A 53,973-nucleotide genomic window follows, 5' to 3' on the forward strand; every position below is an offset into this window, starting at 1 on the left:
TTCCGCCACGACCGCAGCAATTTTTCTCTACTAAGAAGACTTAGTTAAGAGTATATAGTTATATCGATATTGGTATTTCAATATAACGTTGTAATAGTGGCTGGGCTACCTGGATTCGAACCAGGGAATGCTGGCATCAAAAGCCAGTGCCTTACCGCTTGGCGATAGCCCAACAAGGATTCTTACGAATCAATTCCATAAAGGAATGATGGTGCGGTCGGAGAGACTTGAACTCTCACACCTCTCGGCGCCAGAACCTAAATCTGGTGCGTCTACCAATTCCGCCACGACCGCAGCAATTTTTCTCTACTAAGAAGACTTAGATAAGAGTATATAGTTATATCGATATTGGTATTTCAATATAACGTTGTAATAGTGGCTGGGCTACCTGGATTCGAACCAGGGAATGCTGGCATCAAAAGCCAGTGCCTTACCGCTTGGCGATAGCCCAACAGGGATTCTTACGAATCGATTCCATAAAGGAATGATGGTGCGGTCGGAGAGACTTGAACTCTCACACCTCTCGGCGCCAGAACCTAAATCTGGTGCGTCTACCAATTCCGCCACGACCGCAGCAAAGCTTTTACTCTAGCGAAGAGTATAGTTATAGCGATATTGGATAGTCGGTATAACGTTGTGTTTCTTCGGAAAAGAAGAATGGTGGCTACTGCGGGATTTGAACCTGCGACCCCATCATTATGAGTGATGTGCTCTAACCAACTGAGCTAAGTAGCCAATAAATACTGTTAAGAATAACAATGCTTATTTTTAATAAGTATGGTGCGGTCGGAGAGACTTGAACTCTCACACCTCTCGGCGCCAGAACCTAAATCTGGTGCGTCTACCAATTCCGCCACGACCGCAGCAATAGCTTTTACTCTAGCGAAGAGTGTAGTTATATCGATATTGGTATTTCAATATAACGTTGTTATTCTTCAAAAAAGAAGAATGGTGGCTACTGCGGGATTTGAACCTGCGACCCCATCATTATGAGTGATGTGCTCTAACCAACTGAGCTAAGTAGCCATATTTGTAAGCGAGACAATATAATACAAAGTTGCCTCTAGTTCTACCCAAATTCAAAAGAATTTCAATAAAACGAAAATGTTGGCTGGGCTACCTGGATTCGAACCAGGGAATGCTGGCATCAAAAGCCAGTGCCTTACCGCTTGGCGATAGCCCAACAAGGATTCTTACGAATCAATTCCATAAAGGAATAATGGTGCGGTCGGAGAGACTTGAACTCTCACACCTCTCGGCGCCAGAACCTAAATCTGGTGCGTCTACCAATTCCGCCACGACCGCAGCAAAGCTTTTACTCTAGCGAAGAGTGTAGTTATATCGACATTGGTATTTCAATATAACGTTGTAATCTTTACAAAGTAGAAATGGTGGCTACTGCGGGATTTGAACCTGCGACCCCATCATTATGAGTGATGTGCTCTAACCAACTGAGCTAAGTAGCCATTTCTAAATTGTTGCTCACTTCAGTAAGTTGCCTTATCGCTGTGAACGGGGCGCATTATGCGTAGTTGAGCCAAAACCGTCAATACTTTTTTTGAATAAATTTAAGAAAAAATGCTGTTCGCCTTTTTTTTAAGCAAAGAGGTGTGTTTGTGATCTAAAACTGGTAGTTATTTACCACCCCTGCTAGGGTTTAATATCTTGCTTTTGTTCGTTTAGAATCGCAGGCATAAAAAAAGCCAGCGTAAATGCTGGCTTTTTTGGTTCGATATGCAAATAAAAATCACATTCGATAGTATTTTCGAGTACTAACTCTTATACATTGAAGCGGAAGTGGACAACATCACCATCTTTAACAATGTAATCTTTACCTTCTAGACGCCATTTACCTGCATCTTTAGCACCACTCTCACCATTAAATTCGATGAAGTTATCGTAACCAACAACTTCTGCACGAATAAAGCCTTTCTCAAAGTCAGTGTGGATCTTACCTGCAGCTTGTGGTGCTGTTGCGCCAATTGGAATTGTCCATGCGCGAACTTCTTTAACACCAGCTGTAAAGTAAGTTTGTAGAGTTAGTAGTTCGTAGCCTGAACGAATTACGCGGTTTAGTCCTGGCTCTTCAATACCCATATCCGCTAGGAACTCTTCACGATCTTCATCATCAAGCTCTGATAGCTCAGATTCAATAGCAGCACAAACAGGAACAACCACGTTGTTTTCTTTTGCAGCGTACTCACGAACAAGCTCAAGGTACGGGTTATTATCAAAACCATCTTCATTAACGTTAGCGATGTACATCGTTGGCTTTAACGTTAGGAAGTTTAGGTAACCGATAGCAGCGAGTTCTTCTTTTGATAGCTCAAGGCTACGAGCCATGCCACCTTCAGTAAGGATAGGTAGTAGCTTCTGTAGCACTGCAATTTCAAATTTAGCGTCTTGATCACCGCCTTTCGCTTTCTTCGTTTGACGGAAGATAGCACGCTCACAAGAGTCTAAATCGGCAAGAGCAAGCTCTAGGTTAATGATCTCAATATCTTCGATAGGTGAGATACGGCCTGCAACGTGAATGATGTTTTCATTTTCAAAACAACGCACAACATGACCAATTGCATCTGTTTCACGGATGTTAGCTAGGAATTTGTTACCTAGACCTTCACCACGAGAAGCACCAGCAACAAGACCTGCAATATCTACAAATTCCATTGTTGTTGGTAAAACACGCTCTGGAACAACAATTTTAGCCAGTGCATCTAGACGAAGATCCGGAACTGGAACCACACCAGTGTTTGGCTCGATAGTACAGAACGGGAAGTTCGCTGCTTCGATACCAGCTTTAGTAAGTGCATTAAACAGAGTTGATTTACCGACGTTTGGTAGACCAACGATGCCACATTTAAAACCCATGATATAAACCTTATTCTGCTTTGAACGTATGTAAGCGATTTTGTGCTTTAGGTAGACCATCTTTTAGTAAGATGTCTAGGCTGCGTACTGACTCGTCAACGACGGCATCAATACACTCTTGCTCTTTTGTTGGAGCTTTACCTAATACATAACCTGCGACTTTATCTTTATGCCCTGGGTGGCCGATACCGAGCCTAAGGCGATAGAATTCTTTATTGTTTCCTTGCTTGCTGATGATGTCTTTTAGTCCGTTATGACCGCCATGACCACCACCTTTCTTAAATTTACCAACACCTGGAGGTAAGTCTAGCTCATCATGAGCAACCATGATTTCTTCTGGTTTTATTTGATAAAATTTAGCAAGTGCTGCAACCGCTTTACCCGATAAGTTCATAAAAGTAGTTGGGATCAGCAAGCGAAGATCTTCGCCATGCACCATAATACGTCCCGTTAATCCAAAGAACTTTGCTTCATTCTTTAGAGTGACATTGTGGACTCGTGCTAACTCTTCAACGACCCAGGCACCCGCATTATGGCGAGTTCTGGCATATTCTGGACCTGGATTAGCCAGTCCAACGAGTAGTTTTATTTGTTGGCTCAAGGTTTCGATCTCTCTGGAATGACAAAAAGCGCGGTATGATAGCATACTTTTTTCATCAGATGCGAAGAACGCGAATTCGCGAATGAAGAAAGTGACTGCCATAAAAAAACCACCTTATCAAAAGGTGGTTTTTTTCATACTCAACATTAAATTAAATAGTAGAACAACACTAATGGCGTTGTTCTGACATTAAATTAGTGGCTGAACATTGCTGAAATTGACTCTTCATTGCTGATACGACGAATCGCTTCAGCTAGCATGCTTGATAAAGTCAGTTGTGATACTTTACCCGTTGCTGCCATTTCAGGAGACAAAGTGATTGAGTCAGTTACGATAACTTGATCCAATACTGATTCTTTGATGTTCTTTGCAGCAGTACCTGAGAATACCGCGTGAGTTGCGTAAGCAAATACACGTTTAGCGCCACGTTCTTTTAGCGCTTCAGCTGCTTTACATAGTGTGCCACCAGTATCGATCATGTCATCAACGATTACACAGTCACGACCTTCAACATCACCAATTAGGTTCATTACTTCAGAAACGTTTGCACGTGGACGACGCTTATCAACGATAGCAATGTCGATATCGCCTAGTGCTTTAGCCGTTGCACGAGCGCGAACAACGCCACCTAGATCCGGAGATACAACAACAGGATCTTCAAGACCACGGTTTGCCATGTCTTCTAGTAGAACAGGTGTGCCGAAAATGTTATCAACAGGTACATCGAAGAAGCCTTGGATTTGCTCTGCGTGTAGGTCGATAGTTAAAACGCGGTCAACACCAACGTTTGATAGGAAATCAGCAACAACTTTTGCAGTAATTGGCACACGAGCAGAACGTACACGACGATCTTGACGAGCGTAACCAAAGTATGGGATTACAGCTGTAATACGGCCCGCTGAAGCACGGCGCATTGCATCAATCATTACTACCAGTTCCATCAAGTTGTCATTGGTTGGCGCACAAGTTGATTGAATGATAAATACATCACTACCACGAACGTTTTCGTTGATTTGAACAGCGACTTCGCCATCAGAAAAACGGTCAACAGTAGCATCTCCAAGAGAGATGTAAAGACGGTCAGCAATACGTTGGGCTAGTTCAGGTGTTGCGTTACCAGCAAATAGCTTCATATCAGGCACGGTGGAAACCTCGGGTTGCGTCTAATTTAAATAGAGTAGGTGTGGGCTGATTGGTAGTCAGCCAATGTCTCTTTCAAAGGTGAAATATTTCGACCTTTAGCGATAAACGCAGAGACGGTGTCAGGTAATTTATTCAGTATAGTATCAGCATCTTGCTTCGTGTTAAATTCGGCAAAAACACATGATCCTGTACCGGTTAATCTTGACGGCGCATATTGTAACAGCCAAGAAAGTTGCTTATCAACCTCTGGATACAGTAAACGGACTATTTTTTCGCAATCGTTTCCGTAATCTTGCTCCAAAAGTGCTTCAAGTGTGCGTTTTGGTGTATTTCTCGTCAGTTTAGGATGGGTGAATATGTCCACAGTTGCAATGTTACTTGATGGTTTTATCACCAAGTACCATTTTTCTTGTGGGTGAGCTCTAACTAATAGTTCACCAACACCCTCTGCAAAGGCCGAAAAACCACGGACAAAGACAGGAACATCAGCACCAAGTTTTAGTCCAATTGCAGCGAGTTCATCATCACTAAAATTCAGTTGCCATAGATAATTTAAAGCAACTAATACCGTTGCCGCATTCGATGAACCACCTCCGAGTCCACCCCCCATAGGTAGAATCTTGTCTAATTCAATCTTAGCCCCATAGTGGATGTTGATACTCTTCTGTTGAGCATACTCGCGCAAAGCAATCGCAGCTCGCCAAATTAGATTGTCTTGAGTCGCAACCCCATCAATTTCAGGTTCAATCGTAACAGCGCTATCGGGTGTGGCAGTGATAGTGAGTGTGTCGCCGTAATCAATGAACTGAAATAAGGTCTGTAGTTCATGATATCCATTGTCTCTTTGCCCCGTAATATAGAGGAATAAGTTCAACTTTGCCGGAGAAGGCCAATGGGTGGTATGCGTGATCATTGTGGCAATGTCCATTTTGAAATAACAATATTTAATGTGGTATCAGGTTGAGTTAACTGGAGCTTACGAGGCAAAGGCAACATGCCTTGAGAAAAAGATTCAAGTCGATAGTTAGAGTAAGTGAGAAGCCATAGCTGGTTATTGAGTTGCTCAGTCAGTGAAGCCAGTGTATTACTCTCATTCAATTGGTAAGTACTTGCATTAGCCGGTAAGCCTAATAGCCATTGCGGTAAATTATCAATCGGTATGACAAGGCCCGTTAAGTTTTTAATTAATACAGCCGCATTGGTGTCAGTAAACGTTTGATCATCATAAGTCACCACTTTTGCGCCATTGGGGGTGACCGTTAAATTGAGAACGGTTTGACCTAAGAAGGTTGTGAGACGCAGTTGACTCAATTGCTCTGAGTGCTGCCATTGAAAATTAAAGCTTTGGCGTTGGTCTTTGCCTATATAGCCTAGTTTGCCATTCGCTTTATAATGGGTAATTTTCGATAGTTCAGCTTGGTGCGCTTGCCATTCAACACTGGTTGGTTGAGTAGGAATTGAAGAACAACCGATAAGATAAAGTGCCGATAAGGCAATCAAAAAAATTTGGTAAGCTTGTTTCATTTTATTTGCTCACAACTTGCTCAATTATAGGGGGGAAGCGTCTTGACTATACCATTGAACTCACGAAGTCAGGAAAACAAATTGTTCAGACCCTTTAAATACATCCATGCATCAAGTAAAATTCTCCCTCATTTTGTATCTTGAACAGAGTACCCTCAATACATGTCTTTGCTTGCTATTGGAATTAACCATAACACTGCACCCGTTAGGCTGCGTGAAAAAGTGGCCTTTTCGCCAGATAAGTTATCTGCTGCGCTAGGTCAACTTAACGCCAGTACTAATGTTAATGGTAGCGTTATACTCTCGACTTGCAATCGCACCGAGATATATTGTGACGTTAATTCGATTGAACAAGATGGCATTATTAAATGGCTATCGGATTTTCACCAAGTTGATCCAAGTGAATTAAAGCCAAGTTTATATGTTTATAAGCAAGAGGCAGCTGTAAAGCATCTTATGCGTGTCGCTTGTGGGTTAGATTCCTTGGTGCTTGGCGAACCTCAAATCTTAGGGCAAGTAAAGCAAGCTTACCTCGAGTCAAGAGAGTGTGGGTCTGTGGATGCAACGATGGAAAAGCTGTTTCAAAAAACCTTTTCAGTGGCTAAGCGAGTACGGACTGAAACCGAAATTGGTAGCAGTGCGGTATCGGTCGCCTACGCCGCTTGTACATTAGCAAAACAAATTTTTGAATCATTAACACAATCGACGGTTTTATTGGTTGGTGCCGGTGAGACAATCGAGTTGGTCGCTAAGCACTTAAGCAGTAACGGTTGCACAAAGATGATAGTTGCCAACCGAACGCGCGAGCGAGCCTTGGGGTTAGCGCAAGAGTTTGGTGCAGAGGTTATTAGCCTATCAGAGATCCCTCAGCACTTACAGCGAGCTGACATTGTGATTAGCTCAACTGCCAGTCCATTGCCAATTATAGGTAAAGGGATGGTCGAGAGTGCGCTGAAAATTCGCAAGCACCAACCGATCTTATTTGTTGATATTGCCGTGCCGCGAGATATTGAATCTCAGGTGGGCGATCTAAATGATGCGTACCTTTATAGTGTGGATGACCTACAATCTATAGTTAATGGTAATATAGAGCAAAGAAAGGTCGAAGCTATCCAAGCTGAAACGATTGTCAGTGACGAAACACATACTTTTATGTCATGGATTCGCTCACTACAAGCGGTGGACAGTATTCGTCAATATCGTCATGAATCTAATCAAGTCCGCGAAGACTTATTAGCCAAAAGTTTACAAGCATTAGTATCAGGTGTTGATCCTGAGCGAGTGCTAGTAGAGTTGAGTAATAAACTCACCAATAAATTGATCCATGCTCCGACACGTGCATTGCAAACTGCCGCGGAACAAGGAGAACCTGCAAAATTACTGGTCATTAGACAGAGTTTGGGTCTTGATGACCCTCAATGATTTTAAGACCTTAAATAAAGATAAGTAACTATGAAAGCCTCGATTCGAATTAAGCTTGAAACACTTGTTGAACGTTATGAAGAAGTTCAACACCTCCTTGGTGATCCAGATGTTCTCGGTGACCAAAATAAATTCCGTGCTTTATCTAAAGAGTACTCTCAATTAGAAGAAGTAACGAAGTGCTTCCAAGATTACCAACAAGCTCAAGAAGATCTTGTTGCGGCTGAAGAAATGGCCAATGAAGATGACGCAGAAATGCGTGAAATGGCACAAGAAGAGATTAAAGAAGCAAAAGAAGCAATCGAGAAATTGAATGCCGATTTACAGATCCTTCTGCTACCAAAAGATCCGAACGACGAGCGTAACTGTTTCCTAGAGATCCGTGCGGGCGCGGGTGGTGATGAAGCGGGTATCTTCGCTGGTAACCTTTTCCGTATGTATTCTCGTTTTGCAGAGAAGAAAGGCTGGCGCGTTGAAGTGATGAGTTGTAATGACTCAGAGCAAGGCGGCTACAAAGAAATGATCGCGAAAGTAAGCGGTGATAGCGTTTACGGCACAATGAAGTTTGAATCAGGTGGTCACCGTGTTCAACGCGTTCCTGAGACAGAGTCACAAGGTCGTGTTCATACCTCAGCATGTACCGTTGCTATTATGCCTGAGATCCCAGAAGCCGATATGCCTGAGATTAAATCTGGCGATCTAAAAATTGATACCTTCCGTGCATCGGGTGCTGGTGGTCAGCACGTTAACACGACGGATTCTGCTATCCGTATTACTCACTTACCAACTGGTACCGTTGTTGAGTGTCAGGACGAACGTTCACAGCATAAAAACAAAGCAAAAGCGATGTCAGTGCTAGCGGCTCGTATTATCCAAGCTGAAGTAGAAAAGCGTGCAGCAGAAGTTTCTGATACTCGTCGTAACCTACTAGGTTCTGGTGACCGTAGTGACCGTATTCGTACTTATAACTACCCACAAGGTCGTGTATCCGATCACCGCATCAACTTAACGCTATACCGTCTATCTGAAGTATTAGAAGGCGATCTACAAAGCTTAGTTGATCCAGTGATTCAAGAATACCAAGCCGATCAATTAGCAGCACTAGCGGACAATAACTAATTTATGAGTCCTTTGCCTACGATTGAACATGCATTAAAAGCCGCAATCGTTGAGTTGCAAGAGGCGGAGAGTGATTCTCCGTCCCTTGATGCTGCGGTACTACTATGTCATGCCTTAAATAAGCCTCGTTCTTACCTACTAACTTGGCCTGAAAAAACACTTGAACCCTCTATCTATTCACACTTCTTATCGCTATTACAACGACGCATAACTGGTGAGCCCGTGGCTTACATTGTTGGTGAACGAGAGTTTTGGTCTTTACCTCTAAAAGTTTCCCCGTCTACCTTGATCCCTCGTCCAGATACTGAGCGATTGGTCGAAGTGGCTTTAGATAAGACCTTTGAGCAACAAGGCGACATATTAGATTTAGGGACGGGTACTGGTGCAATTGCGTTGGCGTTAGCTTCAGAAATGCGATCGCGCCAAGTCGTTGGTATTGATCTACGCACTGAAGCGCAACAACTGGCGACAGAAAATGCGCAAAATCTCAATATTGATAATGCTCAATTTTTACAAGGAAGCTGGTTTGAGCCATTAAGTAAGGGGCAAAAGTTCAGTTTAATTGTTTCTAATCCTCCTTATATTGAGAAAAATGATCCTCACTTATTGCAAGGTGATGTTCGCTTTGAGCCCATGTCTGCCTTGGTTGCAGAGGATAATGGGTTAGCTGATATTCAGCATATATCTTCGCATGCCGTTGACTATTTAGACGACAAAGCCTGGTTGGTTTTTGAGCATGGTTACGATCAAGGGCAAGCAGTAAGAAATATCTTAAAATCGCTTGGCTATCACAATATTGCAACAGAGAAAGATTACGCAGGTAACGATAGAGTAACATTAGGTCAACACTTGGCAAGATAGTGTTAATTTATTTCAACGACAATTGAGTTAAACAGAGAGTAGATATGTACGAAGGATTAAAGCATTTTCATTTATTAACGATCGTGATTAGTGTTCTGTTACTAGCCGTTCGTTATGGCTTGATGATGATGGATTCCCCAAAATTGCAGCATCCATTTTTAGTTCGTTTCCCACACATAAATGATTCAGTGTTACTGCTATCAGGTTTTGGTTTGATTTACCTAACGGGATTTATTCCTTTTACTCCTTCAGCGCCATGGTTAACAGAGAAGTTAACTTGTGTGATGGCCTATATCGTACTTGGTTTTTTCTCTTTACGTCTTGGGCGTACAAAATTGCTAAGAACATTAGCTTTTTTCGGAGCATTAGGCTGGTTAGGTATGGCAGCAGGAATTGCTGTAACAAAAACTGCAACTTTTTTTGGGTGATAGGCAATGCGTAAATTATTTGATGAAGATTTTGAAAGTATTGAACTGATTGAAGGTGGGGTGATCTTAAATAAAACGATCGATCCCAACTTTCCAGATGTAAAAGTAAAAGCGCAAATTGAAGCGTTAAGGGAAGAGCTAGCAACGATCATGAGTGATCCTGCTCAACTTAGCCCTGAAGCGACAGGGAAGGAAAAATTAGCACTGATTATTGAGGTGTTTTATCAACGTTGGGGGTTTGTTGGTGACGATGAAACCTTCTTCCACTCAAATAATAGCCTGTTAGATAAGGTACTAGAAAAGCGTAAAGGCTTGCCAGTCACCTTAGGTGCTTTACTATTATTCTTTTGTCGTCAGCATAATTTACCGGTCGAAGGGGTGAATTTCCCGACTCAGTTTTTATTGCGCTTCAATTGGTCAGATAATGATATTGTCTACTTAAACCCTTTCATCGGCGAGTATACGGATGAACATACGCTACAAGCTTGGATAATTGGTTATGAAGGGCCACTAGCGAAACTTGAAAGAAGACATTTAGAAACAGCTGATAACCCAATGGTGATCGGTCGCTGGTTAGGCATAATCAAGCAGGCCCTGATTAGTGAAGATCGTTTTGAATTGGCGCTTAGCTGCTCAAAACTCGTCTTTACATTTAATGATGATGATCCAAATGAATTTCGTGATCGTGGTCTGATTTATCATAAGTTAGGTTGTGATGCTGCGGCTATCGCTGATCTTGAGTATTTTCTTTCTAAAGCCCCACCAGGGGTAGAAGCGACCTTGGTTGGTCATGAGTTGGAAAAAATTAAACTCAACAGACCAACGGTAGTTCATTGATTTAAATTGCTCTGGTTTTAGCGAACGCCATTACTGCTTTATAAAAGAATGATTAATAATTTAGAGAGAATAAAATGGAACAAAAAATAGTTCATGTTGGTGATATTCCTGTAGCTAATGATAAGCCGTTTACCCTTTTCGCTGGTATGAATGTTCTTGAATCTCGCGATCTTGCTATGCAGATTTGTGAGCATTACGTTAAGGTGACTGAAAAGCTAGGTATCCCATACGTATTTAAAGCATCATTTGATAAAGCAAACCGTAGCTCTGTACACTCTTACCGTGGTCCAGGTATGGAAGAAGGTTTAAAAATCTTCCAAGAGCTAAAAGAGACGTTTGGTGTGAAAATCATTACGGATATTCATACAGAAGCACAAGCTCAGCCAGTTGCAGATGTGGTTGATGTGATTCAGTTGCCAGCATTCCTAGCTCGCCAAACTGACTTAGTTGAAGCAATGGCAAAGACGGGTGCGGTTATTAATGTTAAGAAACCACAATTTATGAGCCCAAACCAAGTTGGCAATATTGTCGATAAGTTTGCAGAATGTGGTAACGAAAACATCATCTTATGTGAGCGCGGCTCTTGCATGGGTTATGATAACTTAGTGGTTGATATGCTTGGTTTTGGTGTAATGAAGAAATCATCAAACGGCAGCCCAATTATTTTTGATGTGACGCACTCTCTACAGATGCGTGATCCATCAGGTGCTGCTTCAGGTGGTCGTCGTGAGCAAACGGTTGAACTTGCTAAAGCGGGTCTAGCGACGGGTATTGCGGGCTTATTTATTGAAGCTCACCCAACGCCGGATCAAGCAAAGTGTGACGGTCCTTCAGCGTTACCATTAGATAAGCTAGAACCTTTCCTTGCTCAGATGAAATCACTGGATGATTTGATCAAAGGTTTTGCACATATCGATATTCGCTAATTCTATCAATCTAGTTTGACTAGGGTTGTTACCAGCGACATAAGGTTAATAGTAAACGCCGATTTATTCTTAGAGTAAGTCGGCTTTTTTGATCTGGAAGGTCAAAGACAACAAATATCACCTCCATATTCTGCATCAATATAGAGCTCATCACCTCCTACCTCTCAATTAAAGAGGTTAAAGAAACCATCACAGAAAGTATCAAAAATAAGACATTAAAAATAACAACGGCATTAGTTAAATAAATGTTGGCTTTTGTTGCATCTTTACTACCACCGTTTGTCATCATTCATTTACAATAAGCGTTAGAGAAGGATCACTATTGTAAGGTATTACCATGAAAGCTTGTCTTATTTTAAAGTCTACCCTGAGCATTGCTATACTCTCAACGTTGGCAGCTTGTTCATCTCAATCACAACAAGTTGTCGCTTGGAATGCAGATACCACTTATAAATTAACGGTATTGCACACCAATGATCACCATGGTCGTTTTTGGCAAAATAAATATGGTGAATATGGCATGGCAGCACGTAAAACCTTAATTGATGAACTACGTGCAGAAGTTGCCGCTGAAGGAGGGAGCTTACTGCTGCTTTCTGGTGGTGATATTAATACCGGCGTTCCAGAGTCAGATCTGCAAGATGCCGAGCCTGACTTCAAAGGGATGTCGAAAATTGGTTATGATGCGATGGCACTCGGTAACCATGAATTTGATAACTCATTAGATGTATTATTTAAGCAGCAATCTTGGGCTAATTTCCCAATGCTGTCTGCAAATATATACAGTAAGGAAACAGGCAAACGCTTATTTCAACCTTACCAAATGTTTGATAAACAAGGTGTCAAAATTGCCGTTATTGGCTTAACTACTGAAGATACGGCCAAAATAGGTAACCCAGAATTTATCAATAGCATTGATTTTCGGGACCCAAAAGTAGAAGCCAAAGCACTCATCGCTGAACTTAACGCATCAGAACAACCGGATTTAATCTTTGCGGTTACTCATATGGGTCACTATGAAAATGGTAAAAATGGCGTCAACGCACCAGGAGATGTCGCGTTAGCTCGTTACCTTGATGAAGGTGATCTGGATATGATCGTTGGCGGGCACTCACAAGAGCCAGTGTGTATGGAAGCGCCTAATGTCATCATGAAAAACTTTAAGCCAAGTGATGAATGTAAGCCAGATAAACAAAATGGGACTTACATCGTTCAGGCGCATGAGTGGGGTAAATATGTTGGACGTGCTGATTATGAATTCCGTAATGGTGAACTAAGCATGGTTAGCTACGATCTTATCCCGGTCAACTTAAAGAAAAAAATTAAAGTTGATGGCAAAAGTGAGCGAGTTTTCATTGAGTCTGAAATAAAGCCAGATGCTGAGATGTTAAGTTTTTTACGTCCTTACCAAGAAGAAGGGCAGTCAAAGCTTAATATTAAAATTGCAGAAACCAATAATAAACTGGAAGGTGATCGCAATGTGGTTCGTTTCCAGCAGACTAACCTTGGACGCTTAATTGCTACCGCCCATATGCAGCGTGCTAAAGCCGATTTCGGTGTGATGAATTCAGGTGGTGTTCGTGACTCAATTGAAGGGGGCGATGTAACGTATAAGGATGTATTGAAAGTTCAGCCATTTGGCAATATCGTCACTTATGTTGATATGAGTGGTGCTGAAGTTTTAGATTACCTTAATATTGTAGCAACGAAGCCGGTTGACTCTGGTGCGTATGCGCAATTTGCTGGAATATCGATGCGTATTGTCGAAGGGAAAGTATCCAATGTCTTTATTGGTGATAGGCAGCTACGTTTAGATCAATCTTATCGTTTTAGTATTCCAAGCTTTAACGCGGCTGGTGGTGATGGCTACCCAGTTATTAACACACACCCAGGTTATGTTAATACCGGCTTTACCGATGCAGAAGTATTGAAAGATTTCTTACAAGCTAGCAGCCCGTTGGATGTAAACCTTTTTGCACCTTCTGGTGAGATCGTTTATAAATAACAGTGAATGCCAGTTTTGAAAAAGCGACCCAATTGGTGTCGCTTTTTTTATTGAATCCATAACGATAAACAATAGAGTTAACCATGACCCCTGCGATTAATTTAGCCAAAAAAAAGAAAATAGAGCATAAGATCCACCAATATCAGCATGATTCTAATTGTAAAAGCTATGGTCTCGAGGCTGCAGAGGTATTAGGGCAAGATCCTGCGAGTGTATTTAAAACACTACTATTTTGTATTAATGGAGAAGCGAAAAATCTAGCCGTAGCCATTATTCCCGTTGATAAAAAACTGAATTTAAAGCTCGCAGCTAAGTCAGCAAAAGCGAAAAAAGCAGAGATGGCTGACCCCGACATCGCGCAAAAAACGACAGGTTATGTCGTCGGCGGGATTAGTCCATTGGGGCAGAAAAAAGCTTTACCAACTTTTATTGATGATAGTGCTCAAGTGCAAGGAACAATTTGTGTGAGTGCTGGTAAACGAGGGTTAGAAATAGAATTAGCGCCAAGTGATTTAGCCAATTTGACTCGTGGGCAGTTTGTTTCGTTGACAGAGTAGGAGACTCACTCTTATCAATATGCGAGTTGAATCTATATTGCAGCGTAGGTTATAGCAATTGTAGCCAATCATGATGAGGCGGGCTAAAAAGCAAACCTCATCAATGATTAAGCGCGGTTACTTTTTCAAGCTTAATGTGCCAGGTACACGCTTTGGTGCTGGCTTATTAGCAGGGCGCTGTCTTGAACCTTCATTATTGCGACGGTCATCATAACGCGACTGACCATTGCGTGAAGAGGTTGGTCTTTCACTGTTGTTACGGCGCTCGCCTTGGCGTCCATCGTTTTGACGACCTTCACCTTGACGTCCGTGACCACGCTTACCATTAGGCGCATGACGGAACTCATCACCACCACGACCACTGTACGTTTTATGGCGAATCGCGGCATTTTCTTCTTGTTTACGAGCATCATACAGTTTTGCATCTGTCGCTTTACGGATGCGTTGACCACTGCCATCCACCTTCGATGCTTCTTCAGTGCTGCTTGAGGTTTCACTCATACGTAAGATTTCAGAAACTTCATCTTCCGTTAGGTAACGCCATTTTCCATTAGGAATGCCATCTAAAGAGATGTTCATGATGCGTACGCGACGTAGTTTAAATACTTCAAAGCCTAATGCTTCACACATGCGACGAATTTGGCGGTTGAGGCCTTGAGTTAAGGTAATGCGGAAAGAGTATTGTGTCTCTTTCGTCACTTTACATGGCAAGGTCACGGTATCTAAAATCTCAACACCTGATGCCATTTTATCTAGGAAGTGCTGGGTAATGGGTTTATCAACACGTACCACATACTCTTTTTCGTGGTTGTTTCCCGCACGTAGGATCTTATTAACAATATCACCATCATTGGTTAAGAAGATAAGACCATCGGAAGGTTTATCTAAGCGACCAATTGGGAAAATACGCTTACGGTGACCGATGAAGTCTACGATGTTGCCAGGTACGTCACGTTCCGTCGTACAAGTAATACCCGTTGGTTTATTTAGCGCAATATAGATAGGCAGTTCTTTCGATTTAACGGGCTTACCATCAATACAAACATTATCGCCAGGGAGAACTTTTGTCCCCATTTCTGGGATATTGCCATTGATAGTGACACGACCAGCGTCAATCAGGCGATCGGCTTCACGGCGAGAACAGAAACCTGTCTCACTGATGTATTTATTTAGGCGTTTTTGTTGGGATTCTTGTGACATGAGGCTCTCTTTAGCGTTTCACAACGATTGTGTAATAGGAAATAAAAAAGCAGCGGATGATGGCTGCTTTGGTTATGAGGTTTATTTTAGCACTAAATGATCGCTAACTCCCACGTTTTTGATGGCGCTCACGGTTTTCTAATTTTTGCGCACTACTTTTCTTTAGCAGGACATAAACTGCGCCGCTGCCTCCGTGCAACTGTTGGGCGCTATGAACGCATTGCACATCTTTGATTTGTGTTAGCCAACTTGCCACATAGCTTTTCATTAATGCCGGTGGATTTGAACGTTCCCCTTTGCCGTGGACAATAATCACAGTGCGGATATCCATGCGAATACATTGACGCAGGAAGGCGATAATTTCATCCCTAGCTTGTTCTAGTGTACGACGATGTAAATCGAGTTTGCCTTGAATTGGGTATTTACCAAGGCGTAGTTTGCGATAAACGCCTTCTTGAACACCATCGCGTTTAAACTCGATAAAGGTCTCAGGTTTGAGCATAGGTGCGTTATCAAGGGAGAGGTACTCAGGATCGCCTTCTGTTAGGCAGATCGCCGCTTCTCGCTTAGCAAGGTGAGACTCGGTCACTTGGTGCGATTTTTTGAGTTCTGCGGTGTCATGGGAGAGAGGCTTAACCCCTTCCATCATTTGTTGAAAAAATTCAGAATCATTGTCATGAGACATAATGGCATCTCAATAAAGTTAGGGTAGGGAAAGTATATCAATAGAAGTAAGACAAGTTCTATATCAGGATAGCATTGACATAAATATTTATTATATGCTCCTTGATGAGTATCGATTTAATAATCGATGTACTTATTAAGCTCTTACTATTGCTAGCTTTGCGATGAAATAGCGGTTTGGCTGGTGGATATAACAGCATATGGTTGCTTTAATGAACAAACGGTCTTTAATTTACGATTTTTTGTTATAAATGACTTGCGCCTTGGCTCAGAATCCGTAATATACCCATCCGTTGACAGGGCAAAGCTCAGTTAACAACTCGGTGAATAGCGCAGCTTGGTAGCGCATCTGGTTTGGGACCAGAGGGTCGGGGGTTCGAATCCCTCTTCACCGACCACATTTAAAAAAGCCTCGTCTTCGGACGAGGCTTTTTGCGTTTCAGGCTTATCGCTTTATTTGGCAGTTTGCTTTGCCAGGACTTGATAAGGCGAAAATTTCAAATCCTTCATTCGCTAATAACTGTAAAAGGTTATGCTCACCAACTAAATGCAGCGCACCAACCACCACCAGGTAGTGACCATCACTGGTCAGCATGGTATTTGAGTTTAATTTCTTAGCCCAATTACGGTTTCGTTGATAAAGAAAGTGCTCACTGGCCCATTCGCTCACTTGAGTTTCAGTCGCGAGTGTCGCTAGATGGTGAATATCCCCAGCTTTCCAGCTATCCATCAAACACTCAACATCTGATAGATTACTTTGCCACTGTTCAATCGCATCAGTCAGCAACTCACGCCCTTCATCAGGAAAGTCAGCAAACAGGTTAATTTGGTACTGAAGCGTTTCAAGGCTCAACAGTGGGATATCACTCTTCAGAGCTTGTTTTACCAAGTAGTTATCAATGCCATAGCGTGGACGATAGCCTAAGTCTTCATAAGCTTTCATTTGAATAGATAGAGCTGTTGTCCAAGGTGCTGCACTTAATAATGATGAATAATTAATGCCCAAATCATCAGCAATCTTGTTCAACGCCTTTAATTGCGTCGTAGTGAGATAAGCTTGGGTAGTTTTTGTTGTTTCTGGATATTTAAGATTATGGGTATCACGTACATCTGCCTCAATAATAAGCCCATCACTTTGCTGTAGGTATTGGGTCACAATACTCGGCAAAGGATACATTGAAGGGTGGCCAACATGTACAGAGCCAAATAGCATCAGTTCTTTATCACCTTTCACCGCCTTCCATACCATGGGAGAGCTATCGCTATAGGCAAAAGAAGTAAAAATAATGCTGATAAATACTAATGAGTTAGTAACTATGCGTTTAAACACGTTGTTCTTTCCTTGTGTAGTCATACTTCCCTATAGCATAGCAAAGTCACTTTAGATAAACGCACTTATCTCGATCTCATTTCTAATACAGTTTGCCAATTAAGACGTCATTTTCTTTTTTTACGTAAGATTTTAAGTGCATAAGTAATGTGATTTATCTCATGATTTATCGTTTGAAGAAATAAACGGCCGTCAATAGATATAAATCCCAGGAGAGAGCGGTCACATAACTACCACTTTATAGGGTGTTTAAACTGATGATATTGCGAATAATTTGAGATTTGACGTTTTTTAATTTTGATAATATTGATTTAAGCTTTTGTTTTTTAGGTATTTATGTTTTTTTTGGTATTTGTGATTTTGAACTGGATCAGAGTCTCAATGGTAATGTTTTTCGGTGCGAAAAAAAGTTTGCGATAGTGAACCCGTCCAAAATAAAACACACGTTAACAGTTTGGTTTGTAAGGACTCTGGTTTGTACGAGTTGGAGTTTATCGCGACCTGATTGATAGCGATAAAAATAAATAGGGAATAGGGGTTATTCTTATGTCTACATTCAAAAAAACATTGCTTGGTGCTACCGTTGCAACACTAATGCTTAGTGGTTCAGCTTTTGCAGATTCAGCCTTTGGTGACTCAGCAGATAAATTTTTAACTGAAGATTCATTTGCTTATGAAGTCTACGGGATCATTGCTATGCAGGCTGCATATCGTAATTATGATTCTGGCGATAACGCGACCAATGATGCTTTAGGTGGCGCTCAGCTTAACAACGAGTCGCGCATTGGTTTCCGTGGTAAGAAAAACTTCGCAAACTTTGGTCCAACCTTCCTTTGGCAAATAGAAGGCGGTTATGTCGATCCTAGCTTTGGTGGTTCAGGCGCAGGTCTAGGTGAGCGTGATACGTTTGTCGGCTTTGAAAGTGATGGATTAGGTAAATTCCGTTTAGGTCGCGTATTAACGCCAATGTATGAACTGGTCGATTGGCCAGCTTCTAACCCAGGTTTAGGCGATGTCTATGACTGGGGTGGTTCAATTGGTGGCTCTAAATACAAAGATCGCCAATCCAATACACTGCGCTGGGATACGCCAATGTATCTTGATGCCTTATCATTTAATGTCGCCGTCGGTGCAGGTAATGATGCTGCTTTAGGCGAAGGTGATGATTACTGGGCTGGTATCGCAGGTCATTATAAAATAGGTCCAATTCAGCTGGATGCCGCTTATGAAGGCAACCGTAATATTGAATCTGAAGGTTCAACGTGGAGCAATGACTCCTACCTAGTTGGTCTGCAAGGTTGGTTTGATAATGGTATTTCATTCTTTGCACAATACAAAATGATGGAAGCGTCAGCAGGCTCTGTTGATGAAAAGCAAAATGCCATGTCTGCAGGCTTGATGTACACCACTGGTGATTGGCAGTACAAACTGGGTTATGCGGCAAACTTTGAGTTAGAGCGTAATGGTAAAACCATTGATAATACCGATGATAATGTATTGTCAGCTCAAGTGATGTACTTTGTTGACCCGTCAGCCGTTTTGTATGTTCGTGCACGTACGCTTGATTTCGGTGATGCAGCAACTTATAGCAATGGTTTTACAGATAGTAAAGGTGGAACAAATCGTTGGAAGTCAGCGAGCTACGATGAGTTCTCAGTTGGTGTTGAGTACTACTTCTAAACCCGATGAATAAACACTGTTTTATCAGTATAAATACAGTAAGTTAGCTTTGATATTAAAGGGTGTGCTTGTCATGCCCTTTACTCGTTTTTATAAAAGTATGGATGTTATTACGATGATCAATAAATCGATAATTCTGATGGTTTTCACGCTGTTTTTTTCTTCGTTAGCGAGTGCTGAAACAACATTGGCGCTACAGGCTGAATTAGTGCCTCAAGTGCTGAATGGCGATAAAATTCATAACCGTCACTTTACAGCTAGGCATACCATTCAACTACAAGCAGGGCAGAATCAATTAGCAGTGACCATAGGGCAGATTGTTTTTGAAGACGGAAAGCGCCGTAAGTTTGATTCTCAACCATTACTGCTGACATTTAATGCTCCAGATCAGCAAGCCTTGACCATGAGTTACGACACCTTTCGTACCATAGACGATGCGAACCAATTTGAGCGTAGCCCAGAGTTTACTTTAGTCACTGAATCGGGTGAGCCTATCCGTTATGAGTTAGTGCAAATGAATAAGGGAGGCTTACAAGGCTTTCGTGATTATCAGCGAGAAGTGGCAGATTACAACGCGAGCTTAACTAAAGCAGAGACTAGCCATCCACAGGTATTACCTACAAGTGAAGGAATGGAAGGGCTGCAAACGCGCTTTAATCAACTTGATAGAGATCAGCAGCAACGCTTTATGCAATGGGCGATGCAAAATTTAAAATAAGCAGATCATTGTAGATTTACCTTAGAGTGGTAAAATGTCGTCACTTTATATCCTTGTCTTCGCCGTAACCTATAGATTTACGGCAACTATCATCTCTAAGGAATTCAAATGACGGTTAAAACTCGTTTTGCTCCTAGCCCAACTGGCTATCTTCACGTTGGTGGTGCACGTACTGCACTTTACTCTTGGCTTTTCGCTAAGAATCAAGGTGGTGAATTCGTTCTACGTATCGAAGATACCGACCTTGAGCGTAACTCTAAAGAAGCGGTTGATGCAATTCTAGAAGGTATGCAATGGATGGGTATGGAATGGGATGAAGGTCCTTACTACCAATCTAAGCGTTTTGACCGTTACAACGAAATGGTTGATAAGCTACTTGCAGAAGACAAAGCATTCAAATGTTATGCGTCTAAAGAACTGCTTGATGAAATTCGTGCAGAGCAAGAAGAAAACAAAGAAATGGCTCGCTACGATGCTAATCACCCAAAAATTGTTGCAGCTAATGAAGCCGCACAAGAAGGTGATGCTTGTGTTATCCGTTTCCGTAATCCTAAAGAAGGCAGCGTAGTATTTGATGACCAGATCCGTGGTCGCATTGAAATCGCAAACAGCCAACTTGATGACCTGATCATTCGTCGTACAGACGGTGCTCCAACTTACAACTTCGTCGTTGTAGTGGATGACTGGGACATGGGTATTACCCACGTTGTTCGTGGTGAAGATCACATCAACAACACACCTCGCCAAATCAACATCTATGAAGCACTAGGCGCGCCGGTTCCTACGTTTGCTCACTGTGCAATGATTCTTGGTGATGACGGTGCAAAACTATCTAAGCGTCATGGTGCTGTATCGGTAATGCAATACCGTGATGAAGGTTACCTACCAAATGCCCTAAACAACTACTTAGTTCGTCTAGGTTGGTCTCATGGCGATCAAGAAATTTTCTCTCAAGAAGAGATGATTAACTTATTCAGCTTGAACGCAATTAGCAAATCGGCTTCTGCATTCAACACTGAAAAACTACTTTGGTTGAACAACCACTACATCAAAACATCAGCACCTGAGTATGTTGCAAAATACCTACAATGGCATCTAGATGAGCAGAAGATCGATACAACCAATGGTCCTGCTATTACTGAAGTGATCACCTTAGTGGGTGAGCGTTGTAATACTCTTATCGAACTTGCTGAGCAGTCTCGTTACTTCTACGAAGATTTCTCTGAGTTTGAAGCGGGCGCAGCGAAGAAGCACCTACGTGGTGTGGCTAAAGGTCCACTAGAGCTAGCACTTGCGAAAGTGGAAGCGCTAGAAGAGTTCACAACAGCAAACATCAAAGATGGTGTGATTGCAGCAGTATGTGAAGAGCTAGAAATTGGTATGGGCAAAATCGGTATGCCACTACGTGTTGCGGTAACCGGTGGTGGTCAATCACCTTCTGTTGATGCTGTTATGGCACTGATTGGTAAAGAACGTGTTGCTGCGCGCATTAAGCTAGCACTAGCGTTCATTGCTGAGCGTGAAGCTAACGCACAGTAATAGCAATGCCGCAAAATACCACATTGATATTAAGGGCTGGGGTTTAGCACGGTATTGATGAGTGGAAAATAATAGAGCCGCATGAGAGTCGTGATGAACGAACTTTTGTGCGGTTTTTTGTTATCTAGTGTTTGAATAAGCTAAGGTGACTATTTGTTTATTATCTGTCGGTTGCTGTCACTTATTGACTAGGGTAGGAGTGGTGGTATTGACAATAAATAGGTATCCCTTCCTATCTATTTTATTTGAGTCGCTATAACAGTTATAGGTATAACTGAACGAACGTGTTGGCTAGGTGTATAACGGTTCAATCGACTTAACGTTTTTTATTGTTCGTATGATTAATTGGCATACGATCATCTTTATCATGACCTTTCTTAGCCATATAATTGTGCTGATTATCGTAGCTCGACATTTTGTCCATTGCTGCGAATGATGAAACCGAAAAGCCTAGGGTCAGTGCTAGAATCATTAGAATTTTCATTATTGCCTCTCTTTTTCATAATAGCTTGATGATGACAAATTGTTTGTCAGTGCAAAATAGCTTGTTGATGCAAAATTTGTTTTTAGAAGAATGAATCGCTTCTAATTACATAAGACCTAAGCTTATAAGTAAAAATTTCGATTTAGATCACATTTTGTCGGGGCAATAAAAAAAGCGCCGAACAATCAAATGCTTCGGCGCTTTTATTTTTACTCGTTACTTAGAAGATATAGTTAAACTGTAAACCGGCTAACCAGATATCACCTGAGACACTGCCTTCAAAAGCACCACCAATGTCAGCCGCCTGATCATCTGACTCACCGCGAGGCTCATAAATAGCCGCTTCTTTAGCATGAATATAAGTTAAACCTGCATCCAAGCTAAACTGTGAGCTAAAGGCGTAGCTAGCACCGGCACTAAACCAAGTACGGTCAGTTTCAGGGATAGTTGCAGTACGGTTTTTATCACTCACCGCTGACATATCGTAAGCAATACCAGTGCGCAGAGTCAGTTTTGGGCTGTAAAGATAAGTCGCACCAATCGCAAAGCGGTAGTTATCTTCCCAGTTCTCATCTTTAATTACGCTTGATCCTAACTCATCAAGCTCAGCAACAAGCTGCTCAAAAGAACTCCAATCAGTCCAGTTAACGCTAGCGTGCATTGCCCAGCGATCAGTTAACTGATGAAAACTGGCAATTTCTACGGTTTGTGGCAGGGCAATGGAAAGTTTTCCTGGGAGCTTAGTATCTGCTCCTTCTCCAAACCCTATGCCATTAGCGTGACCGGCAAAGTCCATCATTACTTCAGATTTGTACGTTACACCAATGCGGTGATCGTCATTAACTTGCCAAGCTGCACCCAGTTGATAACCCCAAGCGGTATCATCACCTTCCATATATTTTAAAGTAATGTCATTACCGCCTGATATATGGTCAGGTAGTGTTGCTCCAAAGTGACCTTCACCTAATACGTAACGAATACCACCACCAATGCTAACAGCATCCGTTAACTGGTAAGCAAGGTTAGCATTAACTTCCATCGTCATGATGCTCGCTTGATCACCAAAGTGGCTACCAGCAAAGTCACTACCAAGATCGGTTTCCATACCGTAATTTGTACCAAGGGCAAAACCGAAGAATAGATCTTGGTTGATTTGATGCGAGAGGTAGAAGTTAGGGATCACTGCATTATGAGCAATGTCGTTACTTGTTGCATCGTAGCTAATATCGCCACCTGTTGAGGGCGGTGTTACTGTGCCAGAAACATCCATATTGGGTGCGACATAAATAGCACCCGTTGAAATTTGCGTTCCTTTTAGGTACGTCAGCATCGCAGGGTTACGCCATTGTGCGCTGGCGTTGTCTGCCATTGCTGCTTCACCGGCGTAAGCACGACCAAGACCAGTAGCTGAATACTCAGCCAGTTGAAAGCCGGCGGCATTGGTAGTTGCGCTGTGAGAAAGTAAGCCGAAAATGACGGCAAGAGAGAGGGACGTCCTGTTATATTTCATTTGAATGTTCGCTGAAGTAACTATATTAAGAGCGCTAGTTTATGTTTAGAGTGGTTACTTTAGAAATGAAATTACATTTAAAGGGAATATTAAGAGTTTTGTATCAAATTCTTACATTAATTAGCGATAAACTCTTTAAATGAGACTTATCATCTTGGCTTTGAGCGTACACCTGTAGGGTGAGTGGGCGCTTTGGTGCTACGCCTGTACGCTGAAATTGATTATTAAATCAACCAATTAGAGGCAAATAGTAAAGGCTATAAAAAGTAAAAGCAAGATAAATGCCATATTACTAGGCAGGGAAGGGTGTAAAGGTGATTCTGCAGACCGCTCAAGACCTCCCTATACGCTTAGCAATGGGCATTCATGCCCATTGATGTTGCTCCATCATATTCACAATGTTAGCTGTCTATGGCGTACGTAGTGATAAATATCAGGCATAAAAAAGGGCTGGCAAATGCCAACCCTAAATACATTCAGCTTACATGATGAGTGATTAGAAGCTGCGGCTGTATTGTAAGCCAACCAAAATAGCATCTGCACGTGTGGTTGCTGTGATTGATGAACCAAGAAGTGGTGTGCTTTCTTCAACATCAACATCAGCACCGATTAGGTAAGTGAAACCAAAGTCGATATTTGACTTTTGGTTGATGTGGTATGTAAAGCCTGCCGATAGCCATTGACGATCAGAATCTGGTACTGATACTGAGGTTAACTCGTCTTGCGCACTGGTGTCGTACATGTAACCGGCACGTAGAGTCCAATCACGGTTGAGGTAGTAAGTACCACCAATCGCGTAGTGCCAACCATCTTGCCAAGCGTAGTCTTTACTATAGCTTCCTACCTGACCTAATATACCATCTTGTAAATTATCAAACTCGATAGAATCAAACGTACTCCAACCAATCCATTGTACGCTGTAGTGCACGGCAAATTTTGTATCGTCAATGCGATGATAACCAGAGAACTCCACCATATCAGGCAGTGGCAAGGTGATCTCTTGGCCTTTATCATCTTCTGCTGTCATCTCTGGGCTGTAGTGGTAAGCCAAACCAAAGCGGTTATTTTCATTCACTTCATACACAGCGCCAAGGTTAAAGCCGACAGCCCAACCAGTTGCGTTATCGACATCAAGTAAAGCTGTGCCACTAGCAAGCTCACGTTTCATGGTACCCGCACCGTAAATAACATCTAATCCGGCACCAAAGCTGAGTTGATCATTGACACGGTAAGAACCAGATAGACCTAAGTTGACACTTTTTACATCGGTCAGACCACCATATTCATGACCGCCAAAGTCATCACCAAATTCCGTTTTAGTACCAAAGTTGGTGTAGGCGTTCATACCGACTGCAAACTTGTCGTTGATTGGCACAATAAGGTGAATATTCGGTGCAATTGAGGTATCACCAGCGTCGTTGTAATCATCAATACTTTGCTCTGGTTGAAAGTAGCCTGGCTTATATTTGGCGTCTTTAACTTTAATGTCTGAGGTAATGGTATTAAAGCCTAGCGACAGTGACGTCTCATCAAACAGTGCCATGGCTGCTGGGTTACGCGCCATTACTGCTGCGTTATCAGCGATAACCGCATCACCAGCGGCTGCGCGGCCAAGACCGGTTGCCGATTGTGAGTTTAATTGAAAGCCTGCAGCCATTGCTTGTTGTGATGCTACAGCTACCGTTAACGCTAAAAGTGATTTTTTAAACAGACGCGTCTGTACAGTCATGGTATTGATTCCTATTAAGAGAACGCGCCAAATTTCAGAGAGCTGGCGGCTTCATTATTGAGTGTTTACTCGTGAACACTAATCATTGGCGACGATAATAGAGGTAAGTGAATAAAATAGAAATCCGACCATTGGCTAATCTGGCGCTAAAATTAGTAAAATAACGCTCATATGTCGCGAATGTGCCGTTAAAATAGAGGTTTTAGAGTTTTAGCTCTAAATAAATGAGACCAGATAAATAAAAATTAAAGGAACTTATTTCTAATCTTAGCTTATGTTTTAAGTGATTGATATCTATGGTTTGGTAGTGTCCAATAACTCAAGTGTATAAAAAGAGTATTGAACACCACACATCGCTGGAGGAGGGAGGTTTGGTTGGTTTTTATCCAATCTAAGACAAATGTCTATTTAGCTGCTTTTTTTTAGCATTGGAGCCAGTTTTTCGGAGATCTTAGCGACATCTTCTCCATTTTCACCCACTAAGATAAGACTGCTATGCTCGATAGGGATGATGATCCCCTGCATATTGTCTTGGCTAAACGTATCGGCTTGCTCACTCGCTACCGTGGTTAAAAACAGTGTAACTTTGCCTTTTTCACCCTGGAAGACCATGTGCATGGCGTTGGATTCACCAAAGCCACAATGGTTTAAGTAGTAAACGTGATACGGAAAATTTTGCTGAAACTGGTAAGCAAATGGCGACAACTTGGTGTTAATTTGCTGTGATGAGACATTTTCATCCACTTGGCTAATAAAGGCTTTTTCACTAGTCACATGATGCATAGCGGTATCGGCCAATGTTGCGTGCGCCGAGGAAACCAGTGCATTGCCCCAGTTGATTTGTCCCATTGCAAGACCTGCAACAAAAGCGACCGATGCGGCCATGGTCATTGCTCGTTTCACAAAACTGACTTTAACGACATTACTGTCATCCACATTGCTTTGTTTAAACAGAATTCGATCGGCGAGATCATCAGGCACATCGACATCCATCGCATTGGCAATCTGGTTATCTAAACTCATCACTTCATCTAGAAACTTGGCATGACTTTCATTGCTATTGATGACATCAAGCAACTCACTGTCACGCTGTTTTGGCTGTGATAAAACACGGCGACGAAACTCTAAATCATCCATTGTTTTGTCCTCTTGGTGCCTCTTCAGACTCTAATGCTTCTTTGAGTTGATTACGGGCTCGAAATAAACGTGTCATAACGGTATTTTTATTTAACTGCAAAATATCGGCAATCTCTTCACCACTAAATCCGCCGATAACTTGCAAGAAAAGTGGTTCGCGATAATCGACTTCTAAGTTCATGATTTGTGCCTGAAGCCATTGTTGTTGATGGTGTGGATCATCGGTTATCTTAACATCATGTCCATGATCATCTATATCGACCAGATCGAGTTGTTTACGTTCAAATCGGCGTGCATTCTCTCGTCTTAAGATGGTAATTAGCCATGACTTTGCCGCTTTTTCATCTTGCAAGCTATCGAGAGACTTCCATGCCCGTAAGCAGGTTTCTTGCACGAGATCTTCAGCAATGCTTTTGTCTTTGCATAGCCAGTATCCGTAGCGAAAAAGATCACGGTGATAGGCTCTAACTAGGGCTTCATATTTTCTTTGTTTATCCATAGTAGAGTTGACCGTGCTAGGCGACTTTTTCTTTCCAAATAATTTTCTTATCGACACAGGAGCCTCCATTTTTGCTCTGTGAATGGCAGTTAAGCAGCAATTTATTGAGTGTAGAACTTTTTATGCCAGAAGCGGTAAATCCAATAAAAAATTGATCTACTTCAAAATGTGATTATGTGAAGCCGTTATAGTGTACGTTGTCATCTCATTGACCATTCGTGGTTGATATGTTGAGCAAGATGACAACTTCCTTTTGAAGGCTGACTTTACTTTCTCCTAATCAGGAAACTGATTATTTTCGATTGACGCAAGTTAATTGCTTTATTTAGATATTCCGACCACGCATTCTTTGTGTGGTTTTTTTTTGCCTGTCATCCCACATACTTACCTATAATTATAAACACTTGTTTGATTTATTTAACATCTTTATTACACTAATCAGGTCGGACCTCTACTATCTCGTCTCTATTGATAAACAAATTATTCAGTAGAACGGGTTTACTCTCGTTGATCATTGATCGGCAGCTAAGGAGAAATAATGGGCAAACAGGAAGTGAAAACACGCTCTGGTGAACGCATTGCAATTGTTGCAGGGCTACGTACACCATTTGCACGTCAAAGTACCGAGTTTAGTGATGTTCCCGCTATCGATTTGGGCAAAATGGTGGTCAGTGAAATGATGTCTCGAACTGACATCGATCCAGCACTGATCGAGCAGGTTGTATTTGGGCAAGTGGTACAAATGCCAGAAGCACCCAACATTGCACGTGAAATCGTTTTAGGGACAGGGATGAACATCCATACCGATGCGTACAGTGTGACGCGAGCTTGTGCGACCAGTTTTCAGGCAGCGGTGAATGTGACTGAGAGCATCATGGCTGGCACGATAGACATTGGTATCGCTGGTGGTGCTGACTCTTCTTCTGTTTTACCTATTGGGGTGTCAAAAAAGCTAGCAGCAAATTTACTTGCGCTGAGTAAAACCAAAACGCTAAGCCAGAAGCTCAATGTATTAAAAAGCTTATCGCTCAAAGATCTCATGCCGATTCCTCCTGCGGTTGCAGAATACTCGACAGGGATCTCAATGGGGCAAACGGCTGAGCAGATGGCAAAAACACATAGCATTAGCCGTGCCGATCAAGATGAACTTGCTCACCGTTCACACTCTCTAGCATCACAAGCTTGGCAAGAAGGGAAAATACAAGGTGAAGTGATGACTGCTTTTCCTGCTCCGTATAAAAAATGGATCAGTGAAGATAATAATATTCGCCACGATTCCAGTTTAGAAAGCTATAGCAAATTACGCCCCGCGTTTGACCGTCAATATGGCACGGTGACAGCAGCGAACAGTACGCCGTTAACCGATGGTGGTGCTGCCGTTATGCTTATGCGTGAAGGTAAAGCGAAAGAGCTCGGTCTTGAAGTGCTTGGTTATATCCGTGGCTATGCTTTTTCTGCCATTGGGGTTGAAAGCGATATGCTGATGGGACCTTCTTATGCCACTTCCCAAGTTTTGAAAAATACCGGTTTATCTCTATCGGATCTAACGCTTATTGATATGCATGAAGCCTTTGCTGCTCAAGCTTTAGCGAACGTAAAAATGTTTGCCAGTGATAAATTTGCTCAAGAACATTTAGGGCGAGCAAAAGCGATGGGTGAGATTGATATGGATACGTTTAATGTGCTGGGCGGCTCTATTGCCTATGGTCACCCTTTTGCCGCAACTGGGGCAAGAATGATGACCCAAACACTGCGTGAATTAAAACGTCGTGGTGGTGGCATTGCATTAAATACAGCGTGTGCGGCAGGTGGTTTAGGTGCGGCGATGATCTTGGAGGTGGAATAATGAGTCAGCAAACAGCATTTACTTTAACCATTGATGAGCAAGATCTAGCCTGGCTCGCCATTGATGTTCCTAATGAAAAAATGAATACCTTACAAGCTGCCTTTGCCGATGATATGCAGGGGATTTTTACTCAGCTTGAAGAGCAGAAAAGTAGCATTAAAGGTTTAATTGTCCATTCACTCAAACCTGATAATTTTATTGCTGGTGCTGATATTCGTATGCTCGATGCCTGTACCACCGCTGATGAGGCGAAAGCGTTGGCGACGCAAGGGCAGCAAATGTTTCAAACGCTCTCTGATTTGCCTTTCCCTGTGGTAGCTGCGATTCATGGACCATGTTTAGGCGGTGGGCTTGAGTTAGCGCTAGCTTGTCACTATCGGGTGTGTAGTGATTCAGATAAAACCCGTTTAGGCTTGCCGGAAGTGCAATTAGGCTTACTTCCTGGTTCAGGTGGTACGCAGCGTTTACCGCGTTTAATTGGTTTACTGCCAGCGCTTGATCTTATCTTAACCGGTAAGCAATTACGGGCTAAAAAGGCGCTGAAATTGGGCGTGGTTGATGCCTGTGTACCTGAGTCGGTGTTGTTAGATGTTGCCCAAGATCTGATAGAGAAACACGAAGAGAGCGCACCAATACGCAAGGTGAGCACCAAAGAGAAACTGTTATCGCAAAATGGGTTGAGTCGTAAGGTTGTTTTTGATCAAGCAGCTAAACAAGCGCATAAGAAAACACGTGGTAACTACCCAGCCGCGCCAGCCATTTTAGAGGTCATTCGCAATGGTCTAGAGCATGGTTTTGAGAAGGGCTTAGCGCTTGAAGCGGAGAAATTTTCTCAACTTGTGATGACCGATGAATCGAAAGCATTACGTTCGCTATTCTTTGCGACCACGGAAATGAAAAAAGACCATGGCAGTGATGCGACGCCGCGCACGGTTGAGCGTGTAGGAGTCTTAGGTGGCGGTTTGATGGGCGCTGGTATTAGTCATGTTAGTGTGGCGAAAGCTAAGGTTCCAGTGCGCATTAAAGATGTGTCCAATGATGGGGTGCTTGGTGCTTTAAATTATAACTATCAACTGTTTGATAAGCAGCGTCAGCGCCGAATTTTAACGAAAGCACAGCTACAATCTAAGATGTTGCAGTTATCGGGTGGCACCGACTTTACCTTGTTTAACCGTCTTGATGTGGTTATTGAAGCGGTATTTGAAGATCTAGAATTAAAACAAACGATGGTGGCAGATATTGAGGAGCATGGTAACGAAACGACGATTTTTGCTACGAATACCTCATCTTTACCTATCCATCAAATTGCTGAAAAAGCGCAGCGACCTGAAAATGTGGTCGGTTTACACTATTTCAGCCCAGTAGAAAAAATGCCGCTGGTGGAAGTGATCCCGCATGCCAATACCTCTGATGAAACGATTTCAACCGTCGTTGCATTGGCTCGTAAACAAGGCAAAACTCCAATTGTTGTTAAAGATTGTGCCGGCTTTTATGTCAATCGTATCCTTGCACCTTATATGAATGAAGCCGCATCCGTTTTAATGGGTGGCGAGCCGATTGAGAGTTTAGATACGGCGTTACTTGATTTTGGTTTCCCTGTTGGACCGATTACGCTATTAGATGAGGTCGGAGTGGATATTGGCGCGAAAATCATGCCAATTTTGGTGGCTGAACTTGGCGATCGTTTCCAAGGTCCTGATGTATTCGATATCTTGCTCAATGATGATCGTAAAGGGCGTAAAACAGGCAAAGGTTTCTACACCTATAAAGGTAAGAAGAAAGAGGTCGATAAGAGTGTTTATACTCTGCTCGGTCTGCAACCAGAAGCGAAGTTGGCAGCAAAAGAGATAGCGCTGCGCTGCGTGTTACCTATGCTAAATGAGGCGATTCGTTGTCTCGATGAAGGTGTCATCCGCAGTCCTAGAGATGGTGATATCGGGGCTATTTTTGGTATTGGTTTCCCACCATTCCTAGGTGGACCTTTCCATTATATGGACCAAATAGGTATCCCTCAGTTAGTTGAGTTGATGAATGAATATGCGGAAAAATTTGGTGATCGATTTGCTCCTTGTGATGGGTTGCTAACTCGTGCCAGTTTAGATGAGCGTTTTTATTCATAGATTACCTCAATTGAAAATGGTTGAGTAAGAAAAGCAATACCCACTAAATCGATAAATTTAGTGGGTATTTTTATTAAGTGAACTTACTTTGAGTGCATGCGTTGTCGCAATGCTACTAGGCTACACTTAACGCTTTATCTTGAGTGATAAAAGATAAATCTAAGCTAGCAGCAACACTTTGGTTGGTGACTTTACCGTGAATAACATTAAGACCATTTTTCAAGTGCTGATCATTTAATAGAGCTTGGCGGTAACCTTGATTAGCTAAACGAAGAATATAAGGCAACGTCGCGTTATTTAATGCAAATGCGGATGTTCTTGCTAGAGCGCCCGGCATGTTACCAACACAATAGTGGACAACATCATCAACAATATAGGTTGGCTCGTCATGTGTCGTTACTTTCGAGGTTTCAAAACAACCACCTTGGTCAATCGCGACATCAACAATTGCCGAACCAGCACGCATTGCTGCGACCATTTCTGCGCTAACCAATTTAGGCGCAGCAGCACCCGGAATTAACACGCCACCAACGACAAGGTCAGCACCGATCACCGCGTCTTCTAAATTAGATTTGTTTGAATACAAGGTTTTTACTTGCGAACCAAATTGTGCATTAAGTCGACGTAGGGTATCGATATTGTTATCTAAAATAGTGGTATCAGCGCCTAAACCAATCGCCATTTGTGCAGCATTAGCACCAACCACACCACCACCAATGATCGTCACTTTAGCCGGCGCAACCCCAGCAACCCCACCAAGTAGTAGACCAATGCCACCATTTGATTTTTCTAAACAGGCTGCACCCGCTTGAATCGACATGCGACCTGCAACTTCTGACATTGGTGCAAGTAATGGTAAGCTGCCATTGCTTGCCGTCACCGTTTCATAAGCAATACATACCGCTTCACTGGCGATAAGATCTTCAGTTTGAGCAAGATCAGGGGCAAGGTGTAGGTAGGTAAAGAGCAGTTGTCCTGGGCGTAAACGAGCACGTTCAATTGCTTGTGGCTCTTTTACTTTTATAATCATTTCTGCAATCGCAAATACCGAATCCGCATCAGGTAGAATTTCGGCACCCGCTAAGCGATATTCTTCATCGCTACAACCAATGCCTAGACCGGCTGTTGATTCGACAAAGACTTTATGCCCGTGTGAGCAAACTTCTCTTACACTTGCTGGAGTCATACCAACGCGATATTCATGAATTTTAATTTCTTTAGGTACGCCAATAATCATAATAATTCCCTTATCTTATAACGACATATATTAAGTAAAGTTGCTAGAGCTTCTTATTGCTTAACCACTTTAAAATTGTCCCATGCTTGCGATGTAGGCATCACTTCTAAGCTGTTAATGTTGATGTGAGCTGGTTGCTCGGCAATCCAAAAAATGATGTCAGCAATATCTTCAGGTTGCAGTGGATTGGTGTTGTTATAAACCTGATTGTATTTATCTTGATCGCCATTAAAGCGCACTAGGCTAAATTCACTTTCTGAAAGCCCTGGCTCTAAGCTGGTCACTCGTATGCCTGTGCCAGCAAAATCACTGCGTAAGTTGCGAGAAAACTGTGCAACGAAAGCTTTACTTGCGCCATAAACGTGGCTGCCAGGGTATGACCAATTTGCAGCGATACTCGCTAGGTTGATGATGCTCGATTTTGGCTGCTGCTTAAGCGTTGGCAATAAAGCGTGAGTGACATTAACCAAGCCAGTGACGTTGGTCTCAATCATGGTGTGCCAGTCAGATAAATCGGCTTGATCGGCAGGGGCTGCACCGAGCGCTAATCCAGCATTATTGACGAGTATTTCAATCGCCTGAAATTCGCTAGGCAGCTGCTCTATTACGCTTTTTACTTGGTCGGCATCACGTACATCCAGTGGTGCAATATGTACGGCAGTTAGTTGAGCAAGTTCATCGGCTAGGGCGTGTAGGCGTTCAGCTCGACGACCTGTTAATACAAGAGGGTAGCCAAATTGAGCAAACTTACGCGCTGTTGATAGACCAAAGCCAGAAGTTGCCCCTGTAATAAATACCACAGGTAATGTTGAAGTCATAATGTGTCCTTACCAAGCAAAGTGAGTGTTATCCATAACATCCATCTAGAAAGTGAAGCTGTATCAATACGCTCTTAATGGTGTTTATTTTCAATAGGTTCACTCTATCTAATGGCAAAGCGTGGTTTTAGAGCCAGATTGCTTTTTTTGTGGGGTCAGGTCATTTTAAGCCAAAGAGGACGTTACTTGTTGTGGCTTTTCAGCCATGACCATTTGCTCTATGACCTCAGCTAGTCGGGCTATTCCTGGCTCTATCATATTAATATCAATGGCAGAAAATCCTAAACGTATGTACTGCTCATTATCGCTGCTAGGATCATAAAAGTGCACATCGCCAGGCTCGACCAAGATACCGACTTGCTCCGCCTTTATAACTAACTGTTGGCAAGAGATGGTGTCGGGTAGGCGTAACCAGAACGAACTTCCCCCCATGTTGTCATTGGTGATGCATGTGGGTAAATGACGATCTAACGCTTTACGAACTAAGGTCCACTTATCAATACAGTGTTTACGTAACTTGCTTAAGTAGGTGTTGTAATAACCCATGGAAATAAACAGAGCGCAGGTACGCTGATTGTTTGCTGGTGGATGGCGAAGCATTAAACGGCGTAACTGACGAGCGGCAGTAATAATCGCTTCATCTGCCACCATAAATCCAAGTCTTAACCCCGGTGAGAGTGATTTAGATAAACTGCCGATATAGATAACCCGCCCGTTAGAATCGAGACTTTTTAGTGATGGAAGAGGTTGGCTAAGTAGATTGATTTCACTGTCATAGTCATCTTCAATTATTACCAAATCATGCTCTTCTGCCGCTGTGAGTAATTGCTGGCGACGGTTCATTGACATCGTAATGTTCGTGGGCACTTGATGGCTAGGCGTGGTGTAAACATAGTCACATTGTGTCAACTCTTTGCTGATGGTGAGCCCCTGATGATCAATATTTAACGGGGTAACTTGCGCATTGTGATAAGCAAAAATATTACGCACATCTGGGTAGCCAGGATCTTCCACACCAAGTTTACACTCCGGGTGGCTTAGCAGTTGTGCCAGTAAGAACAGTGAATTTTGCGTGCCAATGGTCACTAAGATCTGCTCTGGTTTTGCTTGTATGCCTCGCTTAGTTAACACATTGGTTTGTAGCTGTTTGATCAGCATTGGATCGTCATTGTCAACCGAGTCAGAAATCCAATCTTGAATCGCATTACTGCGCTGAGAAAGACGTCCGCACTCACGCCAATAATTTAATGGAAAAATCGTATGATCGGGCTGACCAAACAAAAAAGGGTAAGGGTACTGCTGCCAATTGGTTGGCTTATTAATATTTCTCTGTTGATCCAATGGTTTTTGAACTCGACTGCTCCAGAAGTGTGCAGGTTTTGCTTCATTGTTGTTCATTTTTAGGTGGTGCTGAAAGCTATTTTTTGCCGTTAAACTCTGTAATTTCGCAGGGTTAGTAAAGTACCCACTGCGCTGATGAGCTAATAATATTCTTTCATCAACCAAGCGGTCATAAACCAACACAATCGTGTTTCGTGACACTCTCAGCGTGCTAGCAAGCTTGCGACAAGAGGGCAGTGCATTATCGTTATACATTCCTTGAGCGATTTGATTGAGTAAATACTCTCTAATTTGCTCTTGTAGGCTACGGTGAGGTGAAAATTCAATATGAACAAGCGGTTGGTTCTTCACGGTTATTTCCTTACTCGGTGAAGGGGTATTAGCTTGTTAGAGCAGGATATGTGCCAGTAAGTGAAGATACAGCCAAGTTTGTGTCATTACATTGTGCATTGCACTTTTTATGAGCATGACGTGGTGCAAGGATGGACTATGAAAAAATAAAGCTGGTACTACAGACAAGCGTAGCAGTTACGTAATCTGGGCTTGTCATCACAGTAAAGTAACAAGGATGTCGCATCGTTGACTAAGGATGGAGGTTATTTATGAGTAAATCAAAAACATTGCAGATACATGATGTATCGGTCGTTTATAAAGATCAGCAGGGTGGCGAGCCAGTAACGGCACTGTCAGGGGTTAACTTAACCATTGAGCAAGGTGATCTTGTTGTTGCATTGGGTGCTTCAGGGTGTGGTAAAACGACACTGCTGAATCTGATGGCAGGTTTTACTCAGCCAACAGAAGGCTACCTTACTTTAGGCTCATCGGGTGTGGAAGGCTTTCCTCGAGTAACGATGGGACGTGACATTGGTGATGAAATTGTTGGACCAGGAGCTGAACGTGGAGTGGTGTTTCAAAAGCACGCACTTTTTCCATGGATGGATGTGATTGAAAATACAGCTTTTGGCTTAAAGTTGCAGGGCGTTTCGGAATCCGTTCGCTTAGAAAGAGCAGCAAAATATTTAGAACTTGTCGGTCTTAAAGATTTTCATCAGCATAAGGTTTACCAATTGTCTGGTGGGATGCAGCAACGTGTGGGAATTGCCCGCGCTTTAACCAATGATCCCAGTATTTTATTGCTTGATGAACCGTTAGGTGCTTTAGATGCCTTAACGCGTGAGACCTTGCAAGAGTTGTTGCTTGATGCATGGCAAGAGACCAACAAGATGATGTTTTTTATCACTCACAGTGTTGAAGAAGCGCTCTTTATGGCTTCAAGACTTATCGTGATGTCACCACGTCCTGGTCGTATAACACACAGTTTTAATTTAGATTTTAATCGACGCTTTTTAGAGTGTCGAGATGCAAGGAAAGTGAAATCTATGCCTGATTTTATTGAGATGCGTGAAAAGATACTATCAATAATTCATCAAGATGAAGTTGTGGAGGCTGTATAATGAGTATTCAATCAACATTACAATCGCAAGAGTCAAGTGTACCAAAAGAGGTGATTCTTGAGTCGGTCGACAGCCCTTCAAGAGAAAAACATAGCCGAGAAGCGGTTCAAGATGAGAATCAAATTCCCCTTATTCCTCGTCTTCTAAAACGTTTTAAAGCCCATACCGAATCAACGCCTGACTACTATGGTCAACCGGGGCAAGGGAACTCGAAAATTGTTTCCGTTATGACTGTGATTCTACTTATTAGTATTTGGGCTGTTGTGACCGAAGCGGGATGGGTTAAGCCACTCTTTTTACCTTCACCTTTGGCTGTCTTTGAACGTTTTCTTGATTTAGCGGCGAATGGTTTTGCTGGAGCTTCACTTTCACAGCATCTATCAGCCAGTTTAACGCGTGTATTTGGTGCCTTCATTTTAGCTGCATTAACGGCAATTCCTGTGGGTATCTTAATCGGTACCAATGTTTGGGTAAGAGGATTTTTTGACCCAATCATTGAATTTTACCGTCCACTACCACCATTAGCTTACTTACCTTTGGTGATCATTTGGCTTGGTATTGATGAGACCAGTAAAATCACGCTGATCTTTTTAGCCATGTTTGCACCGATTGTATTAAGTGCCAGAGCTGGGGTATCAGCAGTAAAAAGTGAACAGATTCAAGCGGCTTACTCGATGGGTGCTAGCAAGGCTCAGGTGCTTTACCATGTTGTGATTAAAAATGCGTTGCCTGAAATTCTGACTGGCTTACGTATTGGTATTGGCTTTGGTTGGACAACGCTGGTAGCAAGTGAAATGGTTGCTGCTGAGGCGGGTATTGGCTACATGGTTCTTAATGCTGCAGAGTTTTTAGTGACTGATTTAGTCTTCGCTGGGATCATTATTATCGGTGTGATTGCTTACTTGTTCGATTTGCTTATGCGCTATGCAGAGAAAAAACTCGTACCTTGGAAGGGCTATTAATCACCTTTTTGAGCAGTAGATAAAAGAAAGCAACAGATAAAAAGAACCCCACGACATGGAGCAATGGCGCGGGGTTCTTTGTTATTTATTATCGATAGGTAGCTGCTCTCAAAGCGCTATTTTTATCAAAAAGCTGTTGTTATCAAAAAGCTTTATCAGTACTTAGCGATTAAAAAATCAGATGAGCTACAAGGGCAATAATTGGTAATGTAATTAGAGTACGTAGTAAGAAAATTGCCATCAGCTCTAAGAAGTTAACTGGGATCTTACTGCTTAAAATTACAGAGCCGGTTTCAGACATAAAGATAAGCTGAGTTACCGATAGCGCCGCAATCACAAACTTTGTCATGTCTGAATCAATCGTTGAAGCTGCAATGATTGAAGGAACATACATGTCGGTAAAACCAACCAGTATAGTTTGCGCTGCTGCCTGTGCCTCGACAATATTTAGAAGTTCTAGTAGAGGAACAAAAGGCATACCTAGAATAGAAAATAGTGGTGTTTTTTCAGCAACAACAAGACCTAAAGTACCAATTGCCATAACTACAGGAAGCACACCAATTACCATATCTAAAGCATTATGCACGCCTTCTTTTGCCACAGAACGTAGGCTCTTTACTTTGCTCGCTCTTTCTAACGCGAGTTCTAAACCAAAGCTCATTGCAGAGTGACCTGCAGGTACAAGTTCATCATTTTTATCTGGTAATGAACCATCAATGTAGCAATCTTTTTTGTAAGACAGTGGTGGTAAAAACTGAATTAGCATGGCAGCAACAACACCTGAGATACAAATTGTGGCATAAAATGGAACAAAGAAATTTTGTAAGCCAACCTGAGTCAAAATAACCAGTGAGAATGAAATACCAACGGGTGAGAACATAGTCGCCACAACCGATGCTTCTCTTGCCGTATACTTTTTCTCTTCGTATTGCTTACTGGTTAAAATAACACCTACCGTACCGTCGCCTAACCAAGATGACATACAGTCAATTGCCGCTCTGCCTGGCAGTCTGAAAACAGGACGCATAAATTTACTCAGTAAAGTGCCAAGTAACTCTAATAAACCAAAGTTAAGCAATAGCGGTAATAATAAACCAGCAAAGATAAAAGTAACAAAAAGAGAAGGCAGAAGATCATGCAATACCAAGCCGCCAGTATCACCACTCCAAATCGCTTCAGGTCCTACTTGATAAAGTGCTAATAAAGTAAAAACAGCACCAAGAATACGGATAACTAACCAGGTCGGTGTTAGGCAAAAAAGACGTGTAAGCAGTGGTGATTTGGTGATAAATGCTGGCTTGGCAACACTTGCTACCAGTGAACCAACCGCAGCTAAGCCGATAACCATTGATACGATAGGTAGGATTGCGGCACCTAACAGTGATTGAAGCGATTTAGCCAGTAGTGCTAATGGGAAAGTAAAATTACCATCAATCGTTAACGGGGCTAGGAAAAAGATCAAACCCAGTAAAGATGGAATAACAAACATCAGCGTATTTTTTTTGCTGCTTTGCGGTTGTTTTAGTACGGTCTCATTCATCTGACAGCTCCCTAGATGATTTTAAATCTATTAAAAGTGAATAATGTTGCAATGAGGCTAAGTATATAGTGAAAAAATTTGTGCGCAATTAAAAGTTGCATTTAAATGCATTAATTTCACATACAAATGCAATTAGTTGGTTTTTTATTCATCTTTAGGTCAATAAAAAACCAGAGCAGAAGGCTGCTCTGGTTTTTATGTCGGTATTATTCGCTGTTTAGAGTGAATGAACGGATTAAAGATGCAGTTTATGATTAACCCATACTATTGTCGGTTGGACGCAGTTGGAACTCATCGATAGATCCAATCTCTATACCCGCGCTAAAGCGTTCCTCTTCATGATGTACATTGCCATGAGTATGCATAATTAATCGATTGGCTGTGCGTGGTTTTAATTCGTTAACCACAAAACGTAGCATATCACTAGGGGTGAGCGCTTCTAATTGCTTTAAGACTAACTCTCGTTGATTGAACTCTTCATCTTTATTACCAATCGCAACCCATAGGCGCTGTGCTCGACCTCGTAGTGTGCTATCAGGTGTCGATATCTGATTGATAAGACCGACTTTACTGTTTTGCCACTCATCTTCTGTTAACTCGAGCAATATCATATAGAAAGCATTTAAAAACTCGTCTATTGAGCTAATAAGATCAGCAGGTGCAGCGTTGGGAGATTGTACATAAAGCACTATGCCAGGGTGGCGATTCAGTGGCATATTACCAGTCCCCACCATATAGCCTAGTTGTTGCTTGGTACGTATCTCATGGAAGAATGTGGCTGACATCAAGTGGTTAGCTAATGAATATAAAGCAATACTGTGTGGCAGAATATCATCGCACTGGTAGTAGACAACAACAGCAGAATCATCTTGATCACAATCAACCTCGCGCTGAAAAGAGCCATTTTCCCCCAGCATAACTAAAGGTCGTAGCGTCTCTTCATAGGTTTGGTTTTGAGCTCGCAAAGCATCTTTTAATGTGGTCGCAATACTGTGTGCTTGTTGCTGGGTCCAATCACCATAGACAAACATATCAACGTGCAACTCAGCTAAAATAGCGTGAACAAACTCTGAAAGTTCATCAACTTGGATACTCTCCAATGCTTCATATAAAACGGCATAAGGAGGGTTGTTCGGTTGGAGTAACCCGGTCATGGCATTAAATAGTTGTGAAATAGGACGATCTTGCTGAGCATTTTTCCAGTTACGTAGCAATTGCTGCTTAATGGTTTCAAAGCGACTAGGGTCAAAATCACGTGAGGAAAAGCGGCTTAAAATCATGTTTAGTAATTGAGATTGCTTCTGACTAAACCCAGATAACGTAAGAGTTACACCGCCTTGATGTGCATACATGTTGTATCCCATGCCTGCGATTTCAGCTTGGTAGGTTTCTTTGGCTAAAGAGTCGAGAAACATCTCTACACACAGGCGAGTTTTGACCACATTGCGCGGGGTTGAGACAGAGTGGGGACTATCAATGGCAATATAGACCACCCCTTTTGGTACTCGGAACTCGTGATCTTGTAAATGCCATAAGTTAAATCCGTCAATCTCTTCTAGCAAGTTTGGTGTTGTTGAGTCGCCTTCAAGTGGTGCAGGATCTAAGTTATAGCAAATAAATGGGTTTGGCTCGGGCAGCTTAAATGACCAACGGGTGTCACTGGTATTAAATATCTGCTTTTGCTGTGCGGTAAATGCTTGTGATGAATAAGGCGTAAAATACCATTTTGCTTGGCGATCGTAATGAAGTTCTTTGGCGACGAGCGTTAGTTTTAAATTATCACTATGTAGGTAGCTTAAAACATCTTGCATCTGTTTAGGTTCATGACCCAGCATCATGTAGTCAGCGTAAATGACATCATTTGGATGATAATACTGCATGTTTAAAACAAGATGATTCGCTAACTCTAATGGTCTTGTCGGCTCTTGGAAGCGAAAGGCTGATTCTAATACCGCTTGCTTTTCAAGGTAGCGCCATTCATCCAGTCCATCCTTTTGGATCAATTTGATATATTGGAAAACAGCCTGAACGATATAATCAGCATGATCAACGCCCGCTTCGGTAAGGCTGCAACTTATTGTAAATTCACGATAATTACTACCACTTGCACCACCGCCAGCAGAAAGAGAGGTAATCCAACCTTTCTCCTTTAACTGCATCATTAAACTGCCTTCACCTTCATAACCAAGCAGGTGGGCAAAATAGGATAAAGGTTTGTTTTTATATAAGTGAGCCTGACTTGGCATTGGAAAGGCAATGATCAAACGGCGAATATCTTTCACGGGTTCAACATTAATTTGTAAACCAAGATGCTCAGGTAGTACAAACTCGCTATCGATTGTTTTACCTTGTTTATGATTATTGGGGATATGAGAAAAATAGTCCTCTACCCAAGCTTGCATAGTATTAAGATCAGCAGCACTAACAATCGTCAGCGTCATTAAATCGGCTGAGTATTGCTGGTTATAAAAATCGAGCACTTCTTGGCGGATACTTTGCCCATTGCGATCGGCAAGTGTCTCTATGTTACCGACTGAAAATTGGCTAAAAGGGTGGTTGGGGTTAATGATCTCTTTATGCACTTGATATAAACGACGTGAGTCATCATTTATTTTCATTTTGTATTCAGAATCAACAGCTTGCCTTTCTTTGTCTAACGCTTCTTCGTTAAATAATGGGGCAGTGAAAAATTGGCTAAAACGATCCAGTGCTGCATCGAAAGCATTGGGTGATATATCAAAGAAAAAGCAGGTATGCTCAGTACCGGTCCAAGCGTTATTGCTACCACCGTGTTGATTAATGAACTGTTGAAAACCGCCAACTTTAGGGTATTTTTCGGTACCAAGAAATAACATGTGCTCAAGATAGTGGGCAAGCCCTTCGCGATCAATCGGATCGTCAAAGTGACCGACATTTACCGCCATTGCTGCTGCCGATTTTTGAGCGTTACTGTCGTTAATTAGTAGTACTCTTAAGTCATTAGACAAGGTTAGGTAGCGATATTGGTTGGTATCATTGGGACTTAAGTGCACAAGGTTTCTCCAAATTGGACATGAATGTCTGAGCTACAAAAGGGAAGCTCAATACTCAAAGGTGAGTGGTGTCATTAATTTTTATTGTTGTTTATATATCTTAGTAGTTTATGAACAAGGTCTAAGACTTACTGCATATTGTTGATATACTTATTTAAAATATTTTAATTTACACAGAAAAGAAAGATATTTTTAGGCGATTAATGTATAAGTGATTCCATTTTTGATGGTTTACTAAGGATAGTTGCTATTTTGAGGTTAGACAAAAAATAGGATTGTATCCACACTCATTAAGAGACTATGTAATCGGTTTGATAGTAGGGTAGAAGATGAAGATATTCATAATGCGCCATGGTGAAGCAACAATGTATGCCGCCAGTGATGAAGAAAGAGCATTAACTGACCGTGGTCGAACAGATTCGATTGCTGCTGCTAATTTATGTGCCCAAAAAGGATTTAATCAGTTTGATAAGGTTTTAGTTAGTCCTTACTTACGAGCACAGCAAACTTGGCAAGAGATAACCTCTCACTTTTCAGCAACGAGTGTGGAAACAAGCTCGGATATTACGCCTTATGGGCAATCAGAGCAGGTGTTTGATTATGTCAGCGCTTTGGTTGATGTTGAAAAGCTTGAAACGGTTTTGTTGGTTTCACACCTGCCGCTTGTCGGCTATTTAACGGCTGAGTTTGTCCCTGATCTAGCACCGCCAATGTTCCCAACGTCTGGCATCGTCTGCATTGAGTTTGATCCTAAAACTCAACAGGGTGAATTAGTGTGGAAACTATAGCGGCTTATCGATAGCGCTGTGTGAGCAAATGACGTGGAGTAGGTAGGGCATATCGTTAATCCCCATCGCCACGTCGTTTATGCTTACTTTTCTGGGATAGACAGTAATACTAATAATGCACCATTACCGCCAAATTCCAGTGGTGCTTGGTGAAATGCCATAACATCGGGATGCTGCGCTAACCATAATGGCACTTTTTGCTTGAGAATGTGTTTGCCGATACCGTGCATGACACTTGCACAATGAATCTCTTCTTTCACACAGTGGGCAATCATAGCGCCAAGTTCTCGTTTGGCTTCTTGTTGTGTCATCCCATGCATATCTAAATAAACATCGGGTACATAAACGCCACGACGTAATCGCTTCACTTCATATTTAGAAACACCATCGCGGGCATAACGCATCGGTCCTTCATCCGTCAGGTTTGGAACAAACTCATCAGAGAAGTAAAACTCGGTATCACTGGCTTCACGAGCAGTACGAGTAATTTCTTTTTGTTTGTGATTTCTTTTTGGAGGCTGGACTATGGTATCCTGTGACAACTTTTTAACGCCCTGTACTGCATCCTTGAATAAGGCGAAATCATCATCGAAATCGGTGGTTTTTTTGTTCATCAAGTTACCATTTTTTAAGTGGAAAAAATTTGTGGCAGTATTGTAGCGGATTTCGGAGGCAATTTTGGATAAGATTTTTGTAGAAGAAGCGGTATCAGAACTTCACACCCTTCAAGATATGGTTCGTTGGACGGTAAGCCGCTTTAATGCTGCAGGTCTATTTTATGGTCATGGTACGGATAATGCGTGGGATGAAGCTGTGCAATTAATCCTGCCAACATTGTACCTACCGATCGATGTGCCGAATCATGTTTTAAACTCTCGTCTAACGAGCAGTGAGCGTTTACGCATCGTAGAACGTGTTATTCGTCGTATTAACGATCGTACTCCAACGGCATACTTGACCAATAAAGCATGGTTCTGTGGCCTTGAGTTCTTTGTTGATGAGCGCGTATTAGTGCCACGTTCGCCAATTGGTGAACTGATTGAAGCACAATTTCAACCATGGTTGGTAGAAGAGCCAGTACGAATTATGGATTTATGTACCGGTAGTGCGTGTATTGCGATTGCTTGTGCACATGCATTCCCTGAAGCAGAAGTCGATGCTATCGATATCTCTGTTGATGCATTGCAAGTTGCTGAGCAAAACGTACAAGATCACGGTATGGAGCAGCAAGTGTTCCCAATTCGTTCAGATTTGTTCCGTGATTTGCCAAAGGAAAAGTACAACATTATCGTATCTAATCCACCTTACGTGGATCAAGAAGATATGGATAGCCTGCCAGAAGAGTTTACTCATGAACCTGAACTTGGTTTAGCGGCAGGTAGTGATGGTCTTAAGTTGGTTCGCCGCATTTTAGCCAATGCACCAGACTACTTAACGGATGATGGTATTTTGATCTGTGAAGTGGGTAACTCAATGGTACACATGATGGAACAGTACCCAGATATGCCATTTACTTGGATTGAGTTCTCAAACGGTGGTCACGGCGTATTTATGATTACACGTGCGCAAATGTTAGAGTTTGCTGACGAGTTTTCTATCTACAAAGATTAATCGTTACGCTTAATGAATATAAAAACGTCAGCTAATTAATGCTGGCGTTTTTTTTATATTTTTTTCAGCGTGGATGATAGGGCAGGCGCTTTATTCTTTACGATTATAAAATATCCTCGCTTTAGGCTTTACATCATTTCGTTAACAAGCGACTATGATTCTACGAACAATTATCGAATAGTGGGAATGGGCTAGTTAGGTCTCTCCCTTTTCAAGAGGATAAAATGGCAGGAAACAGTATCGGGCAACACTTTCGAGTGACAACATTCGGAGAGAGTCACGGTATCGCACTAGGATGTATCGTTGATGGATGCCCTCCAGGATTAGAGCTTACCGAATCAGATCTACAAAAAGACTTAGACCGTCGCCGTCCAGGCACTTCTCGTTATACAACAGCGCGTCGTGAACCAGATGAAGTGAAAATTTTGTCAGGCGTATTTGAGGGTCAAACAACGGGGACATCTATTGGCCTGCTGATTGAGAATACCGATCAACGTTCGAAAGATTATTCAGAAATTAAAGACAAATTCCGCCCAGGTCATGCTGATTACACTTACCATCAAAAATATGGTGTGCGCGATTACCGTGGTGGTGGTCGTTCATCGGCACGTGAAACCGCAATGCGTGTCGCGGCTGGTGGTATCGCGAAAAAATACCTTAAGCAAGAGTTTGGGGTCGAAGTTCGTGCTTACTTATCACAAATGGGTGATATCTCAATTGATAGTGTTGATTGGGATGAAATCGATAACAATGCCTTTTTCTGTCCAGATGCGGGCAAGGTTGATGCTTTTGATCAGCTAATCCGTGATTTGAAAAAAGATGGCGATTCTATTGGTGCTAAGATTCAAGTGGTTGCTACGCAAGTGCCAGTCGGCCTTGGTGAGCCTATTTTTGATCGCTTAGATGCTGATATTGCTCATGCTTTAATGAGTATTAATGCGGTGAAAGGTGTTGAGATTGGGGATGGTTTTGATGTGGTTGCCCAAAAGGGCAGTGAACACCGTGATCCTTTAACGCCAAGCGGTTTTACGAGCAATCATGCAGGTGGCATTTTAGGTGGTATTTCGACTGGACAAGATATCGTCGCTAATATTGCGTTAAAACCAACATCAAGCATTACGGTACCAGGTGAAACCATTACTCGCAGTGGTGAGGCGACTCAACTGATTACTAAAGGTCGTCATGATCCTTGTGTCGGTATTCGCGCTGTGCCAATTGCTGAAGCGATGCTAGCGATTGTATTGCTTGATCACCTACTGCGTCATCGTGGGCAAAACTTTGGTGTAACAACGGAAACGCCTAAGATCTAATGACCTGTCAATTAAAATGATGTTGTGGCTAAAACTGATGTGCATTTAAAGCGCATCAGTTTTTATTTCTTCTTTCCTTTAGGCTAAAGGATCGTTAATGAGTCACCAATACCAAGATATTATTTCTATTTTTAATCAAACCTTTCAAGACGCTTATCAAACTCAATTAGAGCTTGGAGGAGACGAACCTATTTATCTGCCAGCAGATGAACAGCATGTTTATCATCGCATCATCTTTGCTCGTGGATTTTATGCTTCTGCGCTTCATGAAATTGCTCATTGGTGTGTGGCAGGTGCGGAGCGACGATTATTAGAAGACTTTGGTTATTGGTATCACCCGGATGGACGCTCAGTGACAGCCCAAGCAGCGTTTGAGCAAGTTGAACTTCGCCCTCAAGCCTATGAGTGGATTTTTGCTATCAGTGCTGGATTTTCTTTTTCAGTCAGTTGTGACAATCTACAAGGCGATTTTGAACCAGATCGCTTAGCGTTTAAGAAGAAAGTACAGCAAGAAGTATTAGCGATTTTGGCGCAGGGCTTACCAACTCGGGTACGCCTGTTATCAGAATCGTTACGACAGTTCTATCAAACACCACCACTGGAAGCGACCCAGTTTGTAGTCCAATAAATAGAGAATAACAATGATTATTGAATTTGAAGAAAAGCTACTAGAAATGATTGATGCACGCATTGAGTCTGCATCGGATGATGAGTTATTTGCTGGTGGTTATTTACGAGGTCATATCTCTCTTTCTGTGGCATCTTGTGAAGAGGATGGCATTAGTGATGTATTGGAAGTTAAAACACGTATTGAAAAGAGTTTAGATGATGCTAAAACAGAATTAGCCCCAGCTGATCGTAGTATTGTTCATGATCTTTGGATTGAGTTAACGGGCAACTTATAACCTTAACTCTTTGAGTATCATTGCTATAAAAGGCGTATGACCGATAATTGTCATACGCCTTTTTAGGTTTAGCGTAGCGATTTATTCAGTCAGAGCCTTACCTTTACGTAAACGTCTTACCCACATACGACTAGGGTGAATCATTTCGAGCACATCGACGGGTAATGGGATCGGGTCATTGCATATCTGCGAAGCTAGCACTTCAGCGAGCAGTGGTGCCGAGCTTAGCCCTCGAGAGCCTAATCCTAAGAAGCAGTAGAGGTTAGGGTAACTTGGGACCGGTGCGACTTCTTCTTCAGGTTTGCCATGCAGATCGGCATATTGTGCTTTGATCTGTTCGAAAATACCCACATTACCAACAAAAGGCAGATGATCGCGGCTTACACTTCGCACGCCTTGACGAGACAGTTGACCACTGGTGTCGACATCATTTGGCCAGGTTTGCTCAGGTATGCATTGACGTAACTTATCGCCATTCTCTTGTTGAGCATTGGCATCAAAGTGTTGATCAATATTGTCTTTATCGTAACTTGCCCCGATGCAGTGGTGTTGGTTATTGGTATTAACTGGCGTCATGTAACCATCATAACAAAGAACAGTATTCAGTTTGCTCAAGGTATCCGTAGTGGGGATGTGGCTAACTTGACCTTTGACTTTGCTCAGAGGGATGTCTTTCGTAGGCAACAGCTGATCAAATTGATGACCATTAGCCACAACAACGGTATTGTGTTTTGCGATGCTACCGTTGGCAAAGGTTAGCTGCCATTGTTGCTCATTGTCACACCACGTTAATTCGGTAACTTGATGTTCATAATGCATTTCTGCGTTTGATTGAGACGCTAAATGGTCAAATATTCCTTGCGTTAACTCTGCAGGGCATAGCCAACCACCAAGTGGAAACAGTGCCGCAGACATCTCTATTGCTAGCCCAGTGACTTGGTTCGTTTGTGCAGGTGTTAAGGCGTGAATGAGTTCAGGGTTAAATTCAGCATCAAGAATGTTTTGTAACTTCTTACTGCCTTTTTCATCCCACATGAGTTGGGTAACACCACACCAGTCATGATCAAAAGGGATCGCCAGTTGTGCCATTTGATCAACAAATTGACGAGCAAAAAGAAAGCCTGGTGAGAATACTCGTGTAACCCCTGTTCTTGTGTGGTTAAGCAGAGGATATACCGCGCCTTGTCGGTTACCAGAAGCGCCTTGTGCAGCCTTTTTGTCTTGGCAATAAACATGCGGAACAATCCCACGTCTATGTAAACATTTAGCCAACGTCGCACTGGCAATACCTCCACCGATAATGGCGATGTCTTGGTGCTCACTCTGGTGATGTGCAGGCAATGGCTCACGGCGTGCGAACCATGGTTTGGTGTTATTCGGTGCGCTGCGTTTAGGCAGTACACCAGCGATCATTTCTCGCTTAATACCAAAGCCTTTCACTTTTTTCATTTCAAAGCCAGCATCGATTAAGCCTCGGCGAACAAAACCAGCTGCGGTAAACGTGGCGCAGGTACAGGCATCTTTCGCCAAGCTAGCCATGCCATTAAATAGATCCTGATTCCACATTTCAGGGTTTTTACTTGGTGCAAAACCATCTAAAAACCAAGCATCAATTAGACCATTTTCATTGGTTGGTAATAAAGGCATGCAATCTTTAATATCACCAAACCAAAGATCGAGTGTAATAGCACCGTCAGCTAGCACAATACGGTGACACTCAGGAACGGCAATCGGGTAATGGGCTTGTAGTTGTTTGGTGTAGTGCGCCAGTTCAGGCCACGCTGCATGAGCTTTGATTAAATCTTCTTTGCTTAACGGGAATTTTTCAAAGCTGATAAAGTGTAATTCTTGCAAAGGAGCATCTGGGTTCTGTTGGCGAAATGCATCAAACCATTGCCAGACAGCTAAAAAGTTTAACCCAGTACCAAAACCCGTTTCACCAATAACAAAGCGGCGTTGATCAAAGGTTTCCCAGCGTTGCGGTAGGTGATTTTGTTGTAAAAAGACGTAACGGGTCTCTTCTAAGCCATTTGTATTGGAGAAGTAAACATCATCAAATTGGTCCGAAACCGGTGTTCCAGCGTCATTCCAGCCGAGTTGTGCGTTGGTAATTGCAGTCATAATGTCAGTTTTTTGTGATATAGGGCGATATGTTGATGTTGATTGTACGAAAGTCTAGGAAAGCTGACCACTTTTGTTATGCTTCTTCGTTATCATCATAATGAATTTTGAATTATAGGAAGGTCACATGAAGCGAGTCGTAATCACCGGTATGGGTATTGTTTCAAGTATCGGTAACAACGTCGAAGAAGTTTTAGCGTCTCTTAAAGCGGGTACATCGGGTATCACAGCTTCAGAGCAGTTCAAAGAGCACGGTTTGCGTTCGCAAGTGTGGGGCAACTTGAAAATGAATCCAGCAGAGCACATTGATCGTAAAAAAATGCGCTTTATGGGTGACGCTGCGGCTTTTGCCTACCTTTCTATGGAACAGGCGATTGCTGATTCTGGTTTAACCGATGATCAAGTTTCGAATGACCGCACAGGTATTGTTGCTGGTTCAGGTGGTGCATCATCACTAAACCAAGTGAATGCGGTTGATATCATCCGTGAAAAAGGCGTGAAGCGTGTTGGTCCATACATGGTTCCACGTACTATGGCATCAACGGTTTCTGCTTGTTTGGCAACTCCGTTTAAAATTCGTGGCGTGAACTACTCAATGAGTTCTGCATGTGCAACTTCTGCGCACTGTATTGGTCACGCAATGGAATTGATTCAACTTGGCAAGCAAGATGTAGTGTTTGCTGGTGGTGGTGAAGAGCTTGATTGGTCGCTAACCATGATGTTTGATGCAATGGGCGCACTATCAACGAAATACAACGAAACACCAGAAATGGCTTCTCGCACTTACGATGCTGATCGTGATGGTTTTGTTATTTCAGGCGGCGGCGGCATGCTGGTTATCGAAGAATTAGAGCATGCATTAGCGCGTGGGGCAAAAATCTACGGTGAAATCGTCGGTTACGGTGCGACATCAGATGGCTACGACATGGTTGCGCCATCGGGTGAAGGTGCGATTCGTTGTATGAAGATGGCAATGCAAAATGTTGATGGTGTTGACTACGTGAATACTCATGGTACATCAACGCCAGTGGGTGATGTAAAAGAGCTTGGTGCGATTCAAGAAGTATTTGGTGGCAACAGCCCTGCAATTTCAGCAACCAAAGCAATGACAGGTCACGCGCTAGGTGCTGCTGGTGTCCATGAAGCGATCTACTCTACGCTAATGCTTGAAAATAGCTTTATCGCGCCAAGTATCAATATCTCTAATTTAGACCAAGCGGCAGAAGGTCTGGATATTGTTACTGAATATCGTGAACAAGCTTTGACAACGGTCATGTCTAATAGCTTTGGCTTTGGTGGTACAAACGCAACATTGGTGATTCAAAAGTACCAAGCTTAATTAGAGCGAATAAGGTCAATAAGCCGAGAAAAAGGATTGTAAATTTGGCTTGTTGATCACTAGATTCCAGAGCCGATTAGCATTGCTGATCAAACAGAGTGGGTCTTACCTGATGGAGAGCTAGGTAATATCTTTTTGTCCTGGACTTTCACCCGGCAGTTTATACTGTCGGGTTTTTTTCTATCTGAACATTGGTTTACTTTGGTTGGTATTGCTTACTTTGAGAGAGATTAATAGTAAGATAAGCGCTTCTTTTTTCTCTTTGTACCGAGCTTATGAAAATATTAATTGATGAAAACATGCCTTATGCCGAAGCACTTTTTAGCCAGTTAGGTGACGTGATTTTAAAGCCAGGTCGAACCTTAAGTGCAGAGGATTTAATCGATATTGATGGTTTAATGATTCGCTCGGTAACAAAGGTCAATGCCGATCTGATTGCCAAAGCCAACAAGCTTAAATTTGTCGGTACAGCCACCGCAGGCATGGATCATGTTGACCAGGCGTTATTGCAAGAAAAAGGGATCTTTTTTACCGCTGCTCCTGGCTGTAATAAAGTCGGTGTCGCAGAGTATGTATTTAGTATCATTATGGTACTTGCCCAACAAAATGGCTTCTCAATTTTTGATAAAACGGTGGGTATTGTTGGCGCAGGGCAGGTCGGTAGTTATCTTGCCAAATGTTTGACTGGTATTGGCATTAAAGTGTTGCTGAACGATCCACCAAAGCAACTTGCCGGAGATAAACGAGATTTCACGCCATTAGATGAATTACTCACTCAGGCTGATATTATTAGTTTGCACACCCCAATCACTCATGAGGGTGAGTTTGCCACTCACCACTTAGTCGATAGCGCCGTTTTATCACAACTGCGCAGTGACCAAATCTTAATTAACGCTGCACGTGGTCCTGTGGTCGACAACCAAGCACTGAAGCAACGTTTACAAAAACACGATGGCTTTTTAGCAGCTTTAGATGTTTTTGAGTTTGAGCCACAAGTTGATATGACGTTATTACCACTATTATCTTTTGCAACCCCGCATGTCGCAGGCTATGGTTTAGAAGGTAAGGCACGTGGTACGACAATGATATTTAACTCCTACTGTGAGTTCTTATCTCTGCCAAATCGAGCCCATGCTAGTGACTTATTACCCGTTGCACCTATCCCTTCAGTGAGATTAGAACGACAATGGGATCAACCAACACTGCACAATTTGACTCAGTTGATTTATGATGTGCGCCAAGACGATGCATTATTCCGTCGTGAGATCACCAAACCTGGCGCATTTGACCAAATGCGCAAGCAATATTGGGATCGAAGAGAGTACAGTGCAATTCAATTAGCTGGGAGTCAGGCTTGTAATTTAGAGCCCCTAGCTGAATTAGGCTTCAACATTAAGCCAACTATAGATAAATGAGAGAGACAATGAGCCAAGAATTTAATATTGCTATTTTGGGCGCAACAGGTGCTGTAGGCGAAACTATCCTTGAGGTACTTGCTGAACGTAAATTTCCTGTCGGCGCATTATTTTTACTCGCGAGTGAGCGTAGTGAAGGTAAAACATACCGTTTTAATGGTAAAACATTAGCAGTACAAAATGTTGAAGATTTCGATTGGTCTCAAGTTCATATCGCATTGTTCTCAGCAGGTAGCGCAGCATCAGAAAGATGGGCTCCAATTGCTGCTGATGAAGGTGTGGTTATTATTGATAATACTTCACAGTTCCGTTACGAATACGATATTCCACTGGTTGTGCCAGAAGTAAACCCTGAAGCAATTGCAGAGTTCCGTAACCGTAATATTATTGCTAACCCAAACTGCTCTACGATTCAAATGGTTGCAGCATTAAAACCGATCCATGATGCCGTAGGTCTTGAGCGTGTTAACGTGTGTACTTATCAGTCAGTATCAGGTGCTGGTAAATCAGGTATCGATGAGCTAGCGGGTCAAACGGCTAAGCTACTAAATGGTATGCCAGCTGAAACAAACGCATTTAGCCAGCAAATTGCTTTTAACTGTATTCCACAGATCGATGAATTTACTGAAAATGGTTACACTCGTGAAGAGATGAAGATGGTGTGGGAAACACAAAAAATCTTCAATGACTCTTCAATTACGATTAACCCAACTTGTGTTCGCGTACCGGTATTCTATGGTCATGCCGAATCTTTGCATATTGAAACTTGTGCGCCAATTGGTGCAGAGCAAGTGATCGAACTGCTCAATGAAACCGATGGTATTGAAGTCTTCCAAGAGTTAGATTTCCCAACACAAGTTCGTGATGCTGGTGGTAAAGATCATGTTATGGTGGGTCGTATCCGTAATGATATTAGCCATCACAGCGGCATTAATATGTGGGTTGTGGCTGACAACGTACGTAAAGGCGCGGCAACTAACGCAGTACAAATTGCTGAGTTATTGATAAGCGATTACTTCTAAGCCAATACCGATGTAACATGCTCGATAGCCTCACAAATAAGTGAGGCTTTTTTTTATTTATTGTTTACTTGTTCCATAATCACAGCAAAATGTCGCTCAGTTTGATATTCGTTACACATTTTTTGTCTTCAGGACTATAGCTTTAGTGCTTTTATCCTATATATTGTACAGATCTTTACTTTATTCCAATCGTAGTACTTACCTGAGTTTTTTATGCGTCATATTTATAAGCGTCTATTACTGTCTTTAACACTCATTGCCTCAAGTCAGGTAACCACTACTTACGCAACAAATATTCGTATTGTTGGACCTGATGGTGTGTCTCAAACACCAGTGACCTCACCAGAGGGCATCAGTGCTGCGAATAGTGAGCCATCCCGTTTTTATGGTCCAACAACGGCGCAGGAAACTTTGTGGTCAATTTCTTCTCGTCTGCGTCCAAGTCCTTCTGTTTCTGTACAGCAGACACTATTGGCAATCTATCGACTCAACCCCCAAGCATTCGAAGATCAAAACATACATAAGCTTCTGCCAAATAGTAATTTAAGAATTCCTTCGCTTTCTCAAGTGCAAAGTCGAACGACAGAAACGGCTATTGAGATCATGGATGCGCATACCAAAAAGCTTGCTCAAGTTCCTGTTGCTCCGCCAATCGCGCCTAAACTAGCACCTGTACCTCAGGCTGTTCCAAAGCCGGTTGCTCCTGAACCAACACCCGCACCGAAAGCCGCTGTTGCGCCTAAACCAACTACCGCGCCTAAAGCCGTAGTTACTGAGCAAAAGCCAGCAGTAGCAGTGAGTACTCCTGACTCAAGTGAGGTTATTAAGTTAGAAAGTGAGCTAAAGAGTTCGCAATCTGAATTACTTTCACTGGAAGAGAAAAACCATCAATTACGACTACTACTCAGTAATGTACAGTTAGAAGTCGATCAACTAAAAGAAGATATCAGCGATAAAGATCGTATTCGAACCGAAGTGGAGAGGCAGCTCGAGATCGAGCGTAATAAGCAATTAGAAATGGAAAGCTTAAAGCCAAGTTCGTTAGATAATGCATTAAGTAATAATTGGTTACTTGCTGCGTTGGCTTGTATTCCTGGCTTACTTGCTGCATTGGCTGGTATGTTGATTCTTAATCGCCGTAACCGTAATGATGAGTCGGAAAATTCTGCCGAGCCGGTAAATGCAGTTCCAGCCGAATTCTTTAAAGAACAAGAGTCTTTGGGTGATGAGATTTCACTTGATGATATTGCTGGAGATGAAGATTTACTTGGTGATGAGTTATTAGTTGATGATTTGGTTGAAAACCCGATTGATTCAGAGGTGGAAGAGGATGATATCTTTGCTGGATTAGATGATGATCTCGACTTTAATTTAGACGATGAAGACGATCTATTCGCAAGTATCGGCGATGATGGTGAACTGGACACTGAGTTAGATAGCGAGTTTGATAACATTGAGTCAAGCAACAGCGGGATCAGCGTAAAAGGTGATGATAAAGCGCTCGGTCTTGAAGAAATGGAGCGAGCTTTAGATGATGCCTCAGCGAATAATGATAACCTGGTAGGCTTTGAACTATCAGAGGATAATGTAATTTCCAATGATGAGATTGAAGCATTACTCTCTGACACTAAGGGCAATGATCCATTAGAAACCGATGAGATAGAGCAATCTTTACTGGATGATTTGTTTGCGAGTGCTCAAGAGCCTGACGCGCAACCAAGTGCTGTTGATAAAGCTATAGAGCAAGAAGAGCCAGAGGCTTTTGATGAAGATCTGGATGTTAGTGATGTTTATGAGTTAGCGGATAATTTAAATAGCGCAGTTGAAGATGATATTGATGCTATTTTTGCTCAAGTGGCGCAAGAGAAGGCACAAAGTGAAGGTGTCGATAGTACAAGCAATGTTGAATTAACCGATCAATCAACCGATGCCGCTGAAGTTGCTGAAGATGAAGCAACAGTGGACGATCTATTTGAAGAGGCATTGTTAAACCTAGATGATACGAGTGCTAACGAACTCGAACTAGACGATAACAGTACTGAACTTCTTGATGAGTTATTAGCTGAAGAAGATAGCGACCTTACTAGCTTAGAACTTGATGAGCAAGCGCTTGATAATCTTGAGTTAGATGATAATAGTACCGAGCTTCTGGATGAATTATTAGAGGCAGAAGATAGTAGCCTTGATAGCTTAATTATTGATGAACAAGCATTTGATAATCTAGAACTCGACGATAACAGTACCGAGCTTCTGGATGAGCTATTAGATGTCGAAGATAGTGGTCTTAGCGACGTAGCTTTAGATGATA

44 protein-coding genes and 11 tRNA genes are annotated in these 53,973 nt (G+C 42.3%); 25 read left to right on the plus strand and 30 right to left on the minus strand.

Annotation, left to right across the window (positions count from 1 at the left end; all coding sequences use genetic code 11):
• Positions 1-97: 97 nt before the first annotated feature.
• The 15 genes from BCU68_RS11365 to lolB all read right to left on the minus strand — a co-directional run bounded on the left by BCU68_RS11365 (position 98) and on the right by lolB (position 6,139).
• Positions 98-172: transfer RNA gene (locus BCU68_RS11365), tRNA-Gln, on the minus strand.
• A 37-nt stretch (positions 173-209) separates the two neighbouring features.
• A tRNA-Leu gene (locus BCU68_RS11370) sits at positions 210-294 on the minus strand.
• An 82-nt stretch (positions 295-376) separates the two neighbouring features.
• Positions 377-451, minus strand: a tRNA-Gln gene (locus BCU68_RS11375).
• Positions 452-488: 37 nt separating this feature from the next.
• Positions 489-573, minus strand: a tRNA-Leu gene (locus tag BCU68_RS11380).
• A gap of 85 nt (positions 574-658) precedes the next feature.
• A tRNA-Met gene (locus tag BCU68_RS11385) sits at positions 659-735 on the minus strand.
• A 43-nt stretch (positions 736-778) separates the two neighbouring features.
• Positions 779-863 (minus strand) — tRNA-Leu (locus tag BCU68_RS11390).
• An 86-nt stretch (positions 864-949) separates the two neighbouring features.
• Positions 950-1,026 (minus strand) — tRNA-Met (locus BCU68_RS11395).
• Between the two features lie 82 nt (positions 1,027-1,108).
• Positions 1,109-1,183: transfer RNA gene (locus BCU68_RS11400), tRNA-Gln, on the minus strand.
• A 37-nt stretch (positions 1,184-1,220) separates the two neighbouring features.
• Positions 1,221-1,305, minus strand: a tRNA-Leu gene (locus tag BCU68_RS11405).
• 84 nt (positions 1,306-1,389) lie between these two features.
• A tRNA-Met gene (locus BCU68_RS11410) sits at positions 1,390-1,466 on the minus strand.
• Between the two features lie 313 nt (positions 1,467-1,779).
• Positions 1,780-2,871 carry a redox-regulated ATPase YchF gene (gene ychF / locus BCU68_RS11420; protein WP_102564870.1) on the minus strand — a complete coding sequence of 364 codons (1,092 nt, stop codon included), beginning with the start codon at positions 2,869-2,871 and terminating at the stop codon, positions 1,780-1,782.
• Positions 2,872-2,881: 10 nt separating this feature from the next.
• Positions 2,882-3,472, minus strand: coding sequence for an aminoacyl-tRNA hydrolase (gene pth / locus BCU68_RS11425; RefSeq protein ID WP_102564909.1), 591 nt, complete (start codon positions 3,470-3,472; stop codon positions 2,882-2,884).
• A gap of 194 nt (positions 3,473-3,666) precedes the next feature.
• Positions 3,667-4,614 (minus strand): ribose-phosphate pyrophosphokinase, encoded by a 948-nt coding sequence (locus tag BCU68_RS11430; RefSeq protein ID WP_102564871.1) that lies wholly within the window; start codon positions 4,612-4,614, stop codon positions 3,667-3,669.
• 26 nt (positions 4,615-4,640) lie between these two features.
• Positions 4,641-5,528 carry a 4-(cytidine 5'-diphospho)-2-C-methyl-D-erythritol kinase gene (gene ispE / locus BCU68_RS11435; protein WP_102564872.1) on the minus strand — a complete coding sequence of 296 codons (888 nt, stop codon included), beginning with the start codon at positions 5,526-5,528 and terminating at the stop codon, positions 4,641-4,643.
• Entirely contained in the window at positions 5,525-6,139 is a 615-nt protein-coding gene (gene lolB / locus BCU68_RS11440) for a lipoprotein insertase outer membrane protein LolB (protein WP_102564873.1), read from the minus strand. The genes ispE and lolB overlap by 4 nt, the downstream gene beginning before the upstream one ends.
• A gap of 162 nt (positions 6,140-6,301) precedes the next feature.
• On the opposite strand from lolB, the gene hemA reads away from it, so the two are divergent.
• The 8 genes from hemA to ybaK all read left to right on the plus strand — a co-directional run bounded on the left by hemA (position 6,302) and on the right by ybaK (position 14,294).
• Complete coding sequence (hemA, locus tag BCU68_RS11445) at positions 6,302-7,561, plus strand: glutamyl-tRNA reductase (RefSeq protein WP_102564874.1); 1,260 nt, start codon at positions 6,302-6,304, stop codon at positions 7,559-7,561.
• 30 nt (positions 7,562-7,591) lie between these two features.
• Positions 7,592-8,680: a peptide chain release factor 1 gene (gene prfA / locus BCU68_RS11450; protein ID WP_102564875.1), complete on the plus strand. Its 1,089-nt coding sequence runs from the start codon at positions 7,592-7,594 to the stop codon at positions 8,678-8,680.
• Between the two features lie 3 nt (positions 8,681-8,683).
• Entirely contained in the window at positions 8,684-9,541 is an 858-nt protein-coding gene (gene prmC, locus BCU68_RS11455) for a peptide chain release factor N(5)-glutamine methyltransferase (RefSeq protein ID WP_102564876.1), read from the plus strand.
• A 44-nt stretch (positions 9,542-9,585) separates the two neighbouring features.
• On the plus strand, positions 9,586-9,969 hold the full coding sequence (locus BCU68_RS11460; protein ID WP_102564877.1) for a SirB2 family protein: 384 nt from the start codon (positions 9,586-9,588) through the stop codon (positions 9,967-9,969).
• Positions 9,970-9,975: 6 nt separating this feature from the next.
• Entirely contained in the window at positions 9,976-10,806 is an 831-nt protein-coding gene (locus BCU68_RS11465) for a tetratricopeptide repeat protein (RefSeq protein ID WP_102564878.1), read from the plus strand.
• Between the two features lie 74 nt (positions 10,807-10,880).
• Positions 10,881-11,732 (plus strand): 3-deoxy-8-phosphooctulonate synthase, encoded by an 852-nt coding sequence (gene kdsA, locus BCU68_RS11470; protein ID WP_102564879.1) that lies wholly within the window; start codon positions 10,881-10,883, stop codon positions 11,730-11,732.
• 337 nt (positions 11,733-12,069) lie between these two features.
• The gene (ushA, locus tag BCU68_RS11475; protein ID WP_102564880.1) at positions 12,070-13,737 is read left to right on the plus strand and encodes a bifunctional UDP-sugar hydrolase/5'-nucleotidase UshA; all 1,668 of its coding nucleotides are present in this window, start codon (positions 12,070-12,072) and stop codon (positions 13,735-13,737) included.
• 83 nt (positions 13,738-13,820) lie between these two features.
• A complete protein-coding gene (ybaK, locus tag BCU68_RS11480) occupies positions 13,821-14,294 on the plus strand; it encodes a Cys-tRNA(Pro) deacylase (RefSeq protein ID WP_102564881.1) in 474 nt (157 codons plus the stop codon).
• A 117-nt stretch (positions 14,295-14,411) separates the two neighbouring features.
• Here the strand turns inward: ybaK and rluF are convergent, their stop codons facing one another.
• Entirely contained in the window at positions 14,412-15,494 is a 1,083-nt protein-coding gene (rluF, locus tag BCU68_RS11485) for a 23S rRNA pseudouridine(2604) synthase RluF (protein ID WP_102564882.1), read from the minus strand.
• 103 nt (positions 15,495-15,597) lie between these two features.
• Positions 15,598-16,179 (minus strand): DNA endonuclease SmrA, encoded by a 582-nt coding sequence (smrA, locus tag BCU68_RS11490; RefSeq protein WP_102564883.1) that lies wholly within the window; start codon positions 16,177-16,179, stop codon positions 15,598-15,600.
• 320 nt (positions 16,180-16,499) lie between these two features.
• Between smrA and BCU68_RS11495 the strand changes: the two genes are divergently transcribed.
• A tRNA-Pro gene (locus tag BCU68_RS11495) sits at positions 16,500-16,576 on the plus strand.
• 47 nt (positions 16,577-16,623) lie between these two features.
• On the opposite strand, the gene BCU68_RS11500 is transcribed toward BCU68_RS11495, so the two are convergent.
• The gene (locus BCU68_RS11500; RefSeq protein WP_157935196.1) at positions 16,624-17,508 is read right to left on the minus strand and encodes a TraB/GumN family protein; all 885 of its coding nucleotides are present in this window, start codon (positions 17,506-17,508) and stop codon (positions 16,624-16,626) included.
• 546 nt (positions 17,509-18,054) lie between these two features.
• On the opposite strand from BCU68_RS11500, the gene BCU68_RS11505 reads away from it, so the two are divergent.
• The 3 genes from BCU68_RS11505 (at position 18,055) to gltX (ending at position 21,445) form a co-directional block, all read left to right on the plus strand.
• On the plus strand, positions 18,055-19,188 hold the full coding sequence (locus BCU68_RS11505; RefSeq protein ID WP_102564885.1) for a porin: 1,134 nt from the start codon (positions 18,055-18,057) through the stop codon (positions 19,186-19,188).
• Positions 19,189-19,261: 73 nt separating this feature from the next.
• The gene (locus tag BCU68_RS11510) at positions 19,262-19,906 is read left to right on the plus strand and encodes a DUF2057 domain-containing protein (protein ID WP_241901363.1); all 645 of its coding nucleotides are present in this window, start codon (positions 19,262-19,264) and stop codon (positions 19,904-19,906) included.
• 108 nt (positions 19,907-20,014) lie between these two features.
• Complete coding sequence (gltX, locus tag BCU68_RS11515; protein WP_102564886.1) at positions 20,015-21,445, plus strand: glutamate--tRNA ligase; 1,431 nt, start codon at positions 20,015-20,017, stop codon at positions 21,443-21,445.
• 316 nt (positions 21,446-21,761) lie between these two features.
• On the opposite strand, the gene BCU68_RS16960 is transcribed toward gltX, so the two are convergent.
• From BCU68_RS16960 to BCU68_RS11535, 5 genes are all read right to left on the minus strand, one after another.
• On the minus strand, positions 21,762-21,929 hold the full coding sequence (locus tag BCU68_RS16960) for a hypothetical protein (RefSeq protein WP_157935197.1): 168 nt from the start codon (positions 21,927-21,929) through the stop codon (positions 21,762-21,764).
• Between the two features lie 220 nt (positions 21,930-22,149).
• The gene (locus BCU68_RS11520; protein ID WP_102564887.1) at positions 22,150-23,439 is read right to left on the minus strand and encodes an outer membrane protein transport protein; all 1,290 of its coding nucleotides are present in this window, start codon (positions 23,437-23,439) and stop codon (positions 22,150-22,152) included.
• A 496-nt stretch (positions 23,440-23,935) separates the two neighbouring features.
• Positions 23,936-25,168, minus strand: a complete 1,233-nt coding sequence (locus BCU68_RS11525) for an outer membrane protein transport protein (protein WP_102564888.1) — start codon at positions 25,166-25,168, stop codon at positions 23,936-23,938.
• 408 nt (positions 25,169-25,576) lie between these two features.
• Positions 25,577-26,305, minus strand: coding sequence for a DUF3379 domain-containing protein (locus tag BCU68_RS11530; protein WP_102564889.1), 729 nt, complete (start codon positions 26,303-26,305; stop codon positions 25,577-25,579).
• Positions 26,298-26,873, minus strand: coding sequence for a sigma-70 family RNA polymerase sigma factor (locus BCU68_RS11535; RefSeq protein WP_102564890.1), 576 nt, complete (start codon positions 26,871-26,873; stop codon positions 26,298-26,300). The genes BCU68_RS11530 and BCU68_RS11535 overlap by 8 nt, the downstream gene beginning before the upstream one ends.
• A gap of 469 nt (positions 26,874-27,342) precedes the next feature.
• On the opposite strand from BCU68_RS11535, the gene fadI reads away from it, so the two are divergent.
• Together fadI and fadJ are read left to right on the plus strand one after the other, a co-directional pair.
• Positions 27,343-28,650 carry an acetyl-CoA C-acyltransferase FadI gene (gene fadI, locus BCU68_RS11540; RefSeq protein WP_102564891.1) on the plus strand — a complete coding sequence of 436 codons (1,308 nt, stop codon included), beginning with the start codon at positions 27,343-27,345 and terminating at the stop codon, positions 28,648-28,650.
• Positions 28,650-30,770, plus strand: coding sequence for a fatty acid oxidation complex subunit alpha FadJ (fadJ, locus tag BCU68_RS11545; RefSeq protein WP_102564892.1), 2,121 nt, complete (start codon positions 28,650-28,652; stop codon positions 30,768-30,770). Before fadI ends, fadJ begins: the two co-directional genes overlap by 1 nt.
• Positions 30,771-30,885: 115 nt before the next feature.
• Here the strand turns inward: fadJ and ald are convergent, their stop codons facing one another.
• The 3 genes from ald to BCU68_RS11560 form a co-directional block, all read right to left on the minus strand.
• A complete protein-coding gene (gene ald, locus BCU68_RS11550) occupies positions 30,886-32,007 on the minus strand; it encodes an alanine dehydrogenase (RefSeq protein ID WP_102564893.1) in 1,122 nt (373 codons plus the stop codon).
• A gap of 53 nt (positions 32,008-32,060) precedes the next feature.
• Positions 32,061-32,825 carry an SDR family NAD(P)-dependent oxidoreductase gene (locus tag BCU68_RS11555; RefSeq protein WP_102564894.1) on the minus strand — a complete coding sequence of 255 codons (765 nt, stop codon included), beginning with the start codon at positions 32,823-32,825 and terminating at the stop codon, positions 32,061-32,063.
• 165 nt (positions 32,826-32,990) lie between these two features.
• Positions 32,991-34,517, minus strand: a complete 1,527-nt coding sequence (locus BCU68_RS11560) for a PLP-dependent aminotransferase family protein (RefSeq protein WP_102564895.1) — start codon at positions 34,515-34,517, stop codon at positions 32,991-32,993.
• Between the two features lie 251 nt (positions 34,518-34,768).
• Between BCU68_RS11560 and BCU68_RS11565 the strand changes: the two genes are divergently transcribed.
• Complete coding sequence (locus BCU68_RS11565) at positions 34,769-35,620, plus strand: taurine ABC transporter ATP-binding protein (protein ID WP_102564896.1); 852 nt, start codon at positions 34,769-34,771, stop codon at positions 35,618-35,620.
• Positions 35,620-36,582, plus strand: a complete 963-nt coding sequence (locus BCU68_RS11570; RefSeq protein ID WP_241901364.1) for an ABC transporter permease subunit — start codon at positions 35,620-35,622, stop codon at positions 36,580-36,582. Before BCU68_RS11565 ends, BCU68_RS11570 begins: the two co-directional genes overlap by 1 nt.
• A gap of 169 nt (positions 36,583-36,751) precedes the next feature.
• Here the strand turns inward: BCU68_RS11570 and BCU68_RS11575 are convergent, their stop codons facing one another.
• Together BCU68_RS11575 and BCU68_RS11580 are read right to left on the minus strand one after the other, a co-directional pair.
• Positions 36,752-38,122 carry a YjiH family protein gene (locus BCU68_RS11575; RefSeq protein WP_102564897.1) on the minus strand — a complete coding sequence of 457 codons (1,371 nt, stop codon included), beginning with the start codon at positions 38,120-38,122 and terminating at the stop codon, positions 36,752-36,754.
• A gap of 254 nt (positions 38,123-38,376) precedes the next feature.
• Positions 38,377-41,154 carry an insulinase family protein gene (locus BCU68_RS11580; protein WP_102564898.1) on the minus strand — a complete coding sequence of 926 codons (2,778 nt, stop codon included), beginning with the start codon at positions 41,152-41,154 and terminating at the stop codon, positions 38,377-38,379.
• 329 nt (positions 41,155-41,483) lie between these two features.
• Between BCU68_RS11580 and sixA the strand changes: the two genes are divergently transcribed.
• Positions 41,484-41,942 carry a phosphohistidine phosphatase SixA gene (sixA, locus tag BCU68_RS11585; protein ID WP_102564899.1) on the plus strand — a complete coding sequence of 153 codons (459 nt, stop codon included), beginning with the start codon at positions 41,484-41,486 and terminating at the stop codon, positions 41,940-41,942.
• Between the two features lie 83 nt (positions 41,943-42,025).
• On the opposite strand, the gene smrB is transcribed toward sixA, so the two are convergent.
• Positions 42,026-42,556, minus strand: coding sequence for an endonuclease SmrB (gene smrB / locus BCU68_RS11590; protein WP_102564900.1), 531 nt, complete (start codon positions 42,554-42,556; stop codon positions 42,026-42,028).
• Positions 42,557-42,620: 64 nt separating this feature from the next.
• Here smrB and prmB point away from each other — a divergent pair, with 64 nt between their 5' ends.
• The 4 genes from prmB to BCU68_RS11610 all read left to right on the plus strand — a co-directional run bounded on the left by prmB (position 42,621) and on the right by BCU68_RS11610 (position 45,768).
• On the plus strand, positions 42,621-43,553 hold the full coding sequence (gene prmB / locus BCU68_RS11595; protein ID WP_102564901.1) for a 50S ribosomal protein L3 N(5)-glutamine methyltransferase: 933 nt from the start codon (positions 42,621-42,623) through the stop codon (positions 43,551-43,553).
• 224 nt (positions 43,554-43,777) lie between these two features.
• Positions 43,778-44,863, plus strand: a complete 1,086-nt coding sequence (gene aroC, locus BCU68_RS11600) for a chorismate synthase (protein WP_102564902.1) — start codon at positions 43,778-43,780, stop codon at positions 44,861-44,863.
• A 97-nt stretch (positions 44,864-44,960) separates the two neighbouring features.
• On the plus strand, positions 44,961-45,491 hold the full coding sequence (locus BCU68_RS11605) for an elongation factor P hydroxylase (protein WP_102564903.1): 531 nt from the start codon (positions 44,961-44,963) through the stop codon (positions 45,489-45,491).
• A gap of 13 nt (positions 45,492-45,504) precedes the next feature.
• Positions 45,505-45,768, plus strand: coding sequence for a YfcL family protein (locus BCU68_RS11610; RefSeq protein ID WP_102564904.1), 264 nt, complete (start codon positions 45,505-45,507; stop codon positions 45,766-45,768).
• An 81-nt stretch (positions 45,769-45,849) separates the two neighbouring features.
• Here BCU68_RS11610 and mnmC read toward each other — a convergent pair whose 3' ends face one another.
• Positions 45,850-47,889, minus strand: a complete 2,040-nt coding sequence (gene mnmC, locus BCU68_RS11615; RefSeq protein ID WP_102564905.1) for a bifunctional tRNA (5-methylaminomethyl-2-thiouridine)(34)-methyltransferase MnmD/FAD-dependent 5-carboxymethylaminomethyl-2-thiouridine(34) oxidoreductase MnmC — start codon at positions 47,887-47,889, stop codon at positions 45,850-45,852.
• Between the two features lie 127 nt (positions 47,890-48,016).
• On the opposite strand from mnmC, the gene fabB reads away from it, so the two are divergent.
• The 4 genes from fabB to BCU68_RS11635 form a co-directional block, all read left to right on the plus strand.
• Positions 48,017-49,228 (plus strand): beta-ketoacyl-ACP synthase I, encoded by a 1,212-nt coding sequence (fabB, locus tag BCU68_RS11620; protein WP_102564906.1) that lies wholly within the window; start codon positions 48,017-48,019, stop codon positions 49,226-49,228.
• A 275-nt stretch (positions 49,229-49,503) separates the two neighbouring features.
• Positions 49,504-50,643, plus strand: a complete 1,140-nt coding sequence (locus BCU68_RS11625; RefSeq protein WP_102564907.1) for a 4-phosphoerythronate dehydrogenase — start codon at positions 49,504-49,506, stop codon at positions 50,641-50,643.
• Between the two features lie 8 nt (positions 50,644-50,651).
• On the plus strand, positions 50,652-51,665 hold the full coding sequence (locus BCU68_RS11630; RefSeq protein ID WP_102564908.1) for an aspartate-semialdehyde dehydrogenase: 1,014 nt from the start codon (positions 50,652-50,654) through the stop codon (positions 51,663-51,665).
• 213 nt (positions 51,666-51,878) lie between these two features.
• On the plus strand, positions 51,879-53,973 hold a 2,095-nt coding region (locus tag BCU68_RS11635), incomplete at its 3' end, for a FimV/HubP family polar landmark protein (RefSeq protein ID WP_277868782.1).

Origin of the sequence: Vibrio sp. 10N.286.49.B3, from assembly GCF_002873395.1 — a bacterium.
Lineage (GTDB): Bacteria > Pseudomonadota > Gammaproteobacteria > Enterobacterales > Vibrionaceae > Vibrio.

Coding starts and splice junctions, on each gene's coding strand:
- ychF (WP_102564870.1), bottom strand. CDS start 2,871: ATGGGTTTTAAATGTGGCATCGTTGGTCTACCAAACGTCGGTAAATCA.
- ispE (WP_102564872.1), bottom strand. CDS start 5,528: ATGATCACGCATACCACCCATTGGCCTTCTCCGGCAAAGTTGAACTTA.
- lolB (WP_102564873.1), bottom strand. CDS start 6,139: ATGAAACAAGCTTACCAAATTTTTTTGATTGCCTTATCGGCACTTTAT.
- hemA (WP_102564874.1), top strand. CDS start 6,302: ATGTCTTTGCTTGCTATTGGAATTAACCATAACACTGCACCCGTTAGG.
- prfA (WP_102564875.1), top strand. CDS start 7,592: ATGAAAGCCTCGATTCGAATTAAGCTTGAAACACTTGTTGAACGTTAT.
- prmC (WP_102564876.1), top strand. CDS start 8,684: ATGAGTCCTTTGCCTACGATTGAACATGCATTAAAAGCCGCAATCGTT.
- BCU68_RS11460 (WP_102564877.1), top strand. CDS start 9,586: ATGTACGAAGGATTAAAGCATTTTCATTTATTAACGATCGTGATTAGT.
- BCU68_RS11465 (WP_102564878.1), top strand. CDS start 9,976: ATGCGTAAATTATTTGATGAAGATTTTGAAAGTATTGAACTGATTGAA.
- kdsA (WP_102564879.1), top strand. CDS start 10,881: ATGGAACAAAAAATAGTTCATGTTGGTGATATTCCTGTAGCTAATGAT.
- ushA (WP_102564880.1), top strand. CDS start 12,070: ATGAAAGCTTGTCTTATTTTAAAGTCTACCCTGAGCATTGCTATACTC.
- ybaK (WP_102564881.1), top strand. CDS start 13,821: ATGACCCCTGCGATTAATTTAGCCAAAAAAAAGAAAATAGAGCATAAG.
- rluF (WP_102564882.1), bottom strand. CDS start 15,494: ATGTCACAAGAATCCCAACAAAAACGCCTAAATAAATACATCAGTGAG.
- smrA (WP_102564883.1), bottom strand. CDS start 16,179: ATGTCTCATGACAATGATTCTGAATTTTTTCAACAAATGATGGAAGGG.
- BCU68_RS11505 (WP_102564885.1), top strand. CDS start 18,055: ATGTCTACATTCAAAAAAACATTGCTTGGTGCTACCGTTGCAACACTA.
- BCU68_RS11510 (WP_241901363.1), top strand. CDS start 19,262: ATGCCCTTTACTCGTTTTTATAAAAGTATGGATGTTATTACGATGATC.
- gltX (WP_102564886.1), top strand. CDS start 20,015: ATGACGGTTAAAACTCGTTTTGCTCCTAGCCCAACTGGCTATCTTCAC.
- BCU68_RS16960 (WP_157935197.1), bottom strand. CDS start 21,929: ATGAAAATTCTAATGATTCTAGCACTGACCCTAGGCTTTTCGGTTTCA.
- BCU68_RS11520 (WP_102564887.1), bottom strand. CDS start 23,439: ATGAAATATAACAGGACGTCCCTCTCTCTTGCCGTCATTTTCGGCTTA.
- BCU68_RS11525 (WP_102564888.1), bottom strand. CDS start 25,168: ATGACTGTACAGACGCGTCTGTTTAAAAAATCACTTTTAGCGTTAACG.
- BCU68_RS11530 (WP_102564889.1), bottom strand. CDS start 26,305: ATGGATGATTTAGAGTTTCGTCGCCGTGTTTTATCACAGCCAAAACAG.
- BCU68_RS11535 (WP_102564890.1), bottom strand. CDS start 26,873: ATGGAGGCTCCTGTGTCGATAAGAAAATTATTTGGAAAGAAAAAGTCG.
- fadI (WP_102564891.1), top strand. CDS start 27,343: ATGGGCAAACAGGAAGTGAAAACACGCTCTGGTGAACGCATTGCAATT.
- fadJ (WP_102564892.1), top strand. CDS start 28,650: ATGAGTCAGCAAACAGCATTTACTTTAACCATTGATGAGCAAGATCTA.
- ald (WP_102564893.1), bottom strand. CDS start 32,007: ATGATTATTGGCGTACCTAAAGAAATTAAAATTCATGAATATCGCGTT.
- BCU68_RS11555 (WP_102564894.1), bottom strand. CDS start 32,825: ATGACTTCAACATTACCTGTGGTATTTATTACAGGGGCAACTTCTGGC.
- BCU68_RS11565 (WP_102564896.1), top strand. CDS start 34,769: ATGAGTAAATCAAAAACATTGCAGATACATGATGTATCGGTCGTTTAT.
- BCU68_RS11570 (WP_241901364.1), top strand. CDS start 35,620: ATGAGTATTCAATCAACATTACAATCGCAAGAGTCAAGTGTACCAAAA.
- BCU68_RS11575 (WP_102564897.1), bottom strand. CDS start 38,122: ATGAATGAGACCGTACTAAAACAACCGCAAAGCAGCAAAAAAAATACG.
- sixA (WP_102564899.1), top strand. CDS start 41,484: ATGAAGATATTCATAATGCGCCATGGTGAAGCAACAATGTATGCCGCC.
- smrB (WP_102564900.1), bottom strand. CDS start 42,556: ATGAACAAAAAAACCACCGATTTCGATGATGATTTCGCCTTATTCAAG.
- aroC (WP_102564902.1), top strand. CDS start 43,778: ATGGCAGGAAACAGTATCGGGCAACACTTTCGAGTGACAACATTCGGA.
- BCU68_RS11605 (WP_102564903.1), top strand. CDS start 44,961: ATGAGTCACCAATACCAAGATATTATTTCTATTTTTAATCAAACCTTT.
- BCU68_RS11610 (WP_102564904.1), top strand. CDS start 45,505: ATGATTATTGAATTTGAAGAAAAGCTACTAGAAATGATTGATGCACGC.
- mnmC (WP_102564905.1), bottom strand. CDS start 47,889: ATGACTGCAATTACCAACGCACAACTCGGCTGGAATGACGCTGGAACA.
- fabB (WP_102564906.1), top strand. CDS start 48,017: ATGAAGCGAGTCGTAATCACCGGTATGGGTATTGTTTCAAGTATCGGT.
- BCU68_RS11625 (WP_102564907.1), top strand. CDS start 49,504: ATGAAAATATTAATTGATGAAAACATGCCTTATGCCGAAGCACTTTTT.
- BCU68_RS11630 (WP_102564908.1), top strand. CDS start 50,652: ATGAGCCAAGAATTTAATATTGCTATTTTGGGCGCAACAGGTGCTGTA.